This is a genomic window from Streptomyces sp. NPDC017940, from assembly GCF_044328435.1.
Classification (GTDB): Bacteria; Actinomycetota; Actinomycetes; order Streptomycetales; family Streptomycetaceae; genus Streptomyces.
In genome coordinates this window covers 170,441-228,111 of record NZ_JBIRHJ010000009.1, presented here as the reverse complement: position 1 = coordinate 228,111, position 57,671 = coordinate 170,441, and the positions used below count along the sequence as shown (strand labels likewise).

Here is a 57,671-nt window from a genome sequence, read left to right as displayed (position 1 = left end):
AGCAGGTGCCGCGCTCGTCGACGACCTTCTGGAGGCGGGCCCGGTTGTCGCCGTACCAGGAGAGCTTCTTCGACAGCTGCGGGCAGTGGGCGCCGGTGTGCGGCGCGGGCGCGGCCGTGGCGGCGGCCGCGGGGAGCGTGACGGGTCCGGCCACCAGGGTGGCGGCGGAGGCCAACGTCAGCGCCAAAACGTTTCTGTTGCGCATGTGCGTGGACGCTACAGCAGTCCTACGGGGCACTTGAAGCCCCGTACACCGTCTACACGGTGCCTGTTACGCAGGTCAGCCGGGCGCCTCGCGACGCCCGGCTGAGGGGTGGGTGGCCTCCGGCTGCACACCGGCCCGCTGGTGGGCTGCCGCCCTCCTGGTGGGCTGCCGCGCCACCGGTGGACTACAGGGGCGTCACGTACGCCCCGGAGATGCCGCCGTCGACCAGGAAGTCGGTGGCGTTCACGAACGAGGAGTCGTCGCTCGCGAGGAACGCGACCGCGGCGGCCAGCTCGTCGGCCTCGGCGAAGCGGCCCACGGGGATGTGCACGAGGCGGCGCGCGGCGCGCTCGGGGTCCTTGGCGAACAGCTCCTGGAGGAGGGGGGTGTTGACAGGGCCCGGGCACAGCGCGTTCACGCGGATGCCCTCGCGCGCGAACTGCACCCCGAGCTCGCGGGACATGGCGAGCACGCCGCCCTTGGAGGCGGTGTACGAGATCTGCGAGGTCGCGGCGCCCATCCGGGCCACGAACGAGGCCGTGTTGATGATGGAGCCCTTGCCCTGGCGCCGCATGTAGGGGATCGCGGCCTTGCAGCAGAGGTAGACGGAGGTGAGGTTGACCTCCTGGACGCGCTTCCAGGCCTCCAGGCCGGTGTCCAGGATGGAGTCGTCGTCGGGCGGCGAGATGCCGGCGTTGTTGAAGGCGACGTCGACGGAGCCGTAGGTGTCGTACGCCGTCCTGAACAGCGCCTCGACCTGCTCGGCGTCGGTGACGTCGACCTTCACGAACGTCCCGCCGACCTCGTCGGCGGCCTTCTTGCCCGCGGTCTCGTCGATGTCGCCGCACACCACGTGGGCGCCCTCCGCGGCGAGGCGGCGTGCGGTGGCGAGGCCGATGCCGCTGCCGGCACCGGTGATGACGGCGGTGCGGCCGACGAGGCGGCGGCACATGATCTCTTCGGTCACAGTGACGGACCCTCCGTGCTGATGAAGACGTTCTTGGTCTCGGTGAAGGCGGCAAGGGCGTCCGGGCCGAGCTCGCGCCCGAGCCCGGACTGCTCGTAGCCGCCGAAAGGCGTCCAGTAGCGCACGCTGGAGTGGGAGTTGACGGACAGGTTCCCGGCCCGTACCGCCTGGGACACCCGCAGCGCCCGGCCCACGTCCCGGGTCCAGATCGATCCGGACAGGCCGTACTCGGTGGCGTTGGCGAGGCGGACGGCCTCCGCCTCGTCGTCGAAGGGCAGCACGACGGCGACGGGCCCGAAGACCTCCTCGACGGCCACCGGTGACGTCGGCGCCGCGTCCGTGAGCACGGTGGGCGGGAACCAGAAGCCGGGCCCGTCGGGCACGCTGCCGTGGATGCCCGCGCCGGACGGCACATAGGACCGCACCCGCTCCAGCTGGGCCCGGGAGATCAGGGGGCCCATCAGGGTCTTCTCGTCGGCGGGGTCACCGACGGCGTACGACTCGACCACGGGCGCGAGGTGTGCGAGGAAGCGGTCGTACACCGAGCGCTGCACCAGGATGCGGGTGCGGGCGCAGCAGTCCTGACCGGAGTTGTCGAGGAAGGCTCCGGGTGCGGCGAGGGCGGCGGCCTCCACGTCGGCGTCCGCGAAGACGATGTTCGGGCTCTTGCCGCCGAGTTCGAGGGTCAGGCGCTTCACGCGGTCCGCGCACTTGGCCATGATCTGCTTGCCGACGCGGGTGGAGCCGGTGAACACGATCTTGGCGACGCCCGGGTGCTCCACGAGCGCGTTCCCGGCGACGGCGCCCTCCCCGGGCAGGACCTGGAAGAGGCCCTCGGGCAGGCCTGCCTCCAGGGCGAGCTCGGCCAGGCGCAGGGCGGTCAGCGGGGTGGTCTCGGCGGGCTTGAGGAGCACCGCGTTGCCCGCCGCGAGTGCCGGGGCCGCGCCCCAGGCGGCGATGGGCATCGGGAAGTTCCAGGGCGCGATGACGCCGACGACGCCGAGGGGTTCGAGCATCGTGACGTTCAGGCCGCCGGGCACCGGGATCTGACGGCCGTTGAGCCGCTCGACGCCGCCCGCCGCGTAGTCGAAGAGGTCACGTGCGTTGCCCGCCTCCCAGCGTGCGTTGCCGATGACGTGCCCGGCCTCGCGCACCTCGATCCTGGCGAGCTCCTCGATGTGGTCGTCGATGACGGCGGCGAAGCGGCGGAGCAGCCGGGCCCGGTCGGCGGGGGCCGCGGCGGCCCACCTCGCCTGCGCCCTAGAGGCGTGCGCGACGGCCGCGTCGACGTCCCGTGCGGTGGCCGCGGGGACGGTGGCGACGACGGCCTCCGTCGCCGGGTTCAGTACCTGGAGTGAATCGAGCAAGGAAGTGCCTCACATACGGTCGAGGGAGCGGACGTGCCTCGCGCGTCCGGGCGGGCGGACGCGCCTCACAAGCGTTCGAAGGAGCGGCGCAGCTCCCAGTCGGTCACCGCGGAGTCGAAGGCCGCCAGCTCGACCCGCGCCATGTTGCGGTAGTGCGCGACGACCTCGTCACCGAACGCGGCCTTGGCGACGGGGCTGTTCTCCCAGAGCTCGGCGGCCTCGCGCAGCGTCGTCGGTACGTGTTCGTAGTCGGCGGCGTAGGCGTTGCCCGTGCAGGCGTCGGGCAGTTCGAGCTGCTGCTCCACGCCGTGCAGGCCCGCGGCGATCAGTCCGGCGACGGCCAGGTAGGGGTTGACGTCGCCGCCGGGCAGCCGGTTCTCGAAGCGCATCGAGCGGCCGTGGCCGACCACGCGCAGCGCGCAGGTGCGGTTGTCGTGGCCCCAGGCGGCGGCCGTGGGCGCGAAGGTGCCCGGCTGGAAGCGCTTGTAGGAGTTGATGTGGGGCGCGTACAGGAGCGAGAAGTCGCGCAGCGCGGCCAGCTGTCCGGCGAGGAAGTGCCGCATCAGCGGGGACATGCCCCCGGGGCCTTCACCTGCCATGGCGTTGGTGCCGTCGGCGTCCTGGAGCGAGAGGTGGATGTGGCAGGAGTTGCCCTCGCGCTCGTTGTACTTCGCCATGAAGGTGAGCGAGACGCCTTCCTGCGCGGCGATCTCCTTGGCGCCCGTCTTGTAGACCGAGTGCTGGTCGCAGGTGACGAGTGCCTCGTCGTAGCGGAACACGATCTCGTGCTGGCCCGGGTTGCACTCGCCCTTCGCGGACTCGACGGTCAGTCCCGCGGCCGCCATCTCGTTGCGGATGCGGCGCAGCAGCGGCTCGACGCGCCCGGTGCCGAGGACGGAGTAGTCGATGTTGTACTGGTTGGCGGGGGTGAGTCCTTGGTAGCCCGCGTCCCAGGCCTGTTCGTAGGTGTCCTTGAAGACGATGAACTCCAGCTCCGTACCGACGTGCGCGGTGTAGCCGAGCTCGGCGAGCCGGTCGAGCTGGCGGCGCAGTATCTGGCGCGGGGCGGCCACGACGGGCCCGCCGTCCTCCCAGGCGAGGTCGGCCATCAGCAGGGCCGTGCCCTCGTTCCAGGGGACGCGGCGCAGCGTGTCGACGTCGGGGCGCATGGCGAAGTCGCCGTAGCCGCGGTCCCAGGAGGACATCGCGTAGCCGTCGACCGTGTTCATCTCCGTGTCGACGGCGAGGAGGTAGTTGCAGCCCTCCGTGCCGTGCTCCAGGACCTCGTCCAGGAAGAACCGGGCGGCGAACCGCTTGCCCTGGAGCCGCCCCTGCATGTCGGGGAAGGCCAGGACGACAGTGTCGATCTCGCCGCTCGCCACCAGAGCACGCAGCTCCTCGACGCCGAGCGGGGGTGTGCGGTCTGCCACGGGAAAAGCCTCCTTGGGTCAGCCGAGTGGCCATAAGGTATTGCGGAGAACCTTTGCTTGGGAAGGGGGTACGGGCAGATGTCGCACGCGGAGGTCAACGCCGCGCACGCCTCGGCCGACGACCGGTTGACGCAGGTCCTGCGTCCGGTCCGGGCGGGCAACGGCTTCGAGGAGGCCCTGGAGCAGATCCTCCAGGTGGTCCGGCTCGGCCTGGTGCCGGGCGGCGAGCGCCTTCCGGCCGAGCGGGAGCTCGCCGACCGGCTCGGGATCAGCCGGGTCACGCTGCGCGAGGTCCTGAAGGTGCTCCAGGACCAGGGGCTCGTGGAGTCACGCCGGGGGCGCTACGGGGGTACGTTCGTGCGCCCGCGCCCGGTGGCCCCCGGCGAGGACGAACTGCGCAGGCGCATCGCGGACGTGGACGTGGAGGACGCGCTGCGCTTCCGCGAGGTCCTCGATGTGGGGGCGGCCGGCCTGTGTGCCGCGCACGGGCTCGGTGCCGAGCAGGCCGAGCGCCTGCGTGCCGCGCTCGCGCGCACCCACGACGCGCCGCTCGCCGAGTACCGCCGCCTCGACACCCTGCTGCACCTCACGCTGGCCGAGCTTTCCGGCTCGCCCTCGCTCACCGCGCAGTACGCGGCGGTCCGCGCCACCGTCAACGACCTCCTGGACTGCATCCCGCTCCTGGTGCGCAACCTGGAGCACTCGCAGCGCCAGCACACCGCCCTGGTGGAGGCGGTTCTGGACGGCGACGCGGACGGCGCGCGGGAGATGATGCGCGAGCACTGCGCGGGGACGGCGGCGCTGCTTCGGGGCTTCTTGACGTGAGCGCGCTCCCCGCCGGGGGCGCCCGGGCCGCTCCGGCACTCCGGCACTCCGGCACTCCGGCGTGAGCATCCCCCCCGGCCCGGGGCCGCCGCGATTTACCGCGGTGTAACGCCCAGGTCTTGCTTTCCCACCCCCACCACCGCAAAGGTATGGCCTCACTCCATTGAAGTCCCGTTGTACGCCGACGCAGGGAGCCGTGCCATGAGCCTGGAGTCCACCGAGCCGTCGAAGGGCCGCGCCGCCGAGGATCCGGGCGACGACTATCTGGAGCGGCGCGCGCTGCGCCGCGGCAACGCCGGCTGGGTGCTCCTCACCGGCCTCGGCGTCGCCTACGTCGTCTCCGGTGACTTCTCCGGGTGGAACTCCGGCCTGAAGGAGGGCGGCTTCGGCGGCCTCGGCATCGCGATGGTGCTCATGGGCGTGATGTACGCCTGCATGGTCTTCTCGCTCGCCGAGCTGTCGTCTGTCCTGCCGACGGCGGGCGGCGGCTACGGCTTCGCGCGGCGCGCGCTCGGCCCCTGGGGCGGCTTCCTCACCGGCACGGCGATCCTCATCGAGTACATCCTCGCGCCCGCCGCGATCTCCATCTTCATCGGCGACTACGTCGAGTCGCTCGACCTGTTCGGCCTGGAGTCCGGCTGGCCGGTGTACCTGGCCTGCTTCGTGATCTTCATCGGCATCCATCTGTGGGGCGTGGGCGAGGCGCTGCGCTTCAGCTTCGTCGTCACGGGGATCGCGGTGGCGGCGCTGCTCGTCTTCGCCGTGGGCGCGTTCATGGACTTCGACGCCTCCGGCCTGAACGACATCGCTGTCGACCACGACGCGTTCGGGGCCAACTCCTGGCTGCCGCTCGGTCTGCTCGGCATCTGGGCGGCGTTCCCGTTCGGCATGTGGTTCTTCCTCGGCGTGGAGGGCGTGCCGCTCGCCGCCGAGGAGACCAAGGACCCCGCGCGCACGCTGCCGCGCGCCATCCGCTGGTCCCTGTGCATCCTGGTCGCGCTCGCCCTGCTCACCTTCTTCGCCTCGGCGGGTGCGCGCGGCTCCGCGGCCATCCAGGAGACCGGCAATCCGCTCGTGGACGCGCTCAGGACGGACGGCGAGGCGACGGCCCTGAGCCGCGTCATCAACTACGCGGGCCTCGCGGGCCTGGTGGCGTCGTTCTTCTCCCTGATCTACGCGGGCTCCCGCCAGCTCTTCGCCCTGTCCCGCGCGGGTTACCTCCCCCGCTTCCTCTCCCTCACGAGCCGCCGCAAGGCCCCCTACCTGGGCCTTCTCGTCCCCGGCGCGATCGGTTTCGCCCTGGCCGCGGCGACCGGTGACGGCGCGCGCATGCTGAACGTGGCGGTGTTCGGCGCCACCATCTCGTACGCCCTGATGTCGCTCTCGCACATCGTCCTGCGCCGCCGCGAGCCGCACCTGCCGCGGCCGTACCGCACCCCGGGCGGCGTCCTGACGTCCTCCGTCGCCCTCGTCCTCGCGTGCGCGGCGCTGGTCGCGACGTTCCTCGTCGACGTGACGGCGGCGTTCATCGCGCTCGGCGTGTACGGGGTCGCCCTCGCGTACTTCGGCCTCTACAGCCGCAAGCACCTGGTGGCGCGGGCCCCGGAGGAGGAGTTCGCGGCCCTCGCGGCGGCGGAGGCGGAGCTGGAACGCGACTGACGCCCCAGCCTTGGCACGCCGTACGACACACGGCACGGCACGGCACACGGAGAACTCCCAGCACACGGAGAACAAGGTGAACAAACCCCTCATCGGCATCAGCACCTACTGGGAGGCGAAGGCGAGCTGGGGCGTGTGGGAACTCCCCGCGGCGCTCCTGCCGGCCGGCTATCCGCGGCTGGTCCAGACCGCGGGCGGCCTCGCGTCGATGCTGCCGCCCGACGACCCGGCGTACGCGGCCGACGTCGTCGCCCGACTCGACGGCGTGGTCGTCGCGGGCGGCCCCGACGTGGAGCCGTCGCACTACGGAGCGGTGCGTGCGGACCTCACCGGGCCGCCCGCGCACGAGCGGGACGCGTGGGAACTCGCCCTGATCCGCGCGGCCCTCGAATCCGGCACCCCGCTGCTCGGCATCTGCCGGGGCATGCAGCTCCTGAACGTCGCCCTCGGCGGCACGCTCGTACAGCACCTGGACGGCCATGTGGCGGCCCCCGGCGTCTTCACCACCCACCCGGTGCGCCCGGTCCCCGGCACGCGCTACGCCGAGATCGTCCCCGACCCCTCGGCGGACGTCCCGACGTACCACCACCAGTGCGTGGACCGCCTGGCCGCGGGCCTGCACGTCTCGGCCCACGCGGAGGACGGCACGATCGAGGCCGTGGAACTCCCCTCCCCCGCCTGGGCCCTGGGCGTCCAGTGGCATCCGGAGGCGGGGCGGGACACGCGGGTGATGGAGGCGCTGGTGCGGGCGGCGGGAAGCGGGAGGAAGGGCTAGGGCGTCGCGCGGGTGAGGCTCAGGAGGTCGCGTGCGGGGCCCGCCGGTACGTGCCCCACGGGCCACACGGCGCGCAGCTCCCGCCGCAACCGCGTCCCGTCCACGGGGACACGGACGAGCCGCCGGGCGGCCAGCTCCTCCCCCACGGCCAGCTCACTGAGGACCGCCGGCCCGGCCCCGCTCACCGCGGCGGACTTCACGGCGGTGGTCGAGGACAGTTCGAGCAGCGGGCGGGCCAGCTCGCCGAGCGCCGCCTCCAGGACCTGACGCGTGCCGGACCCCTCCTCGCGCAGGATCAGCGGCGCGGCGGCCAGTTCGGCTGCCTCCACCGGGGCCCGCCGCCGCGCCCAGGCGTGACCCGGCGCCACCACCACGACGAGCCGGTCCTGCGCGACGACCACGCCGTCGAGGCCCGCGGGCACCCCGACCCCCTCCACGAACCCGACGTCGGCCTCCCCCGTGAGCAGCCGGCCGGTGACCGCCGCGGAGTTGCCCGCGAGCAGGGACACCGCGGTGTCGGGCCGCCGCGCCCGCAGGGCTATGAGCCATCCGGGCAGCAGGTACTCGGCGATGGTCATGCTGGCGGCGACCCGCAGCCGCGAGTCCCGCCGGTCCCGCAGCGCCTGCGCCCCCGCGTCGAAGGCCTCGGCCGCCTCCACGATCCGGCGGGCCCAGTCCGTGACGAGCGCACCCGCCTCCGTGAGCCGCGACCCGCGCGGCGAGCGGTCCACCAGGGCCACGCCGAGCTGCCGCTCCATGGAGCGGATCCGGCCGCTGGCGGCGGGCTGGGAGATGCCCAGCTCGCGCGCCGCCCGGCCGAGACTGCCGAGCCGCGCCACGGCGAGCAGCAGCTCCAGGGCGGCGAGATCCGGCACCCGGTGCGCGAGGGGCGCCCCCGACGGCGTACCGGACCCGGCATGGCCGCCCACCGCACCGGGCCCGCGGGACCCACCGGGCCCATGGGACCCACCGGACCCAGCAAGCCCACTGGACCCAGCAAGCCCACTAAACCCACCGGACCCATCGGCCCCACCCGTGACAGAGGCACCAGAAGAACTCATAAGCCCAGGTTATGCCCTCATAGAGGAGAGGTCCCTGGTGGGCCGGGCCGCCCGCCCGCACCGTGGAGTCATGGTCACCGCCGTCCCCACCGCCGCCCCGGCCCGCCCGGCCGCAGGGCCCCGCTTCGCCGCCCTGCGCCACCTGGGCCCGAACTGGTACGCCGCCGTCATGGGCACCGCCGTCGTCGCCAACGCGGGCGCCGCCCTGCCCGTGGACGTGCCCGGGGCGCGCACGGGTGCGACGGCGGTGTGGGCGCTCTCGTTCGTGATGCTGGTCGCGCTGCTCACCGCCCGGGCCCTCCATCTCACGCACCACCGCGACCAGGCGCGCGCCCACCTCGCCGACCCGGCGGTGGCGCCGTTCTACGGCTGCCTGTCGATGGCGCTCCTCGCCGTCGGCGGTGGCACGGTGCTCGTGGGCGCGGACTGGCTCGGCACCACCGCGGCCGTCGCCGTCGACGCGGTCCTGTTCACCGCGGGCACGGCCGTCGGGCTCGCCGCGGCCGTCGCGGTGCCGTATCTGATGGTGGTGCGGCACCGCGTACCGCCGGGCTCCGCCTCGCCGGTGTGGCTCCTCCCGGTCGTGGCACCCATGGTGTCGGCGGCCCTCGGACCGCTGCTCGTCCCGCATCTCCCCCCGGGGCAGGCCCAGGAGGCCCTGCTCCTCGGGTGCTTCGCCCTGTTCGGCCTGAGCCTGCTCGCCACCCTGCTGATGCTGCCGCTGATCTTCGGGCGCCTGGTGCACGGCGACCCGCTGCCGCTGGTGCTGACCCCCGCCCTCTTCCTGGTCCTCGGCCCGCTCGGGCAGTCGACCACGGCCGCGGGAAAGTTCGCGGACGTCGCGCCGGGTGTGCTCCCGGCCCCGTACGACGAGGGCCTCGCCGTCTTCGCCGTGCTGTTCGGCGTGCCGGTGATGGGCTTCGCGCTGCTGTGGCTCGCGCTCGCCGCCGCCCTGGTGCTGCGGGCCTGGCGGCGCGGCATGGGCTTCGCGATGACCTGGTGGGCGTTCACCTTCCCCGTCGGTACGTGTGTGACGGGCGCCGAGAGCCTCGGCACGCACACCGGCCTCGCGGCGTACGACTGGCTGGCCGTGGCGCTGTACGCCCTGCTGGTGGCGGCCTGGCTGGCGGCGCTCGCCAGGACCGTGCGCGGGGTCGCCGACGGCCGTCTGCTCGCGCCGCCGCGCTGACGGCGCGCAGGCAGGTCAGCGCAGCGCCGCCCGCAGCGCCGCGCCCAGCACCTCGGGGGCTTCGGCGAGCGAAGGCCCGTACCAGGTCAGATGGCGTCCGCTGACCAGCGCGACGGGGAGCGTGGCGGGGAAGGCCTCGGGGCCGTCCTCGCGGGTGAAGCGGTACGGCTCGTCCGGCAGCACCACCAGGTCGAGGCCCGCGGAGCACAGCTCGTCGAGAGGGACACGCGGATAGCGCTCGGTGTGTGCCGCGTACGCGTTGTCCACCCCCAGGCGGGCCAGCACATCACCGGCGAACGTGTCCCGGCCGAGGACCATCCAGGGCCTGCGCCAGATCGGCACCGCGGCCCGCGTCCCGACCGCGGGCTCCCCCGCGGTGCGACCGCCGGCCCCGTCCCCGTCCAGCCACCGGGACTCGGCCACGTCCAGCCACCGGGGCCGCCCCGCGCCGCACGCGGCGAGCACCCTGGCCAGCTCGTCGAAGGCCTGGCCGAGGCCGCGCACCTCCGTGACGAGCACCTCGACGCCCGCCGCCCGCAGCGCGTGGAGGTCCGGCGGGCGGTTCTCCTCCTCGTTGGCGATCACCAGATCGGGGCGCAGGGCCACGATCGCCGGTACGTCGGGGTTCTTGGTGCCGCCGACGCGCACGACGTCGAGGTCCGCCGGGTGCGTGCACCAGTCGGTCGCGCCCACCAGGGCGCCCGGCAGAGTCGTGGCCACGGCTTCCGTCAGTGACGGCACCAGCGAGACCACCCGGATGTCGGACACTCGCACGGGCCCTCAGTGCCGCCCGTCGTCGACGGCCTCGATGTGGTCGCCGACGGCGACGACGAGGACGCGCGCGTCGGCCGCCGTGGCCCGCCAGCGGTGCCGCACCCCGCCCGTCAGGAACAGGGTGTCGCCGCGCCCGAGGCGATAGGCGCGCCCCTCGGCCTCGACCTCGACGGCACCGGCGATGACGTACATCAGCTCGTCGTTGCGGTGCTGGAACTCGCGGCCCTCGTCGTGGTCGCCGACGTACTCGAACGCGTGCAGCTGGTGGTGGCCGCGCACCAGGTCACGGACGTGCGTCTCGCAGGTGCCGCCGGCCAGGCTCACCTCGTCGTGGGCGCGTACCAGGTCCACCGTGCAGGCCGGGTCGGCGGCCGCGAGCAGCTCCACGGCGGTCGTGTTTAGGGCGTCGGCGACCCGCTCCAGAGAGCGGGTGCTCGGCCGGGCCCGCTCGTTCTCGACCTGGCTGAGAAAGGGCACCGAGAGACCGCTGCGCGCGGCGACCACGGCAAGGGTGAGCTCCAGCTGGCGGCGCCGCCGCCGCACGGCCGAGCCCACCCGGAGGGTTTCCTTGCGCTCGTCCATGGCCCCGGCTCCCTTCTTCCGCTCCGGTCCACTGTCGCGTACGCGCGTACGCCTGTCGTCCTGCCCGCGTCATCACCCTGAAGGGTTTCCTGCACCCTACGCATGTTCGCCAAACGGTTTTACCCGGTTGGGCACTCCGGGCGCCGGTTCCGGCCGCCGTGAGCCCCCGCGCACCCCGTACGCATCGTGCACGGCCGGTCACGGCCGGGCCGGGGCAGGGGCCGTCGTGGCCCCGCGGGAACGCCCCGAGGGGTGGGCCTCGCCACACGGCGGTGCCCACCCCTCGGGGTCGTCAGGGGTCCGGCCCGTTCGGCGGCCGGGCCCGGTGCGTCACTGCACGGCCGTCATCTTCTCCTCGAAGCCCGGGTTCTTCTTCAACCAGGTGTCGACGGCCTCGGGCTCGTTGTTCTTGCCCGCCTTGTTGATCTCGTTCTCCAGGTCGCCCAGCTGCTTCTCGCTCATCCTGAAGTTCTTGAGCCACTTCGTGAGCTGCGGGTACCGGCCGGGGAAGTCCTTGCTGGAGAGCATGCGGATCGTGTTGCCCTTGCCGAAGCCGCCCTTGGGGTCCTTCAGCTTGGTGAGGTCGTACTCGCTGTACGCCCAGTGCGGCGACCAGAGCACGACCGCGACCGGCTCCTTCTTGGCGTACGCGGCCTTCAGCTCGGAGAGCATCGCGGGGGTCGAGCCCGCGGCGATCTCGTACTCGCCCTCCAGGCCGTAGCCGGGCAGGACCTTGTCCTTGAGCGCCTGCATCACGCCGGTGCCGGGCTCGATGCCGATGATCCTGCCCTTGAACTTGTCGCCCTTGCTCTTGAGGTCCGCGAGCGACTTCACGTCCTTGACGTAGGACGGGACGGCGACCTCCAGGGACGTCGGGCTGTACCAGGAGCCGAGGTCCTTGAGGTTGTCCTTGTTCTTCTCCCAGTACGTCTTCTGGGCGGTGGGCAGCCAGGCGTCGAGGTTGAGGTCGATGTCGCCCTGCGCGAGGCCGGTGTAGGCCGGGCCGACGTCGGCCGGGGTCAGGTCCATCGTGTAGCCGCGCTTCTCCAGGACGCGCTTCCACAGGTTGGTGACGGCGATGTTCTCGTCCCAGGCGAAGTACGCGGCCTTCAGCGGACGCTTGTTCTCGTCGCCGACGGTGTTCTTCGGCAGGGGCGCCATCTTGTCGAGCAGGCCCGGGTTCTTCTTCAGCCAGCCGCGCACGGCGTCCTGCTGCTTGCCCTTGCCGGCCTTGTTGATCTCCGCTTCGAGATCCGTCAGCTGCTTCTCGGTCATCGTGAACTTCTTGAGCCACTTGCCGACTTCGGGGTTCTCCTCGGAGAAGCCCTTGCGCGCCAGCGTGTGGACGCCGTCGCCCTTGCCCCAGGCGCCCTTCGGGTCCTTGAGCTTCTTCAGGTCGAAGTCGCTGTACGCCCAGTGCGGCGACCACAGCGTGGTGACGATCGGCTCCTTCTTGGCGTACGCGGCCTTCAGCTCGGAGAGCATCGCGGGCGTCGAGCCGTCGACGACCTTGTACTCCTTGTCGAGGCCGTACGCACCGAGGACCTTGTCCTTGAGCAGCCGCATCATTCCGGCGCTCGACTCGATGCCGGTGATCCTGCCCTTGAACGTGCCGCCCTTGCCCTTGAGGTCCGCAAGGGAGTCGACGTCCTTCATGTACGCGGGGACGGTCAGCTCCAGGGAGGTGGGGCCGAACCAGGATCCCAGGTCCTCCAGGTCCTTGCCGTACTTCTTCCAGTACGAGGCGTGCGTCGTCGGCAGCCAGGAGTCGGTCTGGAAGTCGATGTCGCCCTGCGCCAGGGAGGTGTACAGCGGACCGGCCTCGAGCTGGCTTGTGGTCACCTTGAAGCCGCGCCGCTCGAGGACCTCCTTCCAGAGGAAGGTGGAGGCGACGCCCTCGTCCCAGGGGATGTAACCGATCTTGACTTCCTTGCCCCGGCCGACGTTCTTCGTGTCGGCCACGGTCTCGGAGTCGGTACCGCCGAAGATGCTCATGCCGCCCGCGACGAGCGCGAGGACGACGACGCCGACCATCGCGACGACGGGCCGGGGGCGGTAGTTCCAGACGCTGAGGCCCTGCGCGGCCCGCAGCTTGGCGAGGGCGCGGCGGCCGAGCGGGGAGACCTGACCGCCGAGGCCGCTGGTGACGCGGTCCAGGTAGATGGCGAGGATCACGATGGAGATGCCCGCCTCCGCGCCGAGACCGACGTCGAGCTGGCCGATGGCGGCGTTGACGTCGGCGCCGAGGCCGGGGGTGCCGACCATGCCGGTCAGGGCCGCCATGGACAGGCCGAGCATGATGACCTGGTTGACACCGGCCATGATCGTGGGCAGCGCGAGCGGCAGCTGGACCCGGAAGAGGGTGTTGCGGGGCGTGGTGCCGAACGCGTCGGCCGCCTCCACCAGCTCCTTGTCGACCTGGCGGATGCCGAGCTCCGTCATGCGCACACCGGGGGCGAGCGCGAAGACGATGGTGGCGACGATGCCCGCGGGGGCGCCCATCCGGAAGAACAGCAGCGCCGGGATGAGGTAGATCATCGCGGGCAGCGTCTGCATCAGGTCGAGCACCGGCCTGACGATGCCGCTGACCGTCCTGGAGCGGGCCGCCCATATGCCCACGGGCACGGCGACGACCAGCGCCACGAAGGTCGAGACGAGCACGAGGGACAGCGTCATCATCGCGTTGTCCCACAACTCCAGGGACACGATGAAGGCGAAGCCCGCGAAGGCGAGCACACCGCCGAGCAGCCCGCGCAGCCAGAACGCGACGACGGCGAGGATGCCCGCCATGAGCAGCGGCTCGGGCCCGGAGAGTACGTCGTAGACGCCGTCCCACATGTTCTGGAAGAGCGTCTTGATGAAGTCGAACAGCCAGTCCATGTGCGTTCTGGACCACTCGACCGCGTCGTTGACCCAGTCGCCGAAGGGAATCCTAGGCACCGCTGCTCACCTTGCCCACGCTCTTGCCGCCGTCGCCACCGGCGTCGCCGCCGGTGGCCTCGGTGTTCTTGGTCTGCTGCGCCGGGACGATGGTCTGCTGCGCCGGGACGACGGCGTCGAGCGGCGCGTCGGCGGGTGCCATGGGCTCGCCGAGCACGGCGAGCAGCCGCGAGCTCGGCACGACGCCGACGAGTTCGCCGTCCGCGCCCGTCACGGCGACGGGCACGGTGCTCGTGGAGCACGGCGTGAACAGGTCGATGATCGGGGTGGACTCGGCCACGGCCGCGGGGGCGGCGGCCAGGACGTCCTCGGCGGTGCGCAGTTCCTTGCCGTCGGGCGCCGTGGTGCCGAGGACGGTGTCGGGGTCGGCCATGATGGCGCCCGCCGTCAGCACGCGGGAGCGGTCGACGTCCTGGGTGAACGCGGCGACGTAGTCGTTGGCGGGGGTGACGAGGATGTCCTCGGCGGTGCCCGTCTGGACGATGCGGCCGTCGCGCATGACGGCGATCTGGTCGCCGAGGCGCATGGCCTCGTTCAGGTCGTGGGTGATGAAGACGATGGTCTTCTTCAGGCGCTTCTGGAGTTCGAGGAGCTGGTCCTGCATGTCGCGGCGGATCAGCGGGTCGAGCGCGCTGAACGACTCGTCCATGAGCAGCAGGTCGGCGTCCGTGGCGAGGGCGCGGGCCAGGCCCACGCGCTGCTGCATGCCGCCGGACAGCTCGTCAGGCCAGGACTTCTCCCAGCCCTTGAGCCCGGCGAGTTCGAGCGCCTCCATGGCGCGCTTCTCGCGCTCGGCACGCGGCAGCCCCTGCACCTCCAGGCCGTAGGCCGCGTTCTCCAGGACACTGCGGTGCGGGAACAGCGCGAAGTGCTGGAAGACCATGCTGATCTTCTTCGAGCGCACCTCCCGCAGTTCGCGGGCGCTCAGCCCGGTGAGGTCCTGGCCGTCGAAGAGCACCTGCCCGGCCGTGGGCTCCGACAGTCCGTTGAGCATGCGCAGCAGCGTGGACTTGCCGGACCCGGAGAGACCCATGACGACGAAGATCTGGCCCGGTTCGACGGTGAAGGAAGCATCGATCACCGCGGCGGTGGTTCCCGCCGCACGCAGTTCCTCACGGTCGGTTCCGTGGCGGAGTTTCTCCACCGCGTCATCGGGTCGTCTGCCGAACACCTTGTACAGATGCTCGGCTTGCAGCCTGGACACATACACCTCTCGGGTCGAACCAAGACGGCCCGCCTCCCCCGTCGGCGGGCCGTGGAGCCGCGCGGCATCTATCCGCTTCGCGTCAAGAAGTTGAAAACTCGACCGAGTGTGCTCCGCGTGCGTGCCTGCCCCCACTTGTCCATACCAAACCAAAGAGTGACTCAGCTCACTTCCATGGCATCGGGCGCCGCTCGGCTGTCAGTGCGGTGCGGCATGATGCGAAGGTGACTCAAGCAACGCGGCGGCTGATGCTGCTCGACACGGCGTCCCTGTACTTCCGGGCCTACTTCGGGGTCCCCGAATCCGTGCGGGCGCCGGACGGCACTCCGGTGAACGCGGTGCGCGGCCTGCTCGAGTTCATCACGCGCCTGGTCCAGGACCACCGCCCGGACGACCTCGTCGCCTGCATGGACGCGGACTGGCGCCCGCACTGGCGCGTCGAGCTCATCCCTTCGTACAAGGCGCACCGCGTGGCCGAGGAGGCCCCCGAGGGAGCCGTCACGCCGGACACCGAAGAGGTCCCGGACACCCTCTCCCCCCAGGTCCCCGTCATCGAGGAGGTCCTGGACGCCCTCGGCATCGCCCGCGTGGGCGTCTCCCCGTACGAGGCGGACGACGTCATCGGCACCTACACCGCGCGGGCCGCGGGCCCGGTCGACATCGTCACGGGCGACCGCGACCTCTATCAGCTGGTGGACGACGCCCGGGGCGTCCGCGTCCTCTATCCCCTGAAGGGCGTGGGCACCCTCCAGACGACCGACGAGGCCTGGCTGCGCGAGAAGTACGGCGTGGACGGCCCCGGCTATGTGGACCTGGCCCTGCTGCGCGGCGACCCGAGCGACGGGCTGCCCGGGGTGCCGGGCATCGGCGAGAAGACCGCGGCCAAGCTGCTCGACGCCTTCGGCGACCTGGCCGGGATCATGGCGGCGGTGGACGACCCGGCGTCCCGGCTCACCCCCTCGCAGCGCAAGCGCCTCGACGAGTCGCGCGCCTATGTCGCCGTGGCACCCAAGGTGGTCCGGGTCGCGAGCGATGTCCCGCTGCCGGACGTGGAGGTCGCCGTGCCGCGCGAGCCGCGCGATCCCGCCGCCCTCGACGAGCTGGCCGCCCGCTGGGGGCTCGGAGGCTCGCTTAACCGACTGTTGACCGTACTTCAGGCCTGAGATGTTAGGTTAGGTAAACCTAACTATTGTGCACGAGGGGAAGGCCGACCGCCATGGCAGAGCGACCCGCACGTAAAGCTCCCAAGCTCCACACCGCGCAGGTCGTGCGCACCGAGCGCCTGACGCCCCACATGCTGCGCGTGGTCGTCGGTGGCAAGGGGCTCGCGGAGTTCACCGCCGGCGAGTGCACGGACCACTACGTGAAGCTTCTGTTCCCGCCCGCGGGCGGCAGCTATCCCGCGGACTACGACATGGAGCGGGCCCGTGCGGAGCTGCCGCGCGACCAGCGGCCGGTGATGCGTACGTACACGGTGCGCTGGTGGGACCCCAAGGCCCGCGAGCTGGCCCTCGACTTCGTGATCCACGGCGACGAGGGCCTGGCGGGGCCGTGGGCGCGGGACGTGCAGCCGGGCGAGACGATCCACCTGGCGGGCCCCGGCGGCGGGTATGCCCCGGACCCGGCCGCCGACTGGCACCTGATCGCCGGTGACGAGAGCGCGCTGCCCGCCATCGCCGCCGCCCTGGAGGCCCTGCCCGAGGGCGCCGACGTGCGTGCCTTCATCGAGGTCGAAGGCCCCGAGGAGGAGCAGCCCATCGACACCCACGCGAAGATCGTCTGGCTGCACCGCGACGGCCGCCCCGTCGGCCGGGCCCTCGTCGAGGCCGTCCGCGCCCTCGACTTCCCCTCCGGCGACCTCCAGGCCTTCGTGCACGGCGAGGCGGGCTTCGTGAAGGAGATCCGCCGCATCCTGCGCATGGAACACCAGGTCCCGCGCGAGCGCCTCTCCGTCTCCGGGTACTGGCGCCTCGGCCACAACGAGGACGGCTGGCAGGCGTCGAAGCCGGAGTGGAACGCGCAGGTGGAGGCGGAGCAGGAGGCGGCGGCCTGACGGGTCCTCCGGGCACGTCTGCCGAAGGCGGCGGCTGGGCGAAGGCGCCGGGCACTTGGACGCAGCCGCAGCCTGACGAAGCCGCCGGGCACATGGACGGAGCCGCAGCCTGACGAAGTCGCCAAGTGTGCGGGTGGCACGCGGTGGCACAGCGGAGGCGGCCTGCACGGTGGTCCGGTGGACTGTCAGGGGGCGATTCGGGCGTGCAGGTGCATGTCGTGCCACCCGTCCTCATGCAGCACCGCGCTCCGCTTGGTCCCCTCCGGTACGAACCCGGTCTTCAGGGCCACGCGGCACGACGCCTCGTTCGCCGTGGCGTGGGTGAGTTCGAGCCGGTGCAGCCCCACGACGTCCAGGGCCCAGGCGGCCAGGGCGGCGACGGCACGGGGTGCGACCCCCCGGCCCCGGAAACGGGGCCGGGTCCAGTACGCCGCCTCCGCCTGCCCGTCGGCGAGGTCGATCTCGCGGAGGGCGACCCGCCCCACCACCTGACCGGACTCCGCCCCGGCGACCGCCCAGTGCGCGCTGCGCTCCTCGGCCCAGTCCGCACGCCAGCCCTCGATCCACTCCCGGGCCTCGTCCTCGGTGTCGGCCACGCGCGCATGCCACCGCTGCAACACCGGGTCCTGGAAGGCCTCGTACACCACACCCGCGTCGTCGGGCGACCAGGGCCGCAGGACAAGGCCGCCGGGTGCGGGCAGCGACGGCTGTTCCCGGCGCGCGAAGGTGCCGGGCTCCACCACGTTCGAGATCTTGTAGGGCATGCCGCCATCGTGCAGGCCCACGGGGCGAGGGGACACCGGTTTTCCGGGGCGGCCCGGCACCCGGGCCGCCCCGTACGCTTGCCCGCTGTGACCCGCAGACGCCGCATCCCGCCCGCCCCCCTGCCGCAGCGCGACGGCGTCGACCCGGTACGGCTGCGGCTGCCCGCCGACGGGGCGTGGACGACCGTACGGGACCACCTCGTGGAACGGCTCTCCGCCCCGCCCGGCGCCGTCGACGCGATGCTGGCCGAGGGCGGCGTCGTCGGCGCCGACGGAACGCCGGTGGCACCGGACGCCCCGTACGCGGCGGGCGCGTACGTGTGGTTCCAGCGGGACCTGCCGGACGAGCCCCCGGTGCCGTACGACATCGAGGTCGTGTACCGCGACGAGCACATCGTCGTCGCCGACAAGCCGCACTTCCTCGCCACCGTGCCGCGCGGCAGCCATGTCGCCCAGACCGCGCTCGCCCGGCTCCGTGACGGCCTCGGCATCCCGGCGCTCGGTGCAGCGCACCGCCTGGACCGGCTCACCGCCGGCCTGCTCCTGTTCACCGTGCGGCCCGAGGAGCGCGGCGCCTACCAGTCGCTGTTCCACGACCGCCGTGTGCACAAGGAGTACGAGGCCGTGGCCGCCCACGACCCCGGCCTCGCGCTCCCGCGCACCGTACGCAGCCACATCGTGAAGGAGCGCGGCGTACTCGCGGCCTACGAGGTCGCGGACGCCGAACCCAACAGCGAGAGCGACGTCGAACTCGTCGAGCACGACGGCGGCATCGGACGCTACCGGCTGCTGCCGCACACCGGCCGCACCCATCAGCTCCGCGTCCACATGAACGCCATCGGCGTGCCCATCCTCGGCGACCCGCTCTACCCCGAGGTGCGGGCGCCGACGGCGCCCGACGACTTCCGGCGCCCCCTGCAACTCCTCGCCCGCTCCCTGCGGTTCACCGACCCCGTCACCGGCACCGGCCACCACTTCGTGAGCGGCCGCACCCTCCAGGCCTGGTCCTCGTACGAGGAGTGGGCCCGCTGACCCGGAGGGCACCCGGCGCTCGGGCCCCGGGAGCCGCGCCACCCCGTCTCCGTGGCCGCGCCACCCGGCCTCAGTAGCCGCGCCACCACTCCAGGAAGCGCCGCCAGGCCCCCCTGCCCCGGGCGGGCGCGCCCGCGGGCTGCGGTTCCGGCGGCGCGTCGGGGAGCGCGGCCGGCGGTACGGGGGCGGGCGGCGGCTCGAACGCCCGCGGCAGCGGCGACGACACCTCCCAGTGCCTGCGCGGCGCCGGCGCGTGCGACCTCGGCATGGCCGTGATGTCCTGCGGCGGCCGCTTGCCGAAGTGGACCGGCAGCTCCACCAGGTGCCGCGACATGATCGACGAGCGCCAGCGCAGCTCCCGCTCGTCGACGGCGAGTTCCACATCGGGCAGCCGCATGAGCAGCGCGTCCACGCCGGTGTCGGCGATGGCGCGGCCGATGTCCTGGCCGGGGCACTCGTGCGGCCCGCCGCTGAAGGCGAGGTGGGAGCGGTTGCCCTGCATGTTGGCGGCGAGGTCGGGGCGCACGACGGGATCGACGTTGCCCGGTGCGATGCCGAGCAGGAGACCGTCGCCCGCCTGGATCTGCTGACCGCCGAGCTGGGTGTCCTGCTTGGCGAAGTAGCCGATCATCGCGCTGAACGGCGGCTCGTCCCACAGCGACTGCTCGACCGCCTCCGGCACGGTCATCTGGCCGCCGCTGAGCCGGGCGCGGAAGCGCGGGTCGGTGAGCACCACGCGCAGGACGTTCGCGATGAGGTTCGCGGTGGCCTCGTACGCCGCGATGAGCACCAGGCGCAGATGGGCGGCGACCTCGTCGTCGGTGAGCCGCGCGGGCTGGGCGATGAGGGCGCTGGTGAAGTCCTCCTCGGGCTGGGCGCGGCGCCGCACCACGAGCCGGGTGAGGGCCTCCATCACGAACTCGTTGCTGGCGATGGCCGTCTCGGTGCCCTTGATCATGTCGCGGGCGGCCTGCACCATCCGCTCGCTGTACTCCTCGGGCATGCCGAGGATGTGCAGCATCACCATCATCGGCAGGTGCTCGGCGAACTGGCCGACCAGGTCGGCGCGGCCGGTCTCACAGATGCCGTTGATGATCTTGTTGCTGTAGCGGTTGATGTGGCGGCGGATGCCGCGGTGGTCCAGGCCCGCCATGGCGGCGGTGACGGCCCCGCGAAGCCGCTGGTGCTCGGCGCCCTCCACGAAGCTGCACATCGGCTGCCAGGTGAAGACGGGCGCGAGGGGGTGGTCGGCGCCCGCGGTGCCGTCCCGTACGGCGTTCCACCGCCGGGAGTCGCGGGTGTACTGCGAGGGCGTGCGGACCATGTGCAGGTTCTCGCTGTGGCCTAGCACCACCCAGACGCGTACGTCGTTGTGGAGCAGTGCCGGTGCCACCGCGCCGTGCTCGGCGCGCAGCTTCTCGTACACGCCCGCGATGTCCAGTTCCGCCTCGGGGCCGTACAGGCGGCGCAGGCCGCCGGCGCCGAGGCCGGAGGATTGGTGGGCGGGGCAGCCGGGCGGCGGCGCGGCGTCCTGCCCGGTGCCGGGTGCGGCGGGGGAATGGCGGGAGGGGGTCGTCACGGGTGTCGCTCCGGAGAGTTCAGGCCCTGGCCAGGGCGAGGGCGTGCAGATAGCGCACGAGGGTCATCAGGGTGTCCTTGCTGGAGACCCGCTGACGCGCGTCGCACGACACGATCGGCACCCGCTCGTCCAGGTCGAGCGCCGTGCGCAGGGCGTTCACGGGGTGCCGCGGGGCGTCGGGGAAGTCGTTGACGGCGATGATGAACGGCACGCCGCGCTCCTCCAGACGCCCGATCACGTCGAAGCTGACTTGCAGGCGGCGGGTGTCGATGAGCACCACGGCGCCGAGCGCGCCTTCGAAGAGGCCGTTCCACAGGAACCAGAAGCGCTCCTGGCCCGGGGTGCCGAACAGATAGAGCACCAGCTCTTCGGAGATGCTGATCCGGCCGAAGTCCATCGCCACGGTGGTGGCGGTCTTGGTCTCGGAGCCGTAGTTGTCGTCGACGCCGATGCCCGCCTGCGTCATGGTCTCCTCGGTGGTCAGCGGGCGGATCTCGCTGACCGAACCCACCATCGTCGTCTTGCCGACTCCGAACCCGCCCACGATGACGATCTTCGCGGCGGCCGCGGCCGTGGCGGGCAGGACGTCCTGCTCGTGGGGACCGGTGACGGTGCCGGGGGTGAGCGTGTCAGAGCTTTTGAAGTCCATGCATCACCGCTTCGAGGAGGGAACGGTCGGGGAACGCGGAGCGCACGACGGGCGCACGCGCGTGCACCAGGTCCGCCGCGAGCAACTCCGTGAGGAGCACGGTCACCACGCTGAACGGCAGCGCCATGTAGGCCGAAAGCTCCGCGGCGGACAGCGGCGTCCGGCACAGCCGCAGCAGCGCGGACTGCTCGGGCTGTGCCATCGGGGACGGGGCGCCCTTGGCGACGATCAACGTGACCAGGTCGATGGGGGCCCGCTCGGTGTCCTCGCCGGTGAGGATGTACAGCCTCGCGGGACCGCCTCCCGGGCCCGCAGGGGTCCCGGCGCCCGCCGCGCCCCCGGAGTCCGCGGCCCCGGAGTCCGCCGGGGACCCGGTACCCGTCGGGGCCCCGGACGGCGCCGGCGCCAGCGGGCTGCGGCGTTCGCGCCGGACGGTGACCTCCGCCTGGAAGCGGGCGTCGGCGTTGTCGGGTGTCTCGTCCTGCAAGGGGTCCTGCGGAGGAGTCATACGGCCTGCCCGTCACGCCGCGGCGGGCTGGTGAGGTGGGCGCCGATCCGTACGACCAGGTCCCGCATGCGGTTGCTGATCATCCCGGCGTCGACCGTCTCCTCGGCGAGCACCGCCAGATACGCGCCGGTCCCCGCGGCCATCATGTAGAAGTAGCCGCCGTTGATCTCGATGATGACCATGCGCATGTTGCCGTCGCTCTCGGGGATCTCAGTGGCGACGGCGGTGGCGAGGCTCTGCAACCCCGCGCAGGCCGCGGCGAGGCGGTCGGCGCCGTCCGGGTCGCCGCCGTACCGCGCGATGCGCAGGCCGTCCGCGGAGAGCACCACGATCTGCCGAACCCCGTACACGCCGTCGGCGAGTTCCTTGAGCATCCAGTCGAAGTTGGCGCGCTGCTGGATCACTTCCAGCCCCCCTCGTCGGCGTTGTCGGTGCTGCCGTGGTCGTTCTGGTCGCGGGCCTGCTCGTCGGCCACCCGGTCGCCCGCGTTGTCGCGCGCGGGCGGGGCGTCGCCGTTCAGACCCGCCATGAAGGCCTCGACCCACAGGCCGGGCTCCTTCTCCTTCTTGGCCGGCACGAGCGGCGCGGGCGGCTGCGCGGCGATGGCCGCCTCGGTGCGGCGCTGGGCCTCGGCCTCCTGCGCGTAGCGCTCGCTGAGCGACATCGTCGCGCGGCTCCTGCGCTGCGGCAGGCCGTTGGCCGTCCACTCGGTGACCTCGGGGACCTCGTCCTCCATGGACAGGCCGATCGGCATGGAGGGGCGGGGCACCGTGGTGACCTTGCGGGGCTTCTTGCGGCGGATGTCGCGGGCCTCTTCGATGATCGTGCCGTCCTCGTTCACACGCGGCACGGCGGAGGCGCCGATGCCGTGCGCGACGCCGGACGCCTCCTCGGGCGTGATCATCTCGCGCGGCACGATGAGCACCGCGCGCACCCCGCCGTACGCGGACTGGCGCAGCGACACCTGGAGGTTGTACATCTGCGAGAGCCGGCCCACGACGGCCATGCCGAGGCGGGGCGTCTCGTGCAGGTCGGCCAGGCCCATGCCCTGCCGGGCCTCCTCCAGCATCTTCTCGGCCCGCTTGCGGCCCTCCTCGCTGAGGCTGACGCCGCCGTCCTCGATCTCCACGGCGATGCCCGTCTGCACCTCGATCGCGGTGACGTGCACCTTCGTCTGCGGGGGCGAGTAGCGCGTGGCGTTGTCGAGCAGTTCGGCGCAGGCGTGGATCAGCGGCTCCACCTTGGTGCCGTGGATGGCGACGTCGGCGATGGAGTGCAGCGCGATGCGCCGGTACTCCAGGATCCGGGACATGGCACCGCGCAACACGCTGAACAGCGGTACGGGCTTGGGCCACTGGCGGCCGGGGCGGGCGCCGCCGAGCACCGTGATCGAGTCGGCGAGACGGCCGATGAGGGCCGTGCCGTGGTCGATGCGGAGCAGGTCGTCGAAGACCTCGGGGTTGCGGCCGTGGAACTCCTCCATGTCGCGCAGTTCCGCGGACTGCTGGTGGACGATGGACTGCACGCGCCGCGCGATGTTGACGAAGGCGTGCTGCGCGTTCTCACGCATCGCCTCCTCGCGGTCCAGGGTCTCCAGGAAGGAGCGCAGCAGGATGCGCTGGGGCTGCGGCAGCCGGCGGTTGATCTCGTCGCCGTCGATCAGCTGCCGGACGACCTCCGCGGGGGGCTCGCCCTGCCGGACCCGGAAGAGGGCCTCGGGCAGCACCTCGCGGCCCAGGCGGGCGGTGTCCTCCTCGTGGGTCGCGATGCGGTGCTCCAGGTGGGCGGTCTGCGCCGCGTGGCTCCTGCGCAGGTCCCGCAGGGCGCGGCCGCGGCGTGCGGCCTCGGCGCCGACGACGGTGACCAGGAGCGTGGCCACGGCACCGCACAGGGCGACCGCGGTCCGCGCCGGCTCCGTCACCGCGGCCACGGCGGCTCCCGTCGCCGCCGCCATGACCACGGCAGGCAGCAACAGGACGCGTGCGTAAGGGACTTCTCGGCCACCGGGAGGCGATTGATGACTCACCATGTATGCCCTCTGAACACTCGTCTTGGGGGGAGAAAGGGGAAGGATGCGGGGTCCCCTGCACGAAAGAACGAACTATCGAATTTCAGGGAACAAGCGCACGAATCTGCTGTAACTTGTTCAACTCGTCGCGCTCCGGGCGAGCTTAGTCCGCTCGCATCACGCTGGAGTCATATTCGGCAACCCTCTGCGAGCACCCGCGAACAGGCATACACTCGGCCCCATTTGCACACGCGGCTACCACTCGACCGCAAGGAGTCACCCCGCCCCGCAGGGCAGGCGGCCGACGCTTGCACGAGGCGCGGCCGGGCGTAGCGGCCGAGCCCGAGACACAGCGGTGGCCCCCGCCGATCCACCTGGCGGGGGCCACTGCGATGCCGCGGACGTCAGCCGACGGAGCTGTACGCCACCACTCCGCGCAGCAGCTGCTCCACCGCCTTGCGCGCGTTCTTCCCGACCGTGCCCCCCTCGCGCGGCGCCGCCGCGGAGATCTGCCCCAGTACGTCGATGACCTGCTTGCACCAGCGCACGAAGTCCCCGGCCGGCATCTCCGCCTCGCGCAGCACCTCGTCGAGGCCCTTGCCGTTCGCCCACATGTACGCCGCCCAGGCGAAGCCGAGGTCGGGCTCGCGCTGTCCGACGCCCTCCGCCTGCCTGATCCGGAACTCCTCCTCCAGGGCGTCGAGACGGCCCCAGATGCGGACCATCTCGCCGAGCGCCGCCTTGGCGTTGCCGGAGGGCAGCTTCGGCGCGAGCGCGTCGTCGCCGACCCGCGCCTCGTACACCAGGGCGGAGACGCAGGCGGCCAGCTCGGCCGGGCCGAGGCCCTCCCAGACGCCCGCCCGCAGGCACTCGCTGGCCAGCAGGTCCAGCTCGCCGTACAGCCGGGCGAGGCGCTTGCCGTGCTCGGTGACCTCGTCGCCGCGCAGATAGTCGAGCTCGGTGAGCAGGGCCACGATGCGGTCGAAGGTGCGGGCGATGGTGTTGGTGCGCCCCTCGATGCGGCGCTCCAGCTGCGAGGTGTCACGCAGCAGGCGGTGATAGCGCTCGGCCCAGCGGGCGTGGTCCTCGCGCTCGTCGCAGCCGTGGCAGGGGTGCGCCCGCAGTTCGGTGCGCAGCCGGGCGATCTCGCGGTCGTCGGCGGCCGCCGAGCGGCCCTTGCGGTGCCGGTCGGGCACGATGTGCCCGGCCTTGGTGCGCAGCGCGGAGGCGAGGTCGCGGCGGGACTGCGGGGAGCGCGCGTTGAACGACTTCGGGATGCGCATCCGCTCCACGGCCTCCACCGGCACCGGGAAGTCCATCGACGCGAGCCGCTTGACCTGCCGCTCGGCGGTGAGCACCAGCGGGCGCGGGCCGTCCTGGTGCTCGAAGCCGCGATGTCCGTTGGCACGGCCCGCGGGCAGGCCGGGGTCGAGCACCAGGGCGAGGCCCGCGTACTTCCCCGTCGGCACATGGATCACGTCGCCCGGCCTGAGCTTCTCCAGGGCGGCCGCCGCGGCGGCGCGGCGCTGTACGGCGCCGTGCTTGGCGATCTCGTTCTCGCGGTCCTTGAGCTCGCGGCGCAGCCGCGCGTACTCCTCGAAGTCGCCGAGGTGGCAGGTCATCGCGGCCTTGTAGCCCTCGAGGCCCTCCTCGTTCTTCTGCACCTGCCGGGAGATGCCGACGACCGACTTGTCGGCCTGGAACTGGGCGAAGGACGTCTCCAGCAGCTCGCGCGAGCGGTGCCTGCCGAACTGCTCGACCAGGTTCACCGCCATGTTGTACGACGGCTTGAAGCTGGAGCGGAGCGGATAGGTGCGCGTGCCCGCGAGGCCCGCCAGGTGCTCGGGGCTCATGGCGCGCTGCCACAGGACGACCGCGTGGCCCTCGACGTCGATGCCCCGGCGCCCGGCGCGGCCGGTGAGCTGGGTGTACTCGCCCGGGGTGATGTCGGCGTGCTGCTCGCCGTTCCACTTCACGAGCTTTTCCAGGACCACGCTGCGGGCGGGCATGTTGATGCCGAGCGCCAGGGTCTCGGTGGCGAACACGGCCTTGACCAGGCCGCGCACGAACAGCTCCTCCACGACCTCCTTGAAGGTCGGCAGCATGCCCGCGTGGTGGGCGGCGATGCCGCGCTCCAGGCCTTCGAGCCATTCGTAGTACCCGAGGACGTGGAGGTCCTCGTCGGGGATCGAGGCCGTGCGCTCCTCGACCAGCTCGCGCACCCGCAGGCGGGCGTCGTCGTCGTTCAGGCGCAGGCCCGCGTACAGGCACTGCTGCACGGCGGCCTCGCAGGCCGCGCGGCTGAAGATGAACGTGATGGCGGGCAGCAGGCCCTCGGCGTCCAGGCGCTCGATGACCTCGGGGCGGCCCGGCGTCCAGATCCGCGACCGCGACCTGCGCTCCCGCTCGCGGTCGGCCTCGCGGACCATCTTGCCCTTGCGGCGGTCCCGCGGGTTGTACGACCGGCTGGCCTCCAGGCGGGCCATCCGGGTCAGGTCGGGGTTGACCGTCCTGCGCCTGCCCTCGCCCTCCTCGAAGAGGTCGTACATCCGCCGGCCCGCGAGCACGTGCTGGAACAGCGGGACCGGACGGTGCTCGGAAACGATCACTTCGGTGTCGCCGCGGACCGTGTCGAGCCAGTCGCCGAACTCCTCCGCGTTCGACACCGTGGCCGACAGGGACACCAGCGTGACCGACTCCGGCAGGTGGATGATCACTTCTTCCCAGACGGCGCCGCGGAAGCGGTCCGAGAGGTAGTGCACCTCGTCCATCACCACATGGCCGAGGCCGATCAGGGACTGCGAGCCCGCATACAGCATGTTCCGCAGGACCTCGGTGGTCATCACGACCACCGGCGCCTCGGAGTTGACGCTGTTGTCGCCCGTGAGCAGGCCGACCTTGTCCGCGCCGTACCGCTTGGCGAGGTCGGCGTACTTCTGGTTGGAGAGCGCCTTGATCGGCGTGGTGTAGAAACACTTCTTGCCCTGCTGGAGGGCGAGGTGCACGGCGAACTCGCCGACGATCGTCTTCCCTGAGCCCGTGGGGGCGGCCACGAGCACGCCCTTGCCGGCTTCGAGCGCCTGACACGCCTCGATCTGGAAGGGGTCGAGGCCGAATTCGTACATCTCGCGGAAGGACGCGAGTGCGGTGGCCTGCTCGACGGCACGCTTGCGCGCCGCCGCATACCGCTCGGCCGGTGAGAGGTCCTCTGTCATCGTGCTTTCGAGCCTACCGGCCGCCACTGACAACGGACGATCATTATCGGGCCCCGGAAAAACCGCAGGCGGCCGACGCCCGGGAGGAAACCGCAGGTGACGGCGGTACGGGGGCGGTGTCAGGGCCCGAGGATCCGCACCGCCCCCGGCACGCAGCGGGCGGTGAGCGGCAGCTCGCCGAGCCGTTCGCCGTCCGCGTACCCGGTGGTTCCGGCCGCGGCGAGCTCCACCTTGGCGGCCCGGTGCACGGTGACCACGGGGTGGTCCAGGTGCGTGCCCCGGTAGACCCGCGGGAACACCTTGAGCAGCGTGGTGCGGCTGCACTCCCCCACGACCGTGACGTCGAAGAGGCCGTCGGCCATGTCGGCGCCGGCGCAGATCCGCATGCCGCCGCCGTACGAGGAGCCGTTGCCGACGGCGACCAGGGTCGCGTCGACCTCGTGGACGTCGGTGTCGTCGAGCGTGATGCGGTAGCGGACGGGCTTGAGGGCGGCCAGTTCGGCGATCATCGCGAGGTCGTACTTGAACCGCCCGACGGGCAGGCGCGTGCGGTTGCCGCGGTCGTTGACCCGCGAGTCGAAGCCGGCGGCGAGCACCGTCCCGAACCAGGTCGCGCCCACCCGCCCCGCGTCGACGTCCCGTATCCGGGCCTCCTTGAGCGCGGTAGCGACGACGCCGCCCGCGAGGGCGGGTTCCCGCACGGGAAGGCCGAGGGCCCGCGCGAAGTCGTTGCCGGTGCCGACGGCGACGACGCCGAGCGGGGTGCGGGTCCCCGCCACGGCCTGGAGGGCGAGGCTCGCCATGCCGTCGCCGCCGACGGCTATCAGGGCGCCGGTGCCCGCCTCGACGGCCGCGCGGGCCCGGCGCAGCGCGTCCCCGGCGTCCTCGCCGATGACGGTGCGCACAAAGAACCCGGCCGCCCGCAGGGCCGCCGCGGCGGGCTGGGCGGCGTGCGCCCCGCGGCCGCGGCCCGCGGTGGGATTGACGAAGAGAGTGATCTCGCTGGTCACGGGCGGACCCTACAAGGCGGTGCGCCCCGGCAACCAGAAGGGGCCGGACGCGGTGGGCGTCCGGCCCCTGTGCTGTCGGTTGCCGTCCCGGTCAGGTGACGTCGTCGTAGCCGTTGTACTTGGCCGACCGTGAGCTGTCGCCGTTCACCTGCTCCGGCAGGGCCTTGGCGGCGGGGACGGCGTCGATGGCGTCCACCGGGTCGGGGGTGAGGTCGAGCTCGGAGGCCTCGTCGTCGTCGAGTTCCGCGTCCGGGTCGCGACGGCGGCGGCGCTTGTCGTTCAGGACGGAGAAGCCGACCGCGAAGAAGTAGAGGACGACGATGGGACCGGCGAGCGCGAGCATGCCGATCGGGTCCGTGGTCGGGGTCGCGACGGCTCCGAAGACGAACACGCCCATGACGACGCCCCGCCACCAGCCGAGCATGCGGCGCCCGGTGACCATGCCCGTCATGTTCAGCATCACGAGCAGCAGTGGCAGTTCGAACGAGGCGCCGAAGACCAGGACCATCCTGACGCTGAAGTCGAGGATCTTGTCCATGGGCAGGATATTCTCCGAGCCCTCGGGCGTGATGCCGAGGAGGACCCGGATGCTGATGGGCATGATCTCGTACGCGAGCCAGGCACCGCCGAAGAACAGCGGCACGGCCGCGGCCACGAAGGCGTAGGTGTACTTGCGCTCGTGCTTGTGGAGTCCGGGCGCGACGAAGGCCCAGAGCTGGTACAGCCAGACCGGGCTCGCGACGACGATGCCCACCATGAGGGACACCTTCACCGTGGTGGTGAAGGGCGAGAGCAGGTCCATGTACGCGACCTTGGCGCAGACGCCGCCCGTGGTCGCCTCGCCCTTCTCGCAGCGGGGCACGGGGTCGGCGAGGAACTTCATCAGGTCCTCGCTGTAGAACGCGGCGACGATCGACACGATCGCGATCGCCAGCATCCCCTTGGCGATCCGGTTGCGGAGCTCGCGCAGGTGGTCCGCAAGGGGCATCCGCCCCTCGGGGTCCCGCTCCTTGTTGCGGGCAGACTTAAGCAACCCACGTCCTCATCTCGTGCGGCAGGCCGGCTCGTCGGGGCCGGCCCTGGGTCAGCGCTTCGTCGTGTCGGTCGGCTCGGCGACGGGGCGCGAGCTGGTCACGTCGCCGGGGGCCGCCTGGATGGTGCGCTGCGGCGGAGCGGTCTGGTCGGCGGGCGCGGGCGGGGCGGCCGGGGCCTCCTCGTCCTTCTTGCCGTCCGACTTCATCGCCTTGGCCTCGCTCTTGAGGATCCGCGCCGACTTGCCGAGGGAACGGGCCATGTCCGGCAGCTTCTTCGCACCGAAGAGCAGGACCAGGATGACGAGGATCAGAATGATCTCGGTGGGGCCGAGCCTACCCATAGCTGTCTACCTTCTTCACCGAGGCGTCAGATGTCGGACCGGCTGTCGGACAGTCGTCCGACCACCGGGCTTGGCAGCGATCGTAACCCCCTGGAGTAAACGCGGGGCAATCCCCGTGCATACTCCCAGTTGCGGCCCGCGCCTCACATTTCGGACCACCTCAGCAGCGTACCCGGCCCCCGGGGGAGCCGACAGGCCGCCGTCGCGCGGCAGGCTCAGCCGAGGTCCCGGCCCGCCCTGGCCACCGCCGCCGCGGCCTTCTCCAGGTCCTCGGCGGCACTGTTGATCTTCTGCGTGGTCTCGGTCACCTGGCGGCCGAGCCGCTGGGCCTCCACGAAGACCTTGATCGCGAACACACTCAGGACGGCGAGGCCGCAAAACCCGAGGCCCACCGCCAGCATCGCCCAGAACATGGGGTCGAGCCTAGACGGTCGAGTGCAGCCGCAGCGTCCGCACCCCGCCGCCGGTCAGGAGCTCGACGATGCGCTCTCCGGCGGGCTTGCGCACGGCGTTGCCGCACTCCGGGCAGGTGAAGGAGTAGAAGGTCGTCCGCCGACTGGCACCGATGGCCAACCGCAGCGCCCCCGCCGACAGTTCGCAGCACGCCCGGCACTCGGGGCAGGCGGCCTTGAAGAGGACCGCGCCCACCGAAGGTGACGAAAGGGGCATCAGTGACATACCGCGCAACTCTCCTCGGCTTCCACGACCCCGCCCGGTCGCACTCCGGCCCCCGGCCCGCAGCCCCACGCGGGATCGCTCCCCTGCCGCGGGGCACGTCGCGGCGCGGTCACCGGCCGGGTCCGTCCGACGGGGCGGCGTCGGCCCCCGGCGCCTCCTCCTCGGACGCCGCCTCCCCCTCGTAGGCAGCCAGCGCCTCGCGCGCCGCGCGCCGGGCGTTGTCCGCCAGGTCCTGCGGGGAGACGATGTGACCCTCGCGGCCGAGGCGCAGGGCGAGGCGGCGCAGGGACGCCGGTTCGGGGGTGCGCAGGGTGATGCGCAGACCGCCGTCGGGCAGCTCCTCCGCGCTGTCGTGCGGGTAGTACTCGGCGACCCAGCGGCCCCCGGGGCCGACCTCGATCACGACCTCCGGGTCCTCGGCCGCGGGCTGCACGAGCCCGGCGGAGAGGTCCCGCAGCTCCACCTCCGGGGGCGCGGACGGCTCGTCGAGGATCTTGATCTCGGCGACCCGGTCGAGCCGGAAGGTGCGCCGCGCCTCGGAGCGCCGGCACCACGCCTCCACATAGGTGTGGCCCACGCTGACCAGGCGGATCGGGTCGATCTCCCGCTCGGTGAGCTGGTCGCGGGCCGGGGAGTAGTAGCGGATCCAGAGCCTGCGCCGCTCGGAGATGGCACGGTCGACGTCGGCGAAGACGCCGCCCTCGGACTCGAAGGTGACCGAGAGCCGCGAGCTGGCCCCGGCCGCCTCGCCCGCCGCCTCCTCCAGCTTCGCCGTCGCGCGCAGCAGCGCGAGCCGGTCGCTCTCGCGCAGGCCGGGCAGCGTGGACACCGCGCGGGCGGCCACGAGCAGCGCCGTGGCCTCGTCGGCGGCGAGCCGCAACGGCTCGGCGACGTCGTCCGGGTTGTGCCACCAGATGCGCTCGCCGTCGGTGTCGATGTCGAGCAGGTCACCGCCGCGGAAGCTGGTCCCGCACAGCGGCAGTACGTCCAGGTCGGAGATCAGCTCGTCCTGGCTGATGCCGAAGGCCCGGGCGACGTCGGCGACACGGGCGCCGGGGCGCTCGCGCAGATAGGTCACCAGGGACAGCATCCGCCTGGTCTGGTCGATGGCATTCGCGGCCATTGCTGGTTACGTTCCCCCTCAGCCCTTGGCCACGGCGCGCAGCCGGTCCACGACGTCGGCCCGGAGCTCGGCGGGCTCCAGGACCACCACATCGGGCCCGAACTCCACCAGCCAGGCGTCGAGCCCGTGCCCGTACGGAATCTCCAACTCGTCCCAGCCCTCGTCGAGTTCCCGCGCGCCCACGGCCTTGGCGCGCAGCGGGTAGCCCGCGCCCTTGCGCAGCCTGATGAGCGCGGTGCGGTCGGCCTTCTCGCCCGCCCAGCTCGCCACCGTCTCCCGCACGGTGACCACGTCGGGCACCTCGGCCCGGAACTTCCCCGCGCGCGAGCGGACCTTGCCGGTGATGCGGGAGAGCCGGAAGACGCGCTCGGCCTCGCGGTCGCGGTCCCAGCCCGCCAGGTACCAGTGGCCGCGCCAGCACTCCAGGGCCCAGGGTTCGACGTGCCGGGGAGCGGGGTGCGCGGCGGTGGCCTTGCGGTAGTCGAAGACGACGGGGCGGCGGTCGCGGCAGGCCAGCATCAGCGGCTCGAAGGCCGCCTCGTGCACGGGGATGCGGGGCTCCAGGGCGCCGTGCGCCTCGTAGGGGTCGACGTCCTCGGGCAGGCCCGCGGCGCGCAGCTTCTGGAGGGCGCCGCTCGCGGCACCGGCGAGCCTGGCCTGCTGCCACACCTTCGCGGCGAGGCCTAGGGCCGCGGCCTCCTCGGCGTCGAGCCTGACGGGCGGCAGCCGGTTGCTGTCGCGGCGGGCCAGATAGCCGACCTCGCCGTCCAGGTTCTCCACCGTCTCGATGACCAGGCCCAGTTCCCGCAGGTCGTCCTTGTCCCGCTCGAACATGCGGTTGAAGGAGTCCTCGGATCCGGCGGGCGGCCCGGAGAGCGCGCTGCGGCCGGGGCCGAAGGCGGCGCCGGGGCCCGGTCCGAAGGCCTCGACGTAGGCCTCGATGGACTCCCTCAGCTCGCGCTTGCTGAGCGGTCGCCTGGTCCCGAGCAGACACAGCGCCAGGTTCATGAGCCGCTCGGCCTTGGCAATGGCCATCGACGCCCTTTCTCTCTCCCGACCGATGACCGTACCGCCCGGGGGTGTCGCGGCAAAAGCCGAGGGTAGGGGTGCGGTCCTGAGGGGCTCCGGTAGCGGACACGCGAGGGCCCATGCCGGAGCAGGCATGGGCCCTCGTCGGACACGTCCGGGCGGACTCGGTCGCGTCCGGTGGGTGTGTCAGACCGAGACCAGGTCGCAGACGAAGATCAGGGTCTCGCCGGGGGCGATGCGGCCGCCACCGGCGCCGCGGTCGCCGTACGCGAGGTGCGCCGGGATGGTCAGCTTGCGGCGGCCGCCGACCTTCATGCCCTGCACGCCCTGGTCCCAGCCGGCGATGACCTGACCGGCGCCCAGCTGGAACTCCAGCGGGTTGCCGCGGTTCCAGGAGGCGTCGAACTCCTCACCGGAGGAGAAGGACACTCCCACGTAGTGGACCTTGACGAAGTCGCCCGCCTTGGCCACCGCGCCGTCGCCTTCCCAGATCTCGTCGATCTGGAGCTCCGTGGGCGCCTCCCCCTCGGGGAAGTCGATCTCGGGCTTGTCGATGTTCACGAATAACTCCTGCTCATGTGCGTGAGGGGCAACCGGGACAGTCTGCCATCCACCCCGGGGGTGATCACATCTTGGCGAGGATGTCCACGGAGAAGACCAGCGTGGAGTCCTTCTTGATGGTGCTGCCCTGCGGCGGCTTGTCCCCGTAGCCCTGCTTGGGCGGCACCACGACCAGGACGCGGCTGCCGACCTTCTTGCCGGTCAGGCCCTCCCGCCAGCCCGGAATGACCTGCGCGAGGGAGAACTGGGCGAGCTGGCCGCTCTTGTACGAGGAGTCGAAGTCCTTGCCGTCGGCCCAGAGCGCGCCCCGGTACTGGCAGAGCAGGGTGTCGCTGGCCTTGACCTCGTCGCCGTCGCCCTCGATGACGTAAGTCCCGACGACCTTCTTGGGGGCGTCCTTCTTGGGCACGTCGATCTTGGGGGCCTTGCCGTCGGTGTTCGTCCCGATCTTCGGCAGGTCCATGTTGTCCTGGGCGACTTCCTTGCCCTTGGCGGAGCTCTTGGTGCCGTACGTGTTCACGATGTCGACGACGAACACCAGGGTGTCCGTGCCCTTGATGCCCGCCTGCTTGTTGCCCTGCTTGCCGTACCCCAGCTCCGGGGGGATGGCGAGCTCGACGCGGCTGTCGACCTTCTTGCCGACCAGGCTCTGGTCCCAGCCGGGGATGACCTGGCCGACGCCGATCGGGAAGATCGTCGGCGCCTTGCGGTCGTAGGAGTTGTCGAAGACCTTGGCCGAGTCCCAGATCTGGCCGAGGTAGTGGGCCTGCAAATAGTCGCCCTTGGCCACCTCGACGCCCTTGCCCGCGATGAGGGTCTTGACCGCGAGGTCGGACGACGGCTTGCCGGAGCCCTTGGCGACGGTCGGCTTCTCGCCGAACTTGGTGCCCTTGGTCACGTCGGGCACCGGACCGTCGACGATCTTCGCCTTCGGCGGCGTGGAGTTCGACGGGGACGGGCTGTCCTTGTCCTTGACCTTCGACTTGTCGGACTTGTCGTCGTCGCCGCATCCGGCCAGGGTCAGCAGGCCGGCCGGAACGGCCAGGAGAAGTGAGCGTCGGCGCACGGTGGGGGCCTCGTATCGATCGATCTTGTGGTTGGCGTGCGCGCAACTCTACGCAGTGAGAAGGGCGCCGTACGAGGAACGTACGGCGCCCCGCGTTGCGTTCCCACAACGCCCTGGTGTCTCAGTGGCCACCGACCGGTGTCCCGGCGACGTCCCGCCGGTCCCCCTTCGGCGCGTCGCCGGTCACATTCCGGCGATGAGCTTCTCCACCCGGTCGTCGACGGAGCGGAACGGGTCCTTGCACAACACCGTGCGCTGTGCCTGGTCGTTGAGCTTCAGGTGCACCCAGTCCACCGTGAAGTCCCTGCGCTGCTCCTGGGCGCGGCGGATGAAGTCGCCGCGCAGCCGGGCCCGGGTGGTCTGCGGGGGCACCGACTTGCCCTCGAAGATCTTCAAGTCGTTGCAGATCCGGGCGGCTTGACCCTTCTTCTCCAGGAGGTAGTACAGGCCGCGGCGGCGGTGGATGTCGTGGTACGCGAGGTCTATCTGCGCGACCCTCGGGTGGGACATCGTCATATTGTTCTTGGCGCGGTACCGCTCGATGAGCTTGTACTTCATCACCCAGTCGATCTCGGTGGCGATGCGGTCCAGGTCCTCGGACTCGATGGCTTCGAGGGTGCGGCCCCAGAGCTCGAGGACCTGCTCGACGGTTCCGGTGCGGATGCCGCGGCGGTCGACGAAGTCCACGGCCTTCTCGTAGTACTCGCGCTGGACCTCCAGGGCGGAGGCCTCGCGGCCGCTGGCGAGGCGGACCTTGCGGCGTCCTGTGGTGTCGTGGCTGACCTCGCGGATGGCCCGGATGGGGTTCTCCAGCGTCAGGTCGCGCATCACCGTGCCCGCTTCGATCATCCGCAGGACGAGATCGGTCGCGCCCACCTTCAGGAGCATGGTCGTCTCGGACATGTTCGAGTCGCCGACGATCACATGAAGCCGGCGATAGCGCTCGGCGTCCGCGTGCGGCTCGTCACGCGTGTTGATGATCGGCCGCGAACGGGTCGTCGCGGACGAGACGCCCTCCCAGATGTGCTCGGCGCGCTGGCTGACGCAGTACACCGCGCCGCGCGGGGTCTGGAGCACCTTGCCCGCACCGCACAGCAACTGCCGGGTGACGAGGAACGGAATGAGGATGTCCGCCAGCCGCGAGAACTCCCCGTGCCGGGCCACGAGATAGTTCTCGTGGCAACCATAGGAGTTTCCCGCCGAGTCGGTGTTGTTCTTGAAGAGATAGACGTCGCCCGCGATTCCCTCCTCGTGCAGGCGGCGTTCGGCGTCGACGAGCAGGCCTTCCAGAATGCGCTCGCCGGCCTTGTCGTGGGTGACCAGCTCGGTCACGTTGTCACACTCGGGGGTCGCGTATTCCGGGTGTGAGCCCACGTCGAGATACAGGCGGGCGCCGTTCCGCAGAAAGACGTTGCTGCTGCGGCCCCATGACACAACACGGCGGAAGAGGTAGCGCGCCACTTCGTCAGGCGACAGACGGCGCTGTCCCCTGAACGTGCACGTGACGCCGTACTCGTTCTCCAGCCCGAAAATGCGGCGGTCCATGACTGAACATTACGCCCGATGCCCCGCACTGAAACCGGGTTCGGCAGCCCCGTTTCGATCATTTTCCGATGAAGCCGCAACGACCGCTTCCACCTGCGCCGACGCGAACACCCGCGCCGTGCACACCAACACCAGCAGCGCGGCCCCACCGGCGAGCCCCGGAACGGCGAACCCCCACGCCGTGCCGCCCCACTCGACCACGGGGCCGCCCGCCGCCGTGCCCACCGAGGTGACCACGGTGAACGTCGTGACCAGCCAGGAGAACGCCTCCGTCACCGTGCCGCGCGGAGCGTGCCGGTCGACCACGATGAACGCGCAGGCGAGCGCCGGGGCCAGGAACACCCCCGCCAGCGCCGTCAGGGCCACCATCCCCACCGTTCCCGGCGTCAGCACCAACGGCACGTAGCAGAGGGCGAGCAGCGCCACGAGCACCACGAGGCGGCGCTCCGGCACGCCGCTCCACTGCCGCGCCCCGTAGACCAACCCGCCAGCGAGCGCGCCGAGCCCCAGGCCCGCCATCATCCAGCCGTACACCGCGTCACCGCCGTGCCCGTCCGCGTACGAGACACCGGCCACCGTGATGGCGCCGAGCGCCGTCCCGACGAACAGGAACGCGCCGAGGAGCGCGAGCAGGCCCGGAGAGCGCAGTGCGCCGAGCCAGTGCGCCGCACGCGGCGCCGAACGCCACGCGCGCGACGGCCGCGACGCCACGACGGACAGCGCACCGAGCACACCGATGGCGTTCACCACGAGCAGCGCGGCGGAGGCCGACCACAGCGACATCAGGCCCGTCACGAGCAGCGGCCCGACGGTGAACATGACCTCCTGGGCCACGGCGTCCATCGCGTACGCCGTGTGGACCTGCTCCTCCTTGGGGAGCACGTCGGACCACAGCGCGCGCAGGCCGCCCTCCAGCGGCGGGGTGAACAGACCGGCCACCACCATCGCTCCGTAGGCGACGCCCAGGGTGTCGGGTCCGGTGCACGCGAACGCCGCCATGCCGAGCGCCGAGACGACCGCCGCCGGCAGCATCACCCGCGGCTGGCCGTGGAGGTCGACGAGGCGGCCGAGCAGTGGCTAGCCGATCGCGGTCGCCACCCCGTACACCGCCGCGAGCGCGCCGGCCAGGCTGTAGGAGCCGTCCTCCGCGCGGACGAACAGCACGATGCCGATCGCCGCCGTCGCGTTGGGGAGGCGGCCCACGAGCGTGCCCGCGAGGAGGCGGGTCGCGTACCGCGCCCGCAGGATCTCGCCGTATCCGGAAGCCATCAGTGAGCCTCTTCCCGCCCCGCCCGCGCGCCGCAGCGCCTCACGTTGTACGTATAACTTCGCGGGTCATACGTACCATGTGCGCTGTCCACCAGTCCACTAGTCCACCAATCCATCAGTCGACCGCTCGCCCACGTCCCGCGACGTGGCGTACGGCGCGGCTCGTGGCGTACAGCGCGACTCATGACGTACGCCACGGCGGCGTACAGCACAGCGGCGTACGACACCGCGCCGCACGGCACAATGCACCGTCCCGGCTCCCCCGGGGCCCACAGCGACCAGGAGGCGTCTCGTGGCCGGATCCCGGCACGACAGCGGGGCACCGCGCCCCACCAGCCGCGACGTCGGCCGCGCCGCGGGCGTGTCCCAGGCCACCGTGTCCCTCGTGCTCGGCGACAAGTGGCAGGGCCGGGTGGCCGAGCGGACCGCCGAGCGGGTGCGGGCCGCCGCGCGGGACCTCGGGTACCGCCCCAATCTGGCCGCCCGCAACCTGCGCCTCGGCCGCACCCGCACCGCCCTGCTCGTCGTGCCCGCGCTCACCAACGAATTCTTCGCCCGCGTGCACACCGGCGCGGCCCGGGTCGCCGCCCGGCACGGCTTCGGCGTCGTCCTCTACCCCGCGCCGGACGTCACCGCCCCGGCCCGCGACCCCTTCGAATCCGCGCGCGCCTCCCTCGACGGCGTCCTCGCCTCCTCCATGGCCTCCGAGGCCCTTGCCACCATCCGCGGCGACGAGCTCCCCCTCGTCATGCTCGACAGCGACCCCGCACACAGCCTCGGGGCCGCCACCGTCAACCTCGACATCGCCCAGGGCATGCGCCTGGCCGCCGAGCACCTCCTCGCACTCGGCCACCGCGACTTCCTGCATCTCGCCGCGGACATCAGCTCCTGGACGTTCGACGTACGCCGCGACGCCCTGCGGAGCGTGCTGCACGGCACCGGCGCCACCGTGACACCCGCCCGGTCCGCCCTCGCCGTCGACGCCGCCCGCACCGCCACGGAGGCCGCCCTGAGGGCCTCCGTGGCCCGGCCCACCGCCGTCATCTGTGACGACGACGTGCTCGCCGCGGGCGCCTGCAAGGCCGCGCGGCGCCTCGGTCTGCGCGTGCCCGACGACCTCAGCGTCACCGGCTTCGACGACCTCACCCTCGCCACCGCCGTCGAACCCGAGCTCACCACCGTGTCCCTGCCCGCCGAACGCTTTGGCGAGCAGGGCATGGACACGCTCATCGCCGTCCTCGACGGCCGCACCCCCGAGCCGCAGCCGCTGCCCGTGCGCCTGGTCGTCCGCGGCTCCACGGCGAAGGGCCCCGCCCCCCGACGCTGAACGCCGGGGCACGAGGCCCTTCCTCATCCGTACGTGGCCGTGGGGCTACGCGGCTACGACTCCTCGGAGGGATCCGTCGAACCCTTCGCGTCCGACGACTTGGCCGAACCCGTCGAACCCGAGGACTTGGCCGAGCCCGTCGAGCCGGCCGAGCCCTTGGCATCCGTCGCATCCGTCGAGTCCGTGCTCGACTCGGACTCGTCCTCGGAGTCCGGGGCCGCCGACGCGTCGCCGGACCCGTCCCCGCCGAGCAGCCGCTCGAGCTGGCGGCCCACGATCCGCTTGAACTTGCGCTGCTGCGGCCTCGTACGGTCGAGGACCGCCACCTCCAGGCGCTCGGCCGGGATCTCCCGCTCGCTGCCGTTGGTGTCCCGTGAGAGCGCCTGCACCGCGAGCTTCAGCGCCTCGGCCAGGGTCATGCCGTCCTGGTGGCGCTGGTCGAGATAGGTGCTGATCTGCTCAGCGTTGCCGCCCACCGCGACCGAGCCGTGCTCGTCCACGATCGAGCCGTCGTGCGGCAGCCGGTAGATCTGGTCGCCGTCGGGGGTCGCGCCGACCTCCGCCACGACCAGCTCGACCTCATAGGGCTTCTCGGCGTTGCTGGAAAAAATCGTGCCCAGCGTCTGCGCGTACACGTTCGCCAGGCCGCGGGCCGTCACATCGTCCCGGTCATAGGTGTACCCGCGCAGGTCGGCGTACCTGACGCCGCCGATGCGGAGGTTCTCGTACTCGTTGTACTTGCCGGCCGCGGCGAAGCCGATCCGGTCGTAGATCTCGCTGAACTTGTGCAGCGCTCGGGACGGGTTCTCACCGACGAACACAATGCCATCGGCGTACTGCAGCACGACCAGACTGCGACCGCGGGCAATGCCCTTGCGGGCGTACTCCGCCCGGTCGGCCATGGCCTGCTGGGGTGAGACATAGAACGGCGTCGACACCGGCTATCCGTCCCTTTCTGTCAAAAATTCACAACAACAACGGGGCACTCAGAGCAGCGCGGCCCTCGGGCCGTCCGGCTGCTCAAGACGGCGCGCCAGAATCGAGCGCGCGATCTCGGAGGTCTCCTCCTCCGCCAGCCTCCGGAATCCCTCCTCGGAGATCACCGTCACAATCGGATAGATGCGCCGGGCGACATCCGGGCCACCCGTCGCCGAGTCGTCGTCCGCCGCGTCGTACAGCGCCTGCACGACCAGCGTCGTCGCCTGCTCCTCCGTCAGGTCGGCGCGGAAGAGCTTCTTCATCGCCCCGCGCGCGAACACCGAGCCGGAGCCCGTGGCCGCGAAGCCATGCTCCTCGCTGCGGCCGCCCGTCACGTCGTACGAGAAGATGCGGCCCTTGGCGCGGTCCACGTCGTACCCCGCGAAGAGCGGCACGACCGCCAGGCCCTGCATCGCCATGCCCAGATTGGACCGGATCATGGTCGAGAGGCGGTTGGCCTTGCCCTCCAGGGAGAGCGTCGCCCCCTCGACCTTCTCGAAGTGCTCAAGCTCCAGCTGGAAGAGCTTGACCATCTCCACGGCCAGACCCGCCGTGCCCGCGATGCCCACCGCGGAGTACTCGTCGGCGGGGAAGACCTTCTCGATGTCACGCTGCGCGATGACATTGCCCATCGTGGCCCTGCGGTCACCGGCGAGCACCACGCCGCCGGGGAACGTCGCCGCGACGATGGTCGTGCCGTGCGGCGCCTCGACCACGCCCTGCGTCGGCGGCAACCGCCGCTTTCCGGGCAGCATTTCCGGCTGTTGCTCGGCGAGGAAGTCCATGAAGGACGACGAACCGGGCGTCAGGAAGGCAGCCGGCAGACGCCCGGTGCTACGAGTGTTGGCTTCCACGCGTTTCCTTCCAGGTAATGGATGGCCCGACTGACGGGTCGGGATGTGCTCCCAACGTGCCGGTGGCCGAATTGCAGTTGAAGCACAGTACGCCACAGGCCGAGTCGCCCGCCCCGCAGCCGCCGTGCGCGGCGTGCAGAGCGAGGCGAAACCCTATGCGGCCTTGGAATCGAAGGGTGGACCGGCCTACTGGCCGCCCTTTTGCACGAAGGAACGGACGAAGTCCTCTGCGTTCTCCTCAAGCACGTCGTCGATCTCGTCCAGCACCGAGTCCACGTCGTCGTTCAGCTTCTCCTGGCGTTCCTTGAGGTCCTCCGAGGACTGCGCGTCCTGCGTCTGCTCCTCGACCTCCTCGGTGGAACGCGTGGCCTTCTGCTGTCCGCCGCCGGTGTCCTTGGTCGCCATCTACCTCACCCCGCTCGGTTCGACGTTTCTTGATCAGACCCTACAATCAGGGTCCGACATCGGCCCCGCACTTTCTGCAACGTGCGGGGCCCACCTCTGTGATTCCCCGGACGTCGCGCTTTCAGCCGCTTCCCAGGCGCTTCTCAACCGCCGGAGAGCACCCTGACCAGATCCTCCGCCGTGCGACAGCGGTCGAGCAGTTCCTTGACGTGATTACGCGTTCCGCGAAGCGGCTCGAGGGTCGGCACGCGCTGCAACGAGTCCCGCCCCGGCAGATCGAAGATCACCGAGTCCCAGGAGGCCGCCGCCACGTCGTCGGCGTACTGCTCGAGGCAGCGGCCCCGGAAGTAGGCGCGGGTGTCCTCGGGAGGCTTGCTGCGGGCCCGCTCGACCTCGCTCTCGTCGAGCAGGCGCTTCATCTTGCCGCGGGCCGCGAGACGGTTGTAGAGGCCCTTGTCGGGGCGCACGTCCGCGTACTGCAAGTCGACCAGGTGCAGGCGCGCCGCGTCCCAGTCGAGGCTGTCACGGCGGCGGTAGCCCTCCATGAGCTCCCGCTTGGCCACCCAGTCCAGCTCTCCGGAGAGGCTCATCGGGTCGTTCTCGAGCCGGTTCAGGACGTCTTCCCAGCGCGTGAGGACGTCCTTGGTCTGGTCGTCCGCGTCCGCGCCGTACCGCTCCTCGACGTACTTGCGGGCCAGCTCGAAATACTCCATCTGTAGTTGTACGGCGGTGAGCGTGCGGCCGCTGCGCAGCGTGACCAGGTGCTGCAAGCTCGGGTCGTGCGAGATCTGGTGGAGGGTGCGTACGGGCTGGTCCACGGCCAGGTCCACCGCGATGAAGCCGTCCTCGATCATGGCGAGGACCAGGGAGGTGGTGCCGAGCTTGAGATAGGTGGAGATCTCCGAGAGGTTCGCGTCGCCGATGATCACATGCAGCCTGCGGTACTTCTCGGCGTCGGCGTGGGGCTCGTCGCGGGTGTTGATGATGGGCCGCTTGAGGGTGGTCTCCAGACCGACCTCGACCTCGAAGTAGTCGGCCCGCTGGCTGAGCTGGAAGCCGTGCTCGTGACCGTCCTGGCCGATGCCGACACGGCCCGCGCCGGTGAAGACCTGGCGGGAGACGAAGAAGGGCGTGAGGTGGCGCACGATGTCCGAGAAGGGGGTCTCCCGCTTCATCAGATAGTTCTCGTGCGTGCCGTAGGAGGCGCCCTTGTTGTCGGTGTTGTTCTTGTAGAGGTGGATGGGCTGGGCCCCGGGGAGCGCCGCGGCGCGTTCCGCCGCCTCCGCCATGATCCGCTCGCCCGCCTTGTCCCACAGGACGGCGTCACGGGGGTTGGTGACCTCCGGCGCGCTGTACTCGGGGTGCGCGTGGTCCACGTAGAGACGCGCCCCGTTGGTGAGGATCACGTTGGCGAGGCCGATGTCCTCATCCGTGAGCTGGCTGGCGTCGGCGGCCTCGCGGGCGAGGTCGAAGCCCCGCGCGTCCCGCAGCGGATTCTCCTCCTCGAAGTCCCAGCGGGCACGTCGCGCCCGGTGCATCGCCGCTGCGTAGGCGTTGACGATCTGGGACGAGGTGAGCATGGCATTGGCGTTGGGGTGGCCGGGGACGGAGATGCCGTACTCCGTCTCGATGCCCATTACTCGCCGTACGGTCATGCGGCCCTCCTTGCCCGGCGGCGCCCTCGGTCGGGGGCGCCGCTCAAGTACCGCTGGTTCTCCGGTGCGTGTGCGGTGCCCGTCCCCGCACTGCGCGACTCGGCGGTACGGAAGAGCCTAGAACGCCTCTGCGCTGGTGGGGAGATCATTTCCTGCTTTGCTCTCGCTGGGTCGGGGACGGCGGCTGCGAGGCGCCCGCGACCGGCGGAAAACAGACGGCTGCGGGTACCCGGAGTGGGCACCCGCAGCCGCCCGCTCGCCTACAGGTACTGACCGGTGTTGGCCACCGTGTCGATGGAGCGTCCGGTGTCGGCGCCCTGCTTTCCGGTGACGAGCGTGCGGATGTACACGATCCGTTCGCCCTTCTTTCCGGAGATGCGGGCCCAGTCGTCCGGGTTGGTGGTGTTGGGCAGGTCCTCGTTCTCCTTGAACTCGTCGATGCAAGCCTGGAGGAGGTGAGCGACCCTGAGGCCCTTCTGGTTCTGTTCGAGGAAGGCCTTGATGGCCATCTTCTTGGCGCGGCCGACGATGTTCTCGATCATGGCGCCGGAGTTGAAGTCCTTGAAGTACAGGACTTCCTTGTCGCCGTTGGCGTACGTCACCTCGAGGAAGCGGTTCTCCTCGGATTCGGCGTACATCTGCTCGACGACCGACTGGATCATGCCGTGCACCGTGGCGGCCTTGTCGCTGCCGTGCTCGGCGAGGTCGTCGGCGTGCAGCGGCAGGCGCTGCGTGAGGTACTTGGCGAAGATGTCCTTGGCCGCCTCGGCGTCCGGGCGCTCGATCTTGATCTTCACATCGAGGCGTCCCGGCCGCAGAATGGCCGGATCGATCATGTCCTCACGGTTGGAGGCGCCGATGACGATGACGTTCTCCAGGCCCTCCACACCGTCGATCTCGGCGAGCAGCTGCGGGACGATGGTGTTCTCCACGTCCGAGCTGACGCCGCTGCCGCGGGTGCGGAAGAGGGATTCCATCTCGTCGAAGAAGACGATGACGGGGGTGCCCTCACTCGCCTTCTCGCGTGCGCGCTGGAAGACCAGGCGGATGTGGCGCTCGGTCTCACCGACGTACTTGTTGAGGAGCTCGGGGCCCTTGATGTTGAGGAAGAAGCTCTTCCCCGCGGGCTGCCCGGTGACCTCGGCGACCTTCTTGGCGAGCGAGTTGGCCACGGCCTTGGCGATGAGCGTCTTGCCGCAGCCGGGCGGGCCGTAGAGCAGGACGCCCTTCGGCGGCCGCAGTTCGTGCTCCTTGAAGAGATCGGGGTGGAGATACGGGAGCTCGACCGCGTCACGGATCATCTCGATCTGGCCGCCGAGGCCGCCGATCTTCTCGTAACTGATGTCCGGGACCTCTTCGAGGACCAGTTCCTCCACTTCGCTCTTCGGTACGACCTCGTAGACGTAGCCGGAGCGGGGTTCGAGCAGGAGGGCGTCACCGGCGCGGATGGTGACGTCCAGGAGCGGCTCGGCGAGCCTCACCACCCGTTCCTCGTCGGTGTGCCCGAGCACCAGGGCTCGTTCGCCGTCCTCGAGGATCTCCTTGAGGGTGACGATGTCTCCGACCCGCTCGTACTCCATGGCCTCGACCACGTTGAGCGCTTCGTTGAGCATGACTTCCTGGCCGCGCCTGAGCTCGTCGAGTTCGACGCTCGGGCTGACGTTCACACGGAGCTTGCGGCCGCCGGTGAAGATGTCGGCGGTGCCGTCCTCGTTCGCCAAGAGGAAGACCCCGAAGCCGGCCGGCGGCTGCGCGAGCCGGTCGACTTCCTCCTTGAGGGCCACGATCTGGTCGCGGGCCTCGCGGAGCGTGTTCGCAAGTCGTTCGTTCTGTGCGGATACGCCTGCCAGGTTGGTCTGCAACTCGACGATCCGCTCTTCGAGAATCCTCGTGTGCCGCGGAGAGTCGGCGAGCTTGCGTCGCAGGACGGCGATTTCCTGCTCGAGATAGGCAACCTGACCGGCTGGGTCCTCAGACCCTCGCCCCGGCCGGATGCCGCGGTTGATGTCGTCGTCGTGGGCTGCCACGGTCCTCACCTCCTCCAAGGGGAGCTGGACGCTTCCTGACCCTACCTGGGTGGGTGCGGATTGAAACCCCTAGATCACAAAGACGATGGGGGTGTGTCCGATCTTCACCCTTGCGCTCTCCCTCACGCCAGGGGAATACCCACCCAACGACATCGGAAAGCTGCCGGTTGTAGGGTCGAACTGTTCAACACCCGTCAGGGCTGGCCGGACTTGCAGCGAAATCGGCCTGCTCGACGCAGTTTCGGCAGGAGAGATGACCGTGCAGCACGAGGCGCCGACCGCGGGCGAGAGCCATGATCTGCTCGAGGTCTGGATCGATCAGGACCTGTGTACGGGCGACGGCATCTGCGCCCAGTACGCGCCGGAGGTCTTTGAGCTGGACATCGACGGTCTGGCATATGTGAAGAGCGCGGACGACGAGCTGTTGCAGGCGCCCGGGGCGACAACGCCCGTGCCGCTGCCGCTTCTTCGCGACGTCACCGACTCCGCGAAGGAGTGCCCGGGTGACTGTATTCACGTACGGCGAGTTTCGGACAGGGTCGAGGTCTACGGCCCGGACGCAGAGTGACCTGATTGTTTCGCTCCGTGACCGAATGAGGGTCCGTGGTTACCGTCCGAAGGTATCCACGGGCCCTCTTCGGCGTCGGACGGATTCCGGCGGGGCCCACGCGTCCCGCGGTGCGGCGGCGCGTGGGGCGGCCGGGGCGCGCGGTGCGTCAGGCCCTGCCCGCCGCGGCGGGTGTCGAGCGGGTGAACGCGCCGTTCTTCCACTGCCACTTGGCCTCGTCGCGGCGGTCGGGGCAGCAGCGGGGCACATCCAGCGAGGAGTAGCCGAGCAGCGTCGCGGTCACGGCGCCGCCGCGCACCGCGAGGTCACTGACCGTGAGCTGGTCCTTGGTGTCCACGAGCGTGGCGACGACGCGCGGTTCGCCGGCGCGCGGGCGGGTGATGACGTACAGGGCGTCGGGCGGGGTGCCGGAGCCTGCCCGGCAGTGCGCGGACACCACGGTCTCCGGGCTGCCGTCGCCGTCGAGGTCGCCGCTCGCCTTCTTGGCGACGACCGGCTTGGTGGGGCAGACGAGCGGGAGGTCGGCGGCGGCCGGGTCGGGCGCGGGCGCCGGGGCGCTCCTGGACCGCGCCTCGGAGCCGGTCTGGGCGGCGGTGGCCGGGTCGGACCGCAGGAACCCGGAGGCCGCGACGACGGCGGCGAGCGCGGCGGCGGTCGCCAGCCAGTGGATCGGGCGCGAGGCCCACGGCCGGTCCACCCTGTGGGCCGGTTCCGGGACGGCGGGTTTCTGCACGAGGAGTGTCTCCTGTGAGGACTGTGCCGGTGGGGTTGGCGGCATGGTGCCACACCTCACACCGCCGGGGAACACCGGGGTCGTCGGCGCAGGTGCCCGTCCGGGCGGGGGCGGTGCGCGTCCTGGCGGGGCTGGTGCGCGTCCCGGTGAGGTCGGTGCGCGTCCCGGTGAGGTCGGTGCTCGTCCGGGCGGGACCGGTGCGCGTCCCGGCGGGGTCGGACCAACAGCACGGCGCCGCCGTGGAGTTCCCGCGGGGTGCGGGGAACTTCGCGGCGGCGCCGGTGCGTTGTGCGGGTACCGGGGACGGCGGGCCGTCTCCCGGTGCGGGCGATCAGCGGGGGTTGCCGCCGTCGGCGTTCGGTCCGCTGTAGTCCTCGCCGTAGGCGCCCTTGGCGGGGCGGCGGCGGCGCATGGGCGGCTCGACGCCGTCGGCGAGGCGGCGGGCGGTGAGGAGGAAGCCGGTGTGGCCGATCATGCGGTGGTCCGGGCGGACGGCCAGGCCCTCGATGTGCCAGTTGCGGATCATCGACTCCCAGGCGGTCGGCTCGTTGAAGCCGCCGATCTCCCGGATCGACTCGACGGTGCGGGCGAGCTGCGTCGTCGTGGCGACGTAGGCGCACAGGATGCCGCCGGGCACCAGGGCCTTGGAGACGGCCTCCAGGCACTCCCAGGGGGCCAGCATGTCGAGGATGACGCGGTCCACCTCGGTGTCGGACAGATTGTCCTGGAGGTCGCCGACGGTCAGCTGCCAGGCGGGGTGGGAGCCGCCGAAGTAGCGCTCCACGTTCTGCTGGGCGATCTCGGCGAAGTCCTCGCGGCGCTCGTAGGAGTGCAGCATTCCCTGGTCGCCGATGGCGCGCAGCAGGAAGGCGCTCAGCGAGCCGGAGCCCACACCCGCTTCCACGACGCGCGCGCCGGGGAAGATGTCGGCGAAGGCCAGGATCTGCCCCGCGTCCTTGGGGTAGACCACGGCGGCGCCGCGGGGCATGGACAGGACGTAGTCGGGGAGCAGGGGGCGCAGCGCGAGGTAGGCGACGTTCCCCGTGGTGCGGACAACACTGCCCTCGGGAGCACCGATCAGCTCGTCGTGCGGGAAGGAACCCTTGTGGGTGTGGAAATTCTTCCCGGCCTCGAGCGTGAACGTGTAGTGGCGTCCCTTGGGATCGGTGAGCTGGACCTGGTCCCCGACCTTGAAGGGCCCGCGTCGGCGGGCGGCACCGGTCGGTTCGGACATGTGACCAGCCTACCGGCCGCGGCAGGGCCCGCCGACCACCGAGGCCGGCCGGGTCCCGCCGCCGCGGGGTGTCAGCTGGGGCGCGCCATGGCCTTGACGAAGGCGCGCTCGACGTCGGCGGCGGACAGGACGCCGTAGATCTCACCGGACTCCTCAACGACCAGGTACTCGCTCGCGGGCGTGGTCCGCAGCCGGTCCAGGAGGTCCTCCCCCGCCACGTCCGCGGGGATCCGCATGCCCTCGGTGATGTCCTGGGCGAGGCCGCTGACCGTCACCCAGGGGCGGCGGTGCTCCGGCACGCCCACGATGGCCGCCTCCCGGACCACCGACACGGGGTCGCCGTCGGGGTCGACGACCACCAGGGCGCGGGCCCCGGCGGCGTTGGCGCGGCGCAGGGCCTCGGACAGCGGGGTGTCCGTCTCGACCGGGACGGCGCGCCGGGTCAGCGCGCGGGCACGCAGTTCGGGCAGGTGCTCGCGCAGCCGGGCCATGCGCAGGCTATTGCCGGCCCCGGTCCAGATGATGGCGGCCAGGATCGCGGCGAGCAGGGCGTCGGTGACGGTGTCCATGCCGCCGATGTCCTGGGTCTCGCCGCCGAGGGCGCCGGACTGGTTGAGGATCGGCAGGCCGACCAGTACGGAGATGGCGAGCGCGCGGCCGACCCAGGCGGCGGCGACGGTGCCGCTCATGGGCCTGCCGGTGATCTTCCAGACGACGGCGCGCAGCATGCGGCCGCCGTCCAGGGGCAGGCCGGGCAGCAGGTTGAAGGCGGCGACGATGAGGTTGGAGATCATGAGCCCGGCGAGCAGTACGCCGGGTACGGTGCCGGGTTCCACGGCCTGCATGCCCGCGTAGAAGACGCCCGCGAGGACGAGGGAGAGCAACGGGCCGACGAACGCGAGCACGAACTCGCGTCCCGGGGTCTCGCTCTCCTTCTCGATCTCGCTGACACCGCCGAAGAACTGGAGCTGGATGCGGCGCACCGGCAGCTTGAAGCGGAGGGCCGCGACGGTGTGGGCCAGCTCGTGGACGAGCACGGAGGCGTAGAAGGCGACCGCGAAGAACAGCGACACGAGATAGCGGGCGTTGCCCAGCTCGGGCAGTACGCGGTCGAGCTGTCCGCCGAACACCCAGGTGATCAGCGCGGCCACCAGGAACCAGCTGGGGGCCACGTACACGGGCACCCCGAAGGGGCGCCCCATGAGCAGACCCCCACCGGGGTTCTTCGGCCCCTCCTTGGGCGGCTCGCCCGGGGTGTGGTGCGCCTGCGCCCGCCGGGTGCGCGCCGTCCGGGAGGCCTCGCTCCGGTCGGCCCCTCCGTCGGCGGGGTGTTCCTTGCGGACGGACACGGGACCACCGGGGCGCGGCGGCGCCGGGTGCTCACCCCCGGCCCCCGGTCCGGAGCCGCCGTCGGCACGGCGCGCGCCTTCGCCCGCCGGGCCGGGCGTGTCGTCGGCGCCGGGGGCGCCTCCCGGGCGCGGCGCGTCCGGCGACGTGCCGTGTTCGTCGTGACGGGCCGGGGCGGGGTCGACCGAGGGCGCGCCCGGGTCCGTCGGCGCACCCGGCTCACCGGCCTGGCGGCGACCGACCGCCGGACGGGACGGGGGCTTTCCGGGGCCGGACTCCTCGCCGGGGGGCGCAGCCGCCGGTCGGGACGGGGGCTCCCCCGGGCCGGACTCCTCGCCGAGAGGCGAAGCCGCCGGACGGGTCGGGGGCTTTCCCGGGCCGGGCTCCTCATCGCGGGGCGCAGCCGCCGGTCGAGACGGAGGCTTCCCCGGGCCAGGCTCCTCGCCGAGAGGCGCAGCCGCCGGACGGGACGAGGGCTCCCCGGGGCCGGACTCCTCACCGGGAGGCGCAGCCGCGGGTCGGGACGGACCCGGTGCCGGGCCGGGCTCCCCCGCCGGGCCGTGGGGCGCCGCCGGGCGGGACGGGCTGGACGGCGCGTTCTCCGCCTGGGCGGGCGCGTTCTCGGACTGCGGCCTGCCGCTGCCGCCGCTTTCGTCCACGATGTCCCCTCGTTCGATGCGTCCCCCGCTCCTGCTCCGGCGCGGTACACGCACGATCATGCAGGGCGGGAGGGTCTGTCGTCGATGGTATGCGGCCGTTGTCAGTGGCGGGTCGTAGGGTCTGAGGTCATGGAAACCAGGACCGACGACATCCGGGTGGCCGCGCGCCCGGCGTCCCTGTCGCCCTCGCGCGCGAGCGACTTCATGCAGTGCCCGCTGCTGTATCGCTTCCGAGTGATCGACAAGCTGCCGGAGAAGCCGAGCGAGGCGGCGACCCGCGGGACCCTGGTCCATGCCGTCCTGGAGAGACTGTTCGACGCGCCCGCGACCGAGCGCACCGCGCCGCGGGCCAAGGCGCTGATCCCCGGCCAGTGGGAGCGCCTGCGCGAGGCCAAGCCTGAGCTGGCCGACCTCTTCGCGGAGGACGCCGGGCACCCCGAGCACGCCGCTGCCACGGACGACCGCGCGGGCGGCGCGGACGGAGCGGGCGGCGCGGACGGAGCGGGCGGCCCCGACAGAGCGGACGGCGCCGGTGAGCGCCTCGCCCGGTGGCTGGCCGACGCCGAGCGTCTGGTCGAGCGGTGGTTCACGCTGGAGGACCCGACCCGCCTGGAGCCCGCCGAGCGGGAGCTGTTCGTGGAGGCCGAGCTGGCCTCGGGCCTGAAGCTGCGCGGCATCATCGACCGCGTCGACGTCGCCCCGACCGGCGAAGTCCGCATCGTCGACTACAAGACCGGCAAGGCCCCCCGCCCCGAGTACGCGGAGGGCGCGCTGTTCCAGATGAAGTTCTACGCCCTCGTGGTGTGGCGTCTGAAGGGCGTCGTCCCCCGCCGCCTCCAGCTCGTGTATCTGGGCAGCGGCGACGTCATCACGTACGACCCGGTGGAAGCCGACCTGCACCGGGTCGAGCGGAAGCTGCTCTCCCTGTGGGACGCCATCGTCCGCGCCACCGAGACGGGAGAGTGGCGGCCGCGCCCGACGAAGCTGTGCGGCTGGTGCGACCACCGGGCGGTCTGCCCGGAATTCGGCGGCACGCCCCCGCCGTATCCGCTCGCGGTGAGGCCGCCGGAGTCGCCCGGTGACGAGCAGGGCAGAATGGGCCCGGGCTAGGCGAAGGAGAATTACGTGGCCATCCGCGTCCTACTGGTCGATGACCAGCCGCTGCTGCGTACGGGCTTCCGCATGATCCTGGAAGCCGAGCAGGACATCGCGGTCGTCGGCGAGGCCGGAGACGGCCTTCAGGCGCTGGACCAAGTGCGGGCGCTACAGCCCGATGTGGTGCTCATGGACATCCGCATGCCGCGGATGGACGGGGTGGAGGCCACCCGCCAGATCACCGGACCCGGCAGGGACGGCCCCGCGAAGGTCCTCGTCCTGACCACCTTCGATCTCGACGAGTACGTGGTGGAGGCGCTGCGCGCGGGCGCCAGCGGATTCCTCCTCAAGGACGCCCCGGCCAACGAGCTGGTGCAGGCGATCCGGGTGGTCGCAGCGGGCGAGGCGATGCTGGCGCCGAGCATCACGCGGCGGCTGCTCGACAAGTACGCGGGGCACCTGCCCTCCGGGGACGAGCCGGTTCCCGACACCCTGCACACGCTGACGGAGCGTGAGGTGGAGGTGCTGAAGCTGGTGGCCCGGGGGCTGTCCAACGCCGAGATCGCCGCGGACCTGTTCGTCAGCGAGACCACGGTGAAGACGCACGTGGGACACGTCCTGACGAAGCTGGGCCTCCGGGACCGGGTGCAGGCCGCGGTCTACGCCTACGAGAGCGGCCTCGTCCGGCCGGGAGCGCAGTAGCCCGGGACGGGGAAAGCTCCGGGACAGCTCCAGGACGGTCCGGGACGGAAAGCGAGAAGGGGGCGGGTCCCGTACGGGTCCCGCCCCCTTCGCCGTGCCGCTCGGCGCGGCACTCAGCCCTTGCTGATCTCCCAGAAGCGGAAGACGGTCGACGCGTCCAGGCAGGACTCCACGCCGTAGACGCTGTCGCGGACGACAGCGTACTGCTTGGCCTGCCAGACGGGGATGATGGGCAGCTCGTCCGCGACGATGTTCTGGAGCCGCCCGTAGTCCTTGTCGGTCGAGGTGCGGTCGCTCTGCGCGGCCGTACTGGGAATGATCTTCCCGGTGATGGTCGCGTTCTCGTAGTGGTTCGACAGGACGTTGTCCTTGCCGAAGAACGGCTGCGTGAAGTTGTCCGGATCCGGGTAGTCCGGCACCCAACCCTTGACGTACACGCCGTACTTCCCGGCCTTGATGTCCTTCTCGTACTGCTCGAACCCGACGGACTTCACCTCGGCCTCGAACAGACCGCTGGCGTTGAGCTGCTTGGCTATCGCGCGCAGCTCCTGGTCGGTGGCGGGGCCGTAGCGGGAGGGCGTGGACCACAGCGTCAGCTTGGCCTTGCCGTCGATGCCCGCCTGGTCGAGGGCGGCCGCGGCCTTGTCCCGCTGCGGGCGGGCGCCGTAGGTGTCGAAGAAGGCCGTGTTGTGGCCGCCGATACCGGCCGGGACGATCGAGTACAGCGGCGTCGCCGTGCCCTGGTACACCTGGTCGACGAGCGCCTCGCGGTCCAGGAGGTAGGCGATGGCCTTGCGCACGCCGGGCTTGCCGGCCATCGGGTCCTGCATGTTGAAGACCAGGTGCTGCACCTCCGCGCTGGTGCCCTCGATGATCTCCATCTTCTGGTCGGAGGTGTTCTTCTCGATGTCGTCGATGTCCGCGGCGGCCAGGCCGCGGTAGGCGACGTCGATCTCGTGATCGGTGATCGCCTGCTTCAGACCCTTGCGGTCGTTCTTGAAGAAGCGCAGGGTGACGCCGTCATTGCGGGTCTTGGCGGAGCCCCGGTACTGGGAGTTGACGGAGAACCGCGCCTCGTCCTCGCCGAACGAGTCGAGCTTGTAGGGCCCCGAGCCCACGGCCTCGCCGTCCGTGCGCAGCTCGTCCATGGGGTACTCGCGGTGGTCGACGATCGAGCCGGCACCGGAGGCGATCTTGCTGGGGAAGGTCGCGTCGGGGAACTTCAGCTTGAAGACGACCGTCTTGGCGTCCGGCGTCGTGACGGTGTCGAGCATCGACAGCATGGTCGCCGGGCCGCCCTCGACGTCGATCTTCCGCATGCGGTCGAAGGAGTACTTGACGTCCTTCGACGTCAGGGAGTTCCCGTTGCTGAACTTCAGGCCGTCCCGCAGCGTGCAGGTGAAGACCTTGGCCTGCTGGTCGCTGAAGCCGCACTTGCGCGCGGCCTCGGGCTCCGGCTCGGTGGCTCCCTTGGGGAAGCCCAGGAGCGACTGGAAGACGTTGTTGAAGAGCAGCCACGAGCCCGGGTCGTAACCGGAGGCGGGGTCGGTGGCGAGGACGTCGTCGGACATCCCCACCACCACGGAGTCGCTGTCCTTGGCCGAGCCGCCGGTCTCCGATCCGCAGCCCGTGAGCAGGGTCGCGGCAAGGCCGGAGGTGAGGGGGACGGTCAGCCACTGGTTGCGCAGTTTCACTTACGTGCCTTGTCGTTGTTTCCGTACTCGGGTGCCGCGACCGGTCAGTCGCTCACACCGCGGGCGAGCTCCCACAGCTGTAGATTCGAGGAGGAGTTCAGGGCCCATTCGACGCCTGTGATGTCGTCACGCGCGGCGATGTACTGCTTGCCCTGCCACAGCGGGATCACCGGGACGTCCTCGGCGACGATGTCCTGGATCCTCTCGATGCTCTTGCTGGCGCTGAGGCGATCGGCCTCGCGGCGGGAGGTGGGGATGAGTTCGTTGATGATGGTGCGGTTGCGGTAGGGCGAGCCGAGGAAGTTGTCCTCGCCGAGGAACGGTGCCAGGAAGCTGTCGGCGTCGGGGAAGTCGGGGAACCAGCCCATGCCGTAGACGTCGTACTTGCCCTCGCGCTCCGCCGGGCGGAAGGTGTTCCAGATCTCGCCCTTGATCTGCACGTCGAAGAGGCCGCTGTCGTTCAGCTGCTTCCGCAGCGTCTCGAACTCCTTCTTCGTGGCCGGCCCGTAGTGGTCCGTGGTGTAGTGCATGGTCAGCTTGACCGGTGTGTCGATGCCGGCCTGGGTGAGCAGCTGCTTGGCCTTCTTCGGGTCCGGGTCCTCGTACTTGTTGAAGAACGAGTTGGAGTGGCCGGTGATGGTGGTCGGCACCAGGGAGTACAGCGGGTCGGCGGTGGAGCCGTACACCTTGCTCGCGACCTCGCCGCGGTCGACGATCTGCGCCATCGCCTGCCGCACGGCCTTGTTCTTGACGGTCGGCGCGGTGGTGTTGAAGGCGAGGTAGCGGATCTCGAGGCCGGACATCTCGACGAGGTCGATGTCCTTGGCGGGGCTCTCGTCGAGATCCTTGATCTGCTGCGGCGACATGGTGCGGGTCATCAGGTCGATGTCGCCCTTGTCCAGCGCCTTGCCCATGCTGGCGGTGTTCATGAAGGTGCGCAGCTCGACCTTGTCGTTCGACTGCGTGTAAGAACCCTTGTAGTGGGAGTTCTTGCTGAAGACCGCCTTGACGACCTGGCCGTTCTTCACTTCCGACTCGACGGTGTACGGGCCGGAGCCGTCCACGTCGAAGCCGTCGCGCAGCTTGTTCTTGCTGTACTTGTCGGGGCTGACGATGCCCGCGATCGGCGTGGCGAGCTTGAACGGGAACGTGGCGTCCGGGCTCTTGAGGTGGAAGACGATGCCGCGCTCGCCCTGGACCTCGATGGTCTCCACGTTCGACACCAGGTCGCTGACACCGCTGGAGTTGGCCACCTTCATGTCGCGCACGCGCTCGATGGAGAACTTCACGTCGGCGGCGGTCAGCGGCTTGCCGTCGGCGAACTTCAGGTCCTTGCGCAGGGTGCACGCGTACCGCTCGTTGCCGGTGTCGGTGAAGCCGCACTTCTGGGCCGCCTCGGGCTCCGGCTCGCCGCCCCCGCGCGGCATGGCCATGAGCGTCTGAAGGGTCTGGCGCAGGATGTTCCAGGTACCGGCGTCGTAGGAGTACGCAGGGTCGAAGGGGGCCGGGATCTCCTTCGATACGGCGAACCGGTCCGTGGTGCCGACCGCGATGGGGCCGTCGCCGTCCCCGCTGCCCGAACCGCCGCACGCGGCGAGCGTGGGGGCGAGCAGACCTATGAGGGCCGGCAGCACCAGAGTCTTGCGGTTCATGCTGGACGTTCTCCAGAGCTCTTGATCCCGTGATTCCGACAACGGCGGGGTGGGGTTGATGAGGCACGGGGGGGTGGGGCGATGTTCTCGCGACGAGATTAGTCCGCACCACCTGGGGCACTGGAGGAGACCGGAGTCGAGTTCCCCTCACGCAGTGACACAGGGCGTGGACGCACCGATAACCCGACACTGGAAGGTTTCGTGCACGACTGACCCAATCAGGACACAAGGTCATGCCCCCCTCGGGGAGCAAGGGCTCTCCTGCACAGGATCGATCCCCTGTCGACCCTCTTTGAGGTGGGGAACGTCACACTTTCAACTGGCCATGGGGTGTGGGTGTTTCAGCCATCGGCGTCTTTCACCGACGCCTTTCGGCGTCCGGTTCGCCGGTCCTTCAGGCCCGCACGAGCTCCCGCAGGAAGCGCAGATCAACGTGTTCGAGCGAAGGGACGACGGTCCGGCTCCCGGACGGCGCGATCGGCGCGACGGACGGCACGGCGACGACCCGGCAGCCCGCGGCCTCCGCGGCGGCCACCCCGGTCGCGGTGTCCTCGATGACCGCGCAGCGGGCCGGGTCGGCGCCGAGGCCCGCGGCGGCGATCAGATAGGGGTCCGGGTGCGGCTTGGTGCGCGCCACCTCGTCGCCGGCGACGGTGAGGCGGAAGTGGTGGGCACCGACGGAGTCGAGGACCCGGTCGATGATGCGCCGGTGCGAGGCGGAGACGAGTGCCGTCGGCACGTCGTGGGCGGCGAGCTCGGCGAGCAGTCTGGCGGCCCCCGGCATCAGCGGCAGGGTGCGGCCGATGCGGTCCTCGAAGCCGTCGTTGAGCAGCACGGTCAGCTCGGGGACGGTGATGTCGGCGCCGGTGGCCTCGATGAGGAAGCCGGCGCTGCGCGTCATGGGGCCGCCGACGACCACGTCCCGCCAGGACTCGTCCAGGGCGTGGCCGAGCCCGGCGAAGACCTCGACCTCCGTGTCCCACCAGAAGCCCTCGGTGTCCACGAGGGTGCCGTCCATGTCGAGGAGGACCGCTTGCAGCGCGGAGCCCTCCGCCGTTCGGGTACCGGGCGCGGGGACCGTACTGGTCATACGGGCACACCTCCATCAGGGACGAGAAGGCCGGTCCCCCTCGGGGGACCGGCCTGAGCTGGGCCGTCCAGTGTACGGGGACTGCGGTCCGTGCGCCCTGGGTTATCTGCCGGGGGCTCGGCGCCGTTGCGGGGGCTCCGCCCCCGGGCCCCCTTTGTCGGCCTTCGGCCTCGTCCTCAAACGCCGGACGGGCTGAATTATCCAGACCCGCCGTACGGGCTGGAGGGTCAGATGCCGCCTACCGGGCGGGCTGGAAGGTCCGGCCCGCCCGGCGGGAGGGGACGGCTACCGCGCGTTGAAGTACTTCGCCTCCGGGTGGTGGATCACGATCGCGTCCGTCGACTGCTCGGGGTGGAGCTGGAACTCCTCCGAGAGCTGGACGCCGATGCGCTCCGGCTGCAAAAGTTCGGCGATCTTGCCGCGGTCCTCCAGGTCGGGGCAGGCGCCGTAGCCGAGGGAGAAGCGGGCGCCGCGGTACTTGAGGGCGAACATGTCCTCGACGTCGGCCGGGTCCTCCCCGGCGAAGCCGAGTTCGGAGCGGACGCGGGCGTGCCAGTACTCGGCGAGTGCCTCGGCGAGCTGCACGGACAGGCCGTGCAGTTCGAGGTAGTCGCGGTAGGCGTCGGCGGCGAACAGCTCGGCCGTGGCCTCGCCGATCCTGGAGCCGACGGTGACGACCTGGAGGCCGACGACGTCCGTCTCGCCGGACTCCTCGGGGCGGAAGAAGTCCGCGAGGCACAGGCGGCGGCCGCGGCGCTGGCGCGGGAAGGAGAAGCGGGTGCGCTCGTTGCCCTGCTCGTCCAGGATGATCAGGTCGTCGCCCTTGGAGACGCACGGGAAGTAGCCGTAGACGACGGCCGCTTCCAGGAGGTTCTTGGTCTGGAGCTCGTCCAGGAGGCCGCGCAGGCGCGGGCGGCCCTCGGTCTCGACCAGTTCCTCGTACGTGGGTCCGTCACCGGCGCGGGCCTGCTTCAGGCCCCACTGGCCCTTGAAGAGTGCGCCCTCGTCGAGCCAGGACGCGTACTCCTTGAGCTGGATGCCCTTGATGACGCGGGTGCCCCAGAACGGCGGCGTCGGCACGGGGTTGTCGACGGCCACGTCGGAGCGGGCCGGGCCCTCGGGCTCCTCGACGGCGGCCGCGGGCGTCTCGCGCTTGGGCACGCGGCGCTGCTTGAGCTCCGGCAGGGTGGCGCCGGGCACACCGCGCTTGACCGCGATCAGGGCGTCCATCAGGCGCAGGCCCTCGAAGGCGTCGCGGGCGTAGCGGACTTCGCCCTCGTAGATCTCGTGCAGGTCCTGCTCGACATAGGCACGGGTCAGTGCGGCGCCGCCGAGGATGACCGGGTAGTCGGCGGCCATCTGGCGCTGGTTCAGCTCCTCCAGGTTCTCCTTCATGATCACCGTGGACTTGACCAGGAGGCCCGACATGCCGATCACGTCGGCCCGGTGCTCCTGCGCGGCTTCGAGGATGGCGGCGACGGGCTGCTTGATGCCGAGGTTGACGACGTTGTAGCCGTTGTTGGACAGGATGATGTCGACGAGGTTCTTGCCGATGTCGTGGACGTCGCCGCGCACGGTGGCGAGCACGATGGTGCCCTTGCCCTCGGCGTCGGTCTTCTCCATGTGCGGCTCCAGGTAGGCCACCGCGGTCTTCATGACCTCGGCGGACTGGAGCACGAAGGGCAGCTGCATCTGGCCGGAGCCGAACAGCTCGCCCACGACCTTCATGCCTTCGAGGAGCGTGTCGTTGACGATGTCCAGGGCGGGCCGGTCGGCGAGGGCCTCGTCGAGGTCTGCCTCGAGGCCGTTCTTCTCGCCGTCGATGATGCGGCGCTGAAGCCGCTCGTCCAGCGGCAGGGCGAGCAGCTCCTCGGCCTTGCCGGCCTTCATGGACTTCATGTTGACGCCCTCGAAGAGCTCCATGAGCTTCTGGAGGGGGTCGTAGCCCTCCGCGCGGCGGTCGTAGATCAGGTCGAGTGCGACCTTGACCTGCTCCTCCTCCAGGCGCGCGATCGGCAGGATCTTGGAGGCGTGCACGATGGCGGAGTCCAGGCCCGCCTTGACGCACTCGTCCAGGAAGACGGAGTTGAGGACGACGCGGGCGGCCGGGTTGAGGCCGAAGGAGATGTTGGAGAGGCCGAGCGTGGTCTGCACGTCCGGGTGGCGCCGCTTCAGTTCGCGGATCGCCTCGATCGTCGCGATGCCGTCCTTGCGGGACTCCTCCTGGCCGGTGCAGATGGTGAAGGTCAGGGTGTCGATGAGGATGTCCGACTCGTGGATGCCCCAGTTCGTCGTCAGGTCGTCGATGATGCGCTCGGCGATGGCGACCTTGTTCTCGACGGTGCGGGCCTGGCCCTCCTCGTCGATGGTCAGGGCGATCAGCGCGGCACCGTGCTCCTGGGCCAGCGCGGTGACCTTGGCGAAGCGGGACTCGGGGCCGTCGCCGTCCTCGTAGTTCACTGAGTTGATGACCGCACGGCCGCCGAGCTTCTCCAGGCCCGCCTGGATGACCGGGACCTCGGTGGAGTCCAGGACGATCGGCAGCGTGGAGGCGGTGGCGAAGCGTCCGGCCAGCTCCTCCATGTCGCGCACGCCGTCGCGGCCCACGTAGTCCACGCACAGGTCGAGCATGTGCGCGCCCTCGCGGATCTGGTCGCGGGCCATCTCCACGCAGTCGTCCCAGCGGCCCTCCAGCATGGCCTCGCGGAACTTCTTCGAGCCGTTGGCGTTGGTGCGCTCGCCGATGGCCATGTACGAGGTGTCCTGTCGGAACGGGACAGTCTGGTAGAGCGAGGCGGCGCCCGGCTCGGGGCGCGGCTCGCGCTCGGGCGGGGTGAGGCCGCGGACCCGCTCGACCACCTGGCGCAGGTGCTCGGGCGTCGTACCGCAGCAGCCGCCGACCAGGGACAGGCCGTACTCGCGGACGAAGGTCTCCTGGGCGTCGGCGAGCTCGGGGGCGCTCAGCGGGTAGTGCGCGCCGTCCTTGCCGAGCACGGGCAGACCGGCGTTGGGCATGCAGGCCAGCGGGACGCGGGAGTGCCGGGCCAGATAGCGCAGGTGCTCGCTCATCTCGGCGGGCCCGGTCGCGCAGTTCAGGCCGATCATGTCGATGCCCAGGGGCTCCAGGGCGGTGAGCGCGGCGCCGATCTCGGAGCCGAGCAGCATGGTGCCGGTCGTCTCGACGGTCACGGAGCAGATCAGCGGCAGGT

Annotated in this window: 49 protein-coding genes and 1 pseudogene (2 of these 50 running past the window's edge); 11 read left to right on the top strand and 39 right to left on the bottom strand. The window is 71.2% G+C overall.

Features of this window, described 5'->3' with window-relative positions; translation table 11 throughout:
• The 4 genes from ACH4DX_RS29590 to ACH4DX_RS29575 form a co-directional block, all read right to left on the bottom strand.
• Nucleotides 1–205, bottom strand: partial view of a haloacid dehalogenase-like hydrolase gene (locus ACH4DX_RS29590; protein ID WP_398157394.1) — the 5' portion only. The gene continues 1,094 nt to the left of window position 1, outside the view; 205 of the gene's 1,299 nt are visible here — the first part of the coding sequence; the start codon lies at nt 203–205; its stop codon lies off the left edge, out of view.
• A gap of 184 nt (nt 206–389) precedes the next feature.
• The gene (locus tag ACH4DX_RS29585) at nt 390–1,172 is read right to left on the bottom strand and encodes a 3-oxoacyl-ACP reductase (protein WP_398121709.1); all 783 of its coding nucleotides are present in this window, start codon (nt 1,170–1,172) and stop codon (nt 390–392) included.
• Nucleotides 1,169–2,539, bottom strand: a complete 1,371-nt coding sequence (locus tag ACH4DX_RS29580; RefSeq protein WP_398157393.1) for an aldehyde dehydrogenase family protein — start codon at nt 2,537–2,539, stop codon at nt 1,169–1,171. The genes ACH4DX_RS29585 and ACH4DX_RS29580 overlap by 4 nt, the downstream gene beginning before the upstream one ends.
• Nucleotides 2,540–2,604: 65 nt before the next feature.
• Nucleotides 2,605–3,969 carry a glutamine synthetase family protein gene (locus ACH4DX_RS29575; RefSeq protein ID WP_398157392.1) on the bottom strand — a complete coding sequence of 455 codons (1,365 nt, stop codon included), beginning with the start codon at nt 3,967–3,969 and terminating at the stop codon, nt 2,605–2,607.
• 78 nt (nt 3,970–4,047) lie between these two features.
• On the opposite strand from ACH4DX_RS29575, the gene ACH4DX_RS29570 reads away from it, so the two are divergent.
• From ACH4DX_RS29570 to ACH4DX_RS29560, 3 genes are all read left to right on the top strand, one after another.
• On the top strand, nt 4,048–4,794 hold the full coding sequence (locus ACH4DX_RS29570; protein WP_398157391.1) for a FadR/GntR family transcriptional regulator: 747 nt from the start codon (nt 4,048–4,050) through the stop codon (nt 4,792–4,794).
• A 201-nt stretch (nt 4,795–4,995) separates the two neighbouring features.
• Nucleotides 4,996–6,453: an ethanolamine permease gene (eat, locus tag ACH4DX_RS29565; RefSeq protein WP_398157390.1), complete on the top strand. Its 1,458-nt coding sequence runs from the start codon at nt 4,996–4,998 to the stop codon at nt 6,451–6,453.
• 76 nt (nt 6,454–6,529) lie between these two features.
• The gene (locus tag ACH4DX_RS29560) at nt 6,530–7,228 is read left to right on the top strand and encodes a gamma-glutamyl-gamma-aminobutyrate hydrolase family protein (protein ID WP_398157389.1); all 699 of its coding nucleotides are present in this window, start codon (nt 6,530–6,532) and stop codon (nt 7,226–7,228) included.
• Here the strand turns inward: ACH4DX_RS29560 and ACH4DX_RS29555 are convergent.
• Nucleotides 7,225–8,157: a LysR family transcriptional regulator gene (locus ACH4DX_RS29555; protein WP_398157388.1), complete on the bottom strand. Its 933-nt coding sequence runs from the start codon at nt 8,155–8,157 to the stop codon at nt 7,225–7,227. The genes ACH4DX_RS29560 and ACH4DX_RS29555 overlap by 4 nt on opposite strands.
• 202 nt (nt 8,158–8,359) lie before the next feature.
• Between ACH4DX_RS29555 and ACH4DX_RS29550 the strand changes: the two genes are divergently transcribed.
• Nucleotides 8,360–9,478: a TDT family transporter gene (locus ACH4DX_RS29550; protein WP_398157387.1), complete on the top strand. Its 1,119-nt coding sequence runs from the start codon at nt 8,360–8,362 to the stop codon at nt 9,476–9,478.
• 15 nt (nt 9,479–9,493) lie between these two features.
• Here ACH4DX_RS29550 and ACH4DX_RS29545 read toward each other — a convergent pair whose 3' ends face one another.
• The 4 genes from ACH4DX_RS29545 to ACH4DX_RS29530 all read right to left on the bottom strand — a co-directional run bounded on the left by ACH4DX_RS29545 (nt 9,494) and on the right by ACH4DX_RS29530 (nt 14,978).
• Nucleotides 9,494–10,246 carry a helical backbone metal receptor gene (locus tag ACH4DX_RS29545; protein ID WP_398157508.1) on the bottom strand — a complete coding sequence of 251 codons (753 nt, stop codon included), beginning with the start codon at nt 10,244–10,246 and terminating at the stop codon, nt 9,494–9,496.
• 12 nt (nt 10,247–10,258) lie between these two features.
• Nucleotides 10,259–10,834, bottom strand: coding sequence for a helix-turn-helix domain-containing protein (locus ACH4DX_RS29540; protein WP_398157386.1), 576 nt, complete (start codon nt 10,832–10,834; stop codon nt 10,259–10,261).
• Between the two features lie 330 nt (nt 10,835–11,164).
• Nucleotides 11,165–13,774, bottom strand: coding sequence for an ABC transporter permease/substrate binding protein (locus tag ACH4DX_RS29535; protein ID WP_398157385.1), 2,610 nt, complete (start codon nt 13,772–13,774; stop codon nt 11,165–11,167).
• On the bottom strand, nt 13,767–14,978 hold the full coding sequence (locus ACH4DX_RS29530) for a glycine betaine/L-proline ABC transporter ATP-binding protein (RefSeq protein ID WP_398121695.1): 1,212 nt from the start codon (nt 14,976–14,978) through the stop codon (nt 13,767–13,769). Before ACH4DX_RS29530 ends, ACH4DX_RS29535 begins: the two co-directional genes overlap by 8 nt.
• A gap of 248 nt (nt 14,979–15,226) precedes the next feature.
• Here ACH4DX_RS29530 and ACH4DX_RS29525 point away from each other — a divergent pair, with 248 nt between their 5' ends.
• Together ACH4DX_RS29525 and ACH4DX_RS29520 are read left to right on the top strand one after the other, a co-directional pair.
• Nucleotides 15,227–16,141, top strand: a complete 915-nt coding sequence (locus tag ACH4DX_RS29525) for a 5'-3' exonuclease H3TH domain-containing protein (RefSeq protein ID WP_398121899.1) — start codon at nt 15,227–15,229, stop codon at nt 16,139–16,141.
• A gap of 53 nt (nt 16,142–16,194) precedes the next feature.
• On the top strand, nt 16,195–17,031 hold the full coding sequence (locus ACH4DX_RS29520) for a siderophore-interacting protein (RefSeq protein ID WP_398157384.1): 837 nt from the start codon (nt 16,195–16,197) through the stop codon (nt 17,029–17,031).
• A gap of 185 nt (nt 17,032–17,216) precedes the next feature.
• Here ACH4DX_RS29520 and ACH4DX_RS29515 read toward each other — a convergent pair whose 3' ends face one another.
• Nucleotides 17,217–17,795 (bottom strand): GNAT family N-acetyltransferase, encoded by a 579-nt coding sequence (locus ACH4DX_RS29515; RefSeq protein WP_398157383.1) that lies wholly within the window; start codon nt 17,793–17,795, stop codon nt 17,217–17,219.
• An 87-nt stretch (nt 17,796–17,882) separates the two neighbouring features.
• Here ACH4DX_RS29515 and ACH4DX_RS29510 point away from each other — a divergent pair, with 87 nt between their 5' ends.
• Nucleotides 17,883–18,827: an RluA family pseudouridine synthase gene (locus ACH4DX_RS29510; RefSeq protein ID WP_398157382.1), complete on the top strand. Its 945-nt coding sequence runs from the start codon at nt 17,883–17,885 to the stop codon at nt 18,825–18,827.
• A 70-nt stretch (nt 18,828–18,897) separates the two neighbouring features.
• Here the strand turns inward: ACH4DX_RS29510 and ACH4DX_RS29505 are convergent, their stop codons facing one another.
• The 17 genes and pseudogenes from ACH4DX_RS29505 to ACH4DX_RS29425 form a co-directional block, all read right to left on the bottom strand.
• A complete protein-coding gene (locus ACH4DX_RS29505) occupies nt 18,898–20,406 on the bottom strand; it encodes a cytochrome P450 (protein WP_398157381.1) in 1,509 nt (502 codons plus the stop codon).
• A 19-nt stretch (nt 20,407–20,425) separates the two neighbouring features.
• Nucleotides 20,426–21,055: a GTP-binding protein gene (locus tag ACH4DX_RS29500; RefSeq protein ID WP_398157380.1), complete on the bottom strand. Its 630-nt coding sequence runs from the start codon at nt 21,053–21,055 to the stop codon at nt 20,426–20,428.
• Entirely contained in the window at nt 21,036–21,464 is a 429-nt protein-coding gene (locus tag ACH4DX_RS29495) for a DUF742 domain-containing protein (protein ID WP_398157507.1), read from the bottom strand. The genes ACH4DX_RS29500 and ACH4DX_RS29495 overlap by 20 nt, the downstream gene beginning before the upstream one ends.
• A 95-nt stretch (nt 21,465–21,559) precedes the next feature.
• Entirely contained in the window at nt 21,560–21,967 is a 408-nt protein-coding gene (locus tag ACH4DX_RS29490; RefSeq protein ID WP_398121684.1) for a roadblock/LC7 domain-containing protein, read from the bottom strand.
• Nucleotides 21,964–23,592, bottom strand: coding sequence for an ATP-binding protein (locus ACH4DX_RS29485; protein ID WP_398157379.1), 1,629 nt, complete (start codon nt 23,590–23,592; stop codon nt 21,964–21,966). The genes ACH4DX_RS29490 and ACH4DX_RS29485 overlap by 4 nt, the downstream gene beginning before the upstream one ends.
• A 383-nt stretch (nt 23,593–23,975) precedes the next feature.
• Nucleotides 23,976–26,786, bottom strand: a complete 2,811-nt coding sequence (locus ACH4DX_RS29480) for a DEAD/DEAH box helicase (protein WP_398121680.1) — start codon at nt 26,784–26,786, stop codon at nt 23,976–23,978.
• Nucleotides 26,787–26,905: 119 nt separating this feature from the next.
• A complete protein-coding gene (locus ACH4DX_RS29475; RefSeq protein WP_398157378.1) occupies nt 26,906–27,796 on the bottom strand; it encodes a diacylglycerol kinase in 891 nt (296 codons plus the stop codon).
• A 91-nt stretch (nt 27,797–27,887) separates the two neighbouring features.
• Nucleotides 27,888–28,784, bottom strand: a complete 897-nt coding sequence (gene tatC / locus ACH4DX_RS29470) for a twin-arginine translocase subunit TatC (RefSeq protein ID WP_398157506.1) — start codon at nt 28,782–28,784, stop codon at nt 27,888–27,890.
• Nucleotides 28,785–28,880: 96 nt separating this feature from the next.
• Entirely contained in the window at nt 28,881–29,171 is a 291-nt protein-coding gene (gene tatA, locus ACH4DX_RS29465; protein WP_398121676.1) for a Sec-independent protein translocase subunit TatA, read from the bottom strand.
• A gap of 215 nt (nt 29,172–29,386) precedes the next feature.
• Nucleotides 29,387–29,584: a hypothetical protein gene (locus ACH4DX_RS29460; RefSeq protein ID WP_398121674.1), complete on the bottom strand. Its 198-nt coding sequence runs from the start codon at nt 29,582–29,584 to the stop codon at nt 29,387–29,389.
• A gap of 10 nt (nt 29,585–29,594) precedes the next feature.
• The gene (locus ACH4DX_RS29455) at nt 29,595–29,849 is read right to left on the bottom strand and encodes a hypothetical protein (protein WP_398157377.1); all 255 of its coding nucleotides are present in this window, start codon (nt 29,847–29,849) and stop codon (nt 29,595–29,597) included.
• A gap of 109 nt (nt 29,850–29,958) precedes the next feature.
• Nucleotides 29,959–30,972, bottom strand: a complete 1,014-nt coding sequence (locus tag ACH4DX_RS29450; RefSeq protein WP_398121670.1) for a helix-turn-helix transcriptional regulator — start codon at nt 30,970–30,972, stop codon at nt 29,959–29,961.
• A gap of 18 nt (nt 30,973–30,990) precedes the next feature.
• Nucleotides 30,991–32,007 carry a helix-turn-helix transcriptional regulator gene (locus tag ACH4DX_RS29445; protein ID WP_398121669.1) on the bottom strand — a complete coding sequence of 339 codons (1,017 nt, stop codon included), beginning with the start codon at nt 32,005–32,007 and terminating at the stop codon, nt 30,991–30,993.
• Between the two features lie 180 nt (nt 32,008–32,187).
• Nucleotides 32,188–32,562 carry an FKBP-type peptidyl-prolyl cis-trans isomerase gene (locus tag ACH4DX_RS29440; protein WP_058851768.1) on the bottom strand — a complete coding sequence of 125 codons (375 nt, stop codon included), beginning with the start codon at nt 32,560–32,562 and terminating at the stop codon, nt 32,188–32,190.
• 64 nt (nt 32,563–32,626) lie between these two features.
• Nucleotides 32,627–33,628 (bottom strand): FKBP-type peptidyl-prolyl cis-trans isomerase, encoded by a 1,002-nt coding sequence (locus ACH4DX_RS29435; RefSeq protein ID WP_398121665.1) that lies wholly within the window; start codon nt 33,626–33,628, stop codon nt 32,627–32,629.
• Nucleotides 33,629–33,811: 183 nt separating this feature from the next.
• Nucleotides 33,812–35,173 carry a Pup--protein ligase gene (pafA, locus tag ACH4DX_RS29430; RefSeq protein ID WP_398121663.1) on the bottom strand — a complete coding sequence of 454 codons (1,362 nt, stop codon included), beginning with the start codon at nt 35,171–35,173 and terminating at the stop codon, nt 33,812–33,814.
• 9 nt (nt 35,174–35,182) lie between these two features.
• Nucleotides 35,183–36,442 (bottom strand): annotated as a pseudogene (locus tag ACH4DX_RS29425) (MFS transporter).
• 292 nt (nt 36,443–36,734) lie between these two features.
• On the opposite strand from ACH4DX_RS29425, the gene ACH4DX_RS29420 reads away from it, so the two are divergent.
• Nucleotides 36,735–37,769: a LacI family DNA-binding transcriptional regulator gene (locus ACH4DX_RS29420; protein ID WP_398157376.1), complete on the top strand. Its 1,035-nt coding sequence runs from the start codon at nt 36,735–36,737 to the stop codon at nt 37,767–37,769.
• Between the two features lie 53 nt (nt 37,770–37,822).
• On the opposite strand, the gene prcA is transcribed toward ACH4DX_RS29420, so the two are convergent.
• The 5 genes from prcA to arc all read right to left on the bottom strand — a co-directional run bounded on the left by prcA (nt 37,823) and on the right by arc (nt 43,688).
• The gene (gene prcA, locus ACH4DX_RS29415) at nt 37,823–38,707 is read right to left on the bottom strand and encodes a proteasome subunit alpha (RefSeq protein WP_398157375.1); all 885 of its coding nucleotides are present in this window, start codon (nt 38,705–38,707) and stop codon (nt 37,823–37,825) included.
• Between the two features lie 48 nt (nt 38,708–38,755).
• Nucleotides 38,756–39,601 carry a proteasome subunit beta gene (prcB, locus tag ACH4DX_RS29410; RefSeq protein WP_398121656.1) on the bottom strand — a complete coding sequence of 282 codons (846 nt, stop codon included), beginning with the start codon at nt 39,599–39,601 and terminating at the stop codon, nt 38,756–38,758.
• 186 nt (nt 39,602–39,787) lie between these two features.
• Nucleotides 39,788–40,006, bottom strand: coding sequence for a ubiquitin-like protein Pup (locus tag ACH4DX_RS29405; RefSeq protein WP_398121654.1), 219 nt, complete (start codon nt 40,004–40,006; stop codon nt 39,788–39,790).
• A 143-nt stretch (nt 40,007–40,149) separates the two neighbouring features.
• On the bottom strand, nt 40,150–41,661 hold the full coding sequence (gene dop / locus ACH4DX_RS29400) for a depupylase/deamidase Dop (protein ID WP_398121652.1): 1,512 nt from the start codon (nt 41,659–41,661) through the stop codon (nt 40,150–40,152).
• 260 nt (nt 41,662–41,921) lie between these two features.
• Nucleotides 41,922–43,688, bottom strand: coding sequence for a proteasome ATPase (gene arc / locus ACH4DX_RS29395; RefSeq protein WP_398157374.1), 1,767 nt, complete (start codon nt 43,686–43,688; stop codon nt 41,922–41,924).
• 253 nt (nt 43,689–43,941) lie between these two features.
• Here arc and ACH4DX_RS29390 point away from each other — a divergent pair, with 253 nt between their 5' ends.
• Complete coding sequence (locus ACH4DX_RS29390) at nt 43,942–44,256, top strand: ferredoxin (protein ID WP_398121648.1); 315 nt, start codon at nt 43,942–43,944, stop codon at nt 44,254–44,256.
• A 148-nt stretch (nt 44,257–44,404) separates the two neighbouring features.
• Here the strand turns inward: ACH4DX_RS29390 and ACH4DX_RS29385 are convergent, their stop codons facing one another.
• The 3 genes from ACH4DX_RS29385 to ACH4DX_RS29375 all read right to left on the bottom strand — a co-directional run bounded on the left by ACH4DX_RS29385 (nt 44,405) and on the right by ACH4DX_RS29375 (nt 48,229).
• Complete coding sequence (locus ACH4DX_RS29385) at nt 44,405–44,989, bottom strand: hypothetical protein (protein WP_398121646.1); 585 nt, start codon at nt 44,987–44,989, stop codon at nt 44,405–44,407.
• Nucleotides 44,990–45,320: 331 nt separating this feature from the next.
• Nucleotides 45,321–46,223: a tRNA (adenine-N1)-methyltransferase gene (locus tag ACH4DX_RS29380; RefSeq protein WP_398121645.1), complete on the bottom strand. Its 903-nt coding sequence runs from the start codon at nt 46,221–46,223 to the stop codon at nt 45,321–45,323.
• A gap of 71 nt (nt 46,224–46,294) precedes the next feature.
• Nucleotides 46,295–48,229, bottom strand: coding sequence for a site-2 protease family protein (locus ACH4DX_RS29375; RefSeq protein WP_398157373.1), 1,935 nt, complete (start codon nt 48,227–48,229; stop codon nt 46,295–46,297).
• A gap of 129 nt (nt 48,230–48,358) precedes the next feature.
• On the opposite strand from ACH4DX_RS29375, the gene ACH4DX_RS29370 reads away from it, so the two are divergent.
• Both ACH4DX_RS29370 and ACH4DX_RS29365 read left to right on the top strand, forming a co-directional pair.
• Nucleotides 48,359–49,339, top strand: coding sequence for a RecB family exonuclease (locus tag ACH4DX_RS29370; protein ID WP_398157372.1), 981 nt, complete (start codon nt 48,359–48,361; stop codon nt 49,337–49,339).
• 15 nt (nt 49,340–49,354) lie between these two features.
• Entirely contained in the window at nt 49,355–50,026 is a 672-nt protein-coding gene (locus tag ACH4DX_RS29365) for a response regulator transcription factor (RefSeq protein WP_016639462.1), read from the top strand.
• Between the two features lie 113 nt (nt 50,027–50,139).
• Here the strand turns inward: ACH4DX_RS29365 and ACH4DX_RS29360 are convergent, their stop codons facing one another.
• From ACH4DX_RS29360 to metH, 4 genes are all read right to left on the bottom strand, one after another.
• Nucleotides 50,140–51,720, bottom strand: a complete 1,581-nt coding sequence (locus ACH4DX_RS29360; protein WP_398157371.1) for an ABC transporter substrate-binding protein — start codon at nt 51,718–51,720, stop codon at nt 50,140–50,142.
• A 44-nt stretch (nt 51,721–51,764) separates the two neighbouring features.
• Nucleotides 51,765–53,372: an ABC transporter substrate-binding protein gene (locus ACH4DX_RS29355; protein ID WP_398157370.1), complete on the bottom strand. Its 1,608-nt coding sequence runs from the start codon at nt 53,370–53,372 to the stop codon at nt 51,765–51,767.
• A 394-nt stretch (nt 53,373–53,766) separates the two neighbouring features.
• On the bottom strand, nt 53,767–54,462 hold the full coding sequence (locus ACH4DX_RS29350) for an HAD family hydrolase (RefSeq protein ID WP_398121634.1): 696 nt from the start codon (nt 54,460–54,462) through the stop codon (nt 53,767–53,769).
• A gap of 285 nt (nt 54,463–54,747) precedes the next feature.
• On the bottom strand, nt 54,748–57,671 hold the 3' portion of the coding sequence (gene metH / locus ACH4DX_RS29345) for a methionine synthase (RefSeq protein ID WP_398157369.1). Its footprint extends 607 nt past the window's final position; only the last 2,924 of its 3,531 coding nucleotides appear in the window; the start codon falls outside the window, past its right edge; its stop codon occupies nt 54,748–54,750.

Bases quoted from the DNA above. Each gene is read 5' to 3' on its own strand.
- ACH4DX_RS29570 (WP_398157391.1), top strand. From the start codon at position 4,048: ATGTCGCACGCGGAGGTCAACGCCGCGCACGCCTCGGCCGACGACCGG.
- eat (WP_398157390.1), top strand. From the start codon at position 4,996: ATGAGCCTGGAGTCCACCGAGCCGTCGAAGGGCCGCGCCGCCGAGGAT.
- ACH4DX_RS29550 (WP_398157387.1), top strand. From the start codon at position 8,360: ATGGTCACCGCCGTCCCCACCGCCGCCCCGGCCCGCCCGGCCGCAGGG.
- ACH4DX_RS29540 (WP_398157386.1), bottom strand. From the start codon at position 10,834: ATGGACGAGCGCAAGGAAACCCTCCGGGTGGGCTCGGCCGTGCGGCGG.
- ACH4DX_RS29525 (WP_398121899.1), top strand. From the start codon at position 15,227: ATGCTGCTCGACACGGCGTCCCTGTACTTCCGGGCCTACTTCGGGGTC.
- ACH4DX_RS29520 (WP_398157384.1), top strand. From the start codon at position 16,195: ATGGCAGAGCGACCCGCACGTAAAGCTCCCAAGCTCCACACCGCGCAG.
- ACH4DX_RS29515 (WP_398157383.1), bottom strand. From the start codon at position 17,795: ATGCCCTACAAGATCTCGAACGTGGTGGAGCCCGGCACCTTCGCGCGC.
- ACH4DX_RS29500 (WP_398157380.1), bottom strand. From the start codon at position 21,055: ATGGACTTCAAAAGCTCTGACACGCTCACCCCCGGCACCGTCACCGGT.
- ACH4DX_RS29485 (WP_398157379.1), bottom strand. From the start codon at position 23,592: ATGGTGAGTCATCAATCGCCTCCCGGTGGCCGAGAAGTCCCTTACGCA.
- ACH4DX_RS29480 (WP_398121680.1), bottom strand. From the start codon at position 26,786: ATGACAGAGGACCTCTCACCGGCCGAGCGGTATGCGGCGGCGCGCAAG.
- tatC (WP_398157506.1), bottom strand. From the start codon at position 28,784: ATGCCCCTTGCGGACCACCTGCGCGAGCTCCGCAACCGGATCGCCAAG.
- tatA (WP_398121676.1), bottom strand. From the start codon at position 29,171: ATGGGTAGGCTCGGCCCCACCGAGATCATTCTGATCCTCGTCATCCTG.
- ACH4DX_RS29460 (WP_398121674.1), bottom strand. From the start codon at position 29,584: ATGTTCTGGGCGATGCTGGCGGTGGGCCTCGGGTTTTGCGGCCTCGCC.
- ACH4DX_RS29455 (WP_398157377.1), bottom strand. From the start codon at position 29,849: ATGTCACTGATGCCCCTTTCGTCACCTTCGGTGGGCGCGGTCCTCTTC.
- ACH4DX_RS29450 (WP_398121670.1), bottom strand. From the start codon at position 30,972: ATGGCCGCGAATGCCATCGACCAGACCAGGCGGATGCTGTCCCTGGTG.
- ACH4DX_RS29445 (WP_398121669.1), bottom strand. From the start codon at position 32,007: ATGGCCATTGCCAAGGCCGAGCGGCTCATGAACCTGGCGCTGTGTCTG.
- pafA (WP_398121663.1), bottom strand. From the start codon at position 35,173: ATGGACCGCCGCATTTTCGGGCTGGAGAACGAGTACGGCGTCACGTGC.
- ACH4DX_RS29405 (WP_398121654.1), bottom strand. From the start codon at position 40,006: ATGGCGACCAAGGACACCGGCGGCGGACAGCAGAAGGCCACGCGTTCC.
- dop (WP_398121652.1), bottom strand. From the start codon at position 41,661: ATGACCGTACGGCGAGTAATGGGCATCGAGACGGAGTACGGCATCTCC.
- ACH4DX_RS29390 (WP_398121648.1), top strand. From the start codon at position 43,942: ATGACCGTGCAGCACGAGGCGCCGACCGCGGGCGAGAGCCATGATCTG.
- ACH4DX_RS29380 (WP_398121645.1), bottom strand. From the start codon at position 46,223: ATGTCCGAACCGACCGGTGCCGCCCGCCGACGCGGGCCCTTCAAGGTC.
- ACH4DX_RS29370 (WP_398157372.1), top strand. From the start codon at position 48,359: ATGGAAACCAGGACCGACGACATCCGGGTGGCCGCGCGCCCGGCGTCC.
- ACH4DX_RS29355 (WP_398157370.1), bottom strand. From the start codon at position 53,372: ATGAACCGCAAGACTCTGGTGCTGCCGGCCCTCATAGGTCTGCTCGCC.
- ACH4DX_RS29350 (WP_398121634.1), bottom strand. From the start codon at position 54,462: ATGACCAGTACGGTCCCCGCGCCCGGTACCCGAACGGCGGAGGGCTCC.